Below are 55,625 nucleotides of genomic sequence, written 5' to 3' on the forward strand. Positions count from 1 at the left end.
ACCATTGCCCGCCGTATGGCCGAAGCCGGAGAAATCGTTCTCGGCGGGAAGGGCGGCGAAGAAATGATCTAAGGCCCAGCGCATGTCGAACAATGATGAGACGCCCAGCGATCTAATTCGCGCCCGGGACGTCGGCGGGTTCGACGTCTGGTCGCTGCCCAGCTTCGACCCGCACAAGCCTGAGCCCGAGCCTGAGCCGGTGGAAGAAGTGCCGGTGGAAATGGAAGAAGTGCCCCTGGACGAAGTCCAGCCACTGACCCTCGAAGAGCTCGAAAGCATCCGCCAGGAGGCTTACAACGAAGGCTTTGCCACTGGCGAGAAAGAAGGTTTCCACAGCACCACCCTCAAGGTCCGCCAGGAAGCTGACGCGGCCCTCAGTGTGAAACTGGCCAGCCTGGAGCGCCTGATGGGCAGCCTGTTTGCGCCGATTGCCGAGCAGGACTCGCAATTGGAAAAAGCCATGGTGGGCCTGGTGGAACACATCACTCGCCAGGTTATCCAGCGTGAACTGGCGCTGGACTCCAGCCAGATTGAAAGCGTGATGCGCGAAGCCCTCAAGCTGCTGCCCCTGGGCGTCGGCAACGTGCGGCTGTACATCAATCCGCAGGATTTCGAGCAGGTCAAAGCCCTGCGCGAGCGCCATGAGGAAACCTGGCGGATTGTCGAGGATGCCGCGTTGCAGCCCGGTGGTTGCCGGGTCGAGACCGAGCACAGCCGGATCGATGCTACGGTCGAGACGCGCATCACGCAGATCATGGCCAAGCTGTTCGACCAGTTGCACGAACAGGCCCTGCACCCAGCGGCGCCCGACCTGAGCACCGACCTGGACGCGCCTGATGCGCCTTGACCGCACCAGCTTCGCCAAGCGCCTGGGCGGTTATATCGAAGCCACCGAGTTGCCCGGCCAGCCGATCCTTGAAGGCCGCCTGCTGCGCATGGTCGGCCTGACCCTCGAAGCCGAAGGCCTGCGCGCCGCCATGGGCAGCCGCTGCCTGGTGATCAACGATGACAGTTACCACCCGGTACAGGTGGAAGCGGAAGTCATGGGCTTTTCCGGCAACAAGATTTTCCTGATGCCCGTCGGCAGCCTCGCCGGCATCGCGCCGGGCGCGCGGGTCGTGCCGCTGGCCGATACCGGGCGCCTGCCGATGGGCATGAGCATGCTCGGGCGGGTACTCGACGGCGCCGGCCGTGCGCTGGACGGCAAGGGCGGGATGAAGGCCGAAGACTGGGTGCCGATGGACGGCCCGACCATCAACCCGCTCAAGCGCAACCCCATCAGCCAGCCGCTGGACGTGGGCATTCGCTGTATCAACGGTTTATTGACGGTCGGTCGCGGCCAGCGCCTGGGCCTGTTCGCCGGTACCGGCGTGGGCAAGAGTGTGCTGCTGGGCATGATGACGCGCTTTACCGAGGCCGACATCATCGTGGTCGGGCTGATCGGCGAGCGGGGCCGTGAGGTGAAGGAGTTCATCGAGCATATCCTCGGTGAAGAAGGCCTCAAGCGCTCGGTGGTGGTGGCGTCCCCGGCGGACGACGCGCCGCTGATGCGTCTGCGCGCGGCCATGTACTGCACGCGGATTGCCGAATATTTTCGCGACAAGGGCAAGAATGTCCTGTTGCTGATGGACTCGCTCACGCGTTTCGCCCAGGCCCAGCGGGAAATCGCCCTGGCCATTGGCGAGCCGCCGGCGACCAAGGGTTATCCGCCGTCCGTGTTCGCCAAGCTGCCCAAGCTGGTGGAGCGGGCGGGGAATGCCGAGGCCGGTGGCGGCTCGATCACGGCGTTCTACACCGTGTTGTCCGAAGGCGATGACCAGCAGGACCCGATTGCCGACTCGGCGCGGGGCGTGCTCGACGGGCACATCGTGCTGTCGCGGCGCCTGGCCGAGGAAGGGCATTACCCGGCCATCGATATCGAGGCCTCCATCAGCCGGGTCATGCCGTCGGTGGTCAGCGCCGAGCATATGACCCGCGCCCAGCAGTTCAAGCAGTTGTGGTCGCGCTATCAGCAGAGTCGCGACCTGATCAGCGTCGGCGCCTATGTGGCCGGCGGCGACCGCGAGACCGACCTGGCGATTGCCCTGCAGCCGCAACTGGTGACCTACCTGCGCCAGGGCCTGAACGACAACATCAGCATGGCCGAAAGCGAAGCGCACCTGGCCTCGGTGTTCGCGCCTGCGCCTGGCGGTTAATCGGCCATGGCAACCAGTCGCGCCGCGCGCCTTGCTCCCGTGGTGGAGATGGCCGAAAGCGCCGAACGCACCGCCGCCCAGCGCCTGGGGCATTTCCAGGGCCAGGTACGCCTGGCCGAGAGCAAGCTGGGCGACCTGGAGCGCTTTCGGGGCGAATACCAGCAGCAGTGGATCGATCGCGGCAGCAAGGGGGTTTCCGGGCAGTGGCTGATGAACTACCAGCACTTTCTCAACCAGCTGGAAAGCGCCGTCGGCCAGCAGCGCCAGAGCCTGGCCTGGCACCAGAACAACCTGGACAAGGCCCGCGAAGGCTGGCAACAGGCCTACGCCCGGGTCGAAGGCCTGCGCAAGCTGGTGCAGCGCTACATCGACGAAGCACGGGCGCTGGAGGACAAGCGCGAGCAAAAGCTGCTCGATGAACTGTCTCAGCGCCTGCCGCGTCAGGATCAATACTAGCCACGCCGGCAGGCAAAAATTGCGATAGCTATGAGTATCTATACAACCCAAGAACCATCGAAGAGTTGTGTAGAGGCTCATGCTGCGCTAGCGGTGGATCAGTCGCTCATTTGTTTCTGATAAACCGCTATCCAGGGCTTGCCCTAATGCCAGTCAGTCAAGCCCGCTCCCACACTTGATCTGTGGTGGTGCCAACATTCTCTGCCCCAGTGAGATCCCCTGTGGGAGCGGGCTTGCCCGCGAAAGCGGCAGTCCAGTCACTACTTCTGGCACCTGATCCACCGCCACCGCAGGCAAGCCACACACATTTGATCTTCACTGCGTTGAGCATTGCGTTCGCTTGACTGATCAGCATCAGGCCAAGCCCGCACCACCCAAGCGCGCCGCCCATTTGATTGCGTTTCTTGCCCACTCTGCGATCACCTGCTAAACCTTGTTGCACCTACCCACGACAAGGAAGCAGTCGTATGTCAGTCGCGTCAGAAGTGTCCCTGGATGGGAAGGAGTTGACGATCGCAATCAAGGGCCGGTTCGATTTCGGCAGTCACCAGGCCTTTCGTGATGCCTATGAGCGGTTCTACAAGGTCCCCCAGACCTACATCGTGGACTTGAAAGAGGCCACCTATCTCGACAGTTCGGCCCTGGGCATGCTCCTGTTGCTGCGCGATCATGCGGGTAACGCGGCAGATGTGCGTGTGATCAACAGCAACTCTGACGTGCGCAAGATCCTCGCGATCTCCAACTTCGACAAACTGTTTGCTATCAGTTGAGCGCCCAGGCTCCCGAAACCCTGACCGTGCTGATCGCTGAAGACAGCGCTACCGATCTTTTGTTGCTCTCGACCATCGTGCGCGGCCAGGGCCATCAAGTGCTCACCGCCAGTGACGGCGCGCAAGCGGTGCAGGTATTTGCCCGCGAGCGCCCGCAGTTGGTGTTGATGGATGCCTTGATGCCGGTGATGGATGGCTTCGAGGCGGCCCGGCAGATCAAGCAGTTGGCCGGCGAGGCGCTGGTGCCGATCATCTTCCTCACGTCCCTGCGTGAGAGTGAAGCCCTGGCACGCTGCCTGGATGCCGGCGGCGATGACTTCCTGGCCAAGCCCTACAACCGGATCATCCTGGCGGCGAAGATCAATGCCATGGACCGCCTGCGCCGGTTGCAGGCCACCGTACTTGAGCAGCGCGACCAGATCGCCCGGCACCATGACTACCTGTTGCATGAGCAGCGGGTGGCCAAGGCGGTGTTCGACAAGGTCGCCCACTCCGGCTGCCTGAATGCCGCGCGCAACATCCGTTACCTGCAATCGCCCTATGCGCTGTTCAATGGCGACCTGCTGCTGGCGGCCTACACGCCGTCGGGCGATATGCATGTGTTGCTGGGCGATTTCACCGGCCATGGCTTGCCGGCCGCCGTCGGCGCGATGCCCCTGGCCGAGGTGTTCTATGGCATGACCGCCAAGGGCTATGGCCTGGCGCAGACCCTGCGGGAGATGAACGCCAAGCTTAAGCGCATCCTGCCGGTGGACATGTTCTGCTGCGCCACGCTGCTGTGCCTCAGTGTGCAGCGGCGGGTGGTGGAGGTGTGGAACGGCGGCATGCCCGATGGCTATGTGCATGACGTGGCCACGGGGCGCCGAACGCCGCTGGTGTCGCGGCATTTGCCGCTGGGCGTGCTGGCCCCCGAGGCCTTTGATGACCGCACCGAGGTCTGGCCGATGGCCTTGGGCGACCGGGTGTTCCTGCTGTCTGATGGCGTGATCGATACTGCTGATGCCAACGAGCAATTGTTTGGGGTGGAGCGCTTGCAGCAGGTGTTTTCTGCCAACCGCGAGCCCGAGCGCCTGTTTGTCGAGATCGAGCAGGCGCTGGCCGCGTTCCGTGGCCAGGTGCGGGACGATATCAGCATGGTCGAGATCCGTTTGCTGGCCGAGCAGCCCCTGTACCCGGCGACCCTGCTGTACACCGACAGCGGGCAGTCGTGCCCGCTGGACTGGTCGGTGAGTTTCGAGTTTCGGGCCGAGACCCTCAAGCGTTACAACCCGTTGCCGTACCTGTTGCAGTTACTCCTGGAAATCCACGGCCTGCGCGGCCAGAGCGGGGCGCTGTACAGCGTGATGGCCGAGCTGTATTCCAATGCCCTGGAACATGGTGTGCTGGGCCTGGACTCCCAGCTCAAGCGCGATGTGCAAGGCTTTGCCCGCTATTATCGCCAGCGCAACGAGCGGCTCGACCAGTTGAGCAGTGGCTACGTGCGTGTGCACCTGGACGTGGTGCCGACCGAGGCGGGCGGGAGCCTGAGCCTGCGTATCGAAGACAGCGGCCCGGGCTTTGATGTGGAAAAAGTCCTGGCGCGCCCGCTGGATGTCGACCGCCTGTCCGGGCGCGGGCTGAGCCTGGTGCGGCAACTGAGCAGCAATGTACGCTGGGCGGATGGCGGGCGCAGTGTGTGCGTGGAGTTTTGCTGGGTGGCTCTGGCATAATCCGCCGATTCTTGATCAAGGAGCGAACAAGTGACGCACAAACATATGGACCGTGAAGTGTTGGTGGGTTTGCAGGAAGTGATGGAGGGCGACTATCCCCATTTGCTCGACACCTTCCTCGATGACTCGCAAAAACGTGTCGAAGCCTTGCGCAAGGCCCGCGATGACGCCAAGGCGCTGGGGCGCATAGCCCACAGCTTCAAAGGCAGCAGCGGCAACCTCGGTGCGGTGCGCCTGGCGCGCCTGTGCCAGCGCCTGGAGGTCGAGTCGGCCAAGAATGAGATTAGCGACCTGGGCAATCTGGTCGACCAGATTGATCACGAGTTCGCGTTGGTCAAGCCGCTGTACGAGTCGGAGCGCCAGCGCTTCTAGGGTTGGCGGGGCTGGTTGGAAAAGCTGGCCCGACTTTTGCTCTCTATCTTCTGCCTGCGCCCTCGACCCTGCGCAGCGGAGACCTGACTTATGCCTCTAGCCCCCAACTCGCTCCTGCAGGCCGCTCCCGCGGTCAAGCCGCAGGCTTCCCCCGCCAATGCGCAGGCAACGGCCGCGGACACGCGGGCCAAAGCGCCAGGCTTTGCACAGGTGTTCGCCAAGGAGTCCAAGGCGCCCCCCGCCAAGGCTGTGGATATGGCGCCCAAGCCCAGCCGCGACAAGCCGACCGACACCAGCGCGAAGAAGGATGTCGGCAACGACAAGCCTGCCGCTGGCACTCCAGCCGTTGCCGATAGCGGCAAGACTTTGCCTGCCACGCCGCCCGCCAAGGCGGACGCGCCAGCCAGCAGCGATGACGATAAAAATACCGACAAGGACCTGGCGCAAGCCCAGCCGCCAGCGGTCGATGGGGTGGTCGATCCGGCCTTGATCGCGGCCGTGACACCCGCACCGGTAGCGGTTCAGACCGCCGTGGTGGAGGAAGTCGCCACGCCGCTGCTGACCACGCCGCCGGTCACTGAAGAAGTTGCACCTGCCTTCGACCCGGAAGCCGACCCGCTGGACTCATTGCCGGCTGTGCGCCTGGCGATGGAGCAGGGCGGTCATGTGTCCGCCAGCAGCCAGGCTACGCAAAAGAACCTGCCAACCCAGGCCGAACCTACCGCCGCGCAGAACTTCAGCAACGGCCTGGCGACCATGGTCGACCAGCAGGCGGCCAAGGACAGCACCGACCAGGGTGGCGAAAAGGCCTTTAGCGGCCTGCTCGAAGACGGCCTCAAGGACTTGAAGGGCGCGAGCAGCGACACCCGCGTCGATGACTTCGCCAATCGCCTGGCCGCCCTGACCCAGGCTGCCACGCCCAAGACCGCCAACGCCTTGCCACTGAATAACCAGCCACTGGCCATGCACCAGGGCGGCTGGACCGAGGAAGTGGTGAACCGGGTCATGTACCTGTCCAGCGCCAACCTCAAGTCTGCCGATATCCAATTGCAGCCTGCCGAGCTGGGGCGCCTGGATATCCGCGTGAACATGACGGCCGATCAGCAGGCCCAGGTGAACTTCATGAGCGGCCATGCCGCCGTGCGCGAGGCCCTGGAAAGCCAGTCCGGGCGCCTGCGGGAGATGTTCGCCCAGCAGGGCATGGGCCAGGTCGACGTGAACGTGTCCGACCAGTCCCGTGGCTGGCAGGGCCAGGGCCAGGAACAACAGCAGAACCAGGCGCGGGGTGTCAGCGGCAGTGGCGGACACAGCGACGGGCATGATACGGGCCTGGCTGGCGAAGTCACCGAAGTGGCGGCACCGATAGCCCAGTCCGTCATCGGCTCCAGCGCCGTGGACTACTACGCCTGACCTGAAACTGGCGCCGATCAAAATGTGGGAGCTGGCTTGCCTGCGATAGCGGTGTGTCAGCGACATAGTTCGCGCCTGATACACCGCTATCGCAGGCAAGCCAGCTCCTACATTGACGCGTTCCCCCTCACCGCAGACAACTCTGGCATAACACTTGCTCTTGCCTTCCCGTGGATCTATGAAACCCCGAATAGTGACGGATTATTGGCATGGCGAAGAGTGACGACGCAGCAACAGCACCTGCAGCAGGCAAGGGCAAGCTCAAGATGATCCTGCTGATTGTCGTGGCCTTGTTACTGGCCATCGGCGTGTCGGTGGGGGCTACCTGGTACTTTATGCACAGTGCCCAGAGCAAGCCGGTACCTGCGGCCGAGACTGCCAGCAACGTCAAGCAACCGGCAATTTTCGAGCAGATGCTCCCGGCCTTTGTCGCCAACTACAACCAGAACGGTCGCCAGCGCTACCTGCAGGTGAGTATTTCCCTGCTGGCGCGCAACCAGGCGGACCTCGATGCGCTCAAGGTGCATATGCCGGTGATCCGCAACAACCTGGTGATGCTGTTCTCCGGGCAGAGTTTCGATAGCCTGGCCACCCCCGTGGGCCAGGAAATGCTGCGCCAGAAAGTCACGGCCAGCGTGCAGGAAGTGGCCCAGAAAGAACTGGGCAAAGTCGTGGTCGAGCAGGCGCTCTTCACTAATTTCGTATTGCAGTAGGATCACGACATGGCCGTGCAAGACCTGCTGTCCCAGGATGAAATCGACGCCCTGTTGCATGGTGTCGACGATGGTCTGGTACAGACCGAAATGGCTGCCGAGCCCGGCAGCGTCAAAAGTTATGACCTGACCAGCCAGGATCGCATCGTCCGTGGACGCATGCCGACCCTGGAGATGATCAACGAGCGTTTTGCCCGCTACACCCGGATCAGCATGTTCAACATGCTGCGCCGCTCGGCGGACGTGGCGGTGGGCGGCGTGCAGGTGATGAAGTTTGGCGAGTACGTGCATTCGCTGTACGTGCCTACCAGCCTGAACCTGGTCAAGATCAAGCCGTTGCGCGGCACCGCCTTGTTCATCCTCGACGCCAAGTTGGTGTTCAAGCTGGTGGACAACTTCTTCGGCGGCGACGGCCGTCACGCCAAGATCGAAGGCCGCGAGTTCACCCCCACCGAGTTGCGCGTCGTGCGCATGGTGCTGGAGCAGGCCTTTATCGACTTGAAGGAAGCCTGGCAGGCGATCATGGAAGTCAATTTCGAGTACATCAACTCGGAAGTGAACCCGGCCATGGCCAACATCGTCGGGCCCAGCGAAGCCATTGTGGTCTCCACCTTCCATATCGAACTCGATGGCGGCGGCGGCGACCTGCACGTGACCATGCCGTACTCGATGATCGAGCCGGTGCGCGAGATGCTCGACGCCGGCTTCCAGTCCGACCTCGACGACCAGGACGAACGCTGGGTCAAGGCCCTGCGCGAAGACTTGCTGGATGTCGATGTGCCGCTGAGTGCCACCGTGGCGCGCCGCCAGTTGCGCCTGCGCGATATTTTGCACATGCAGCCGGGGGATGTGATTCCCGTCGAACTGCCGGACGAATTGATCATGCGCGCCAATGGCGTGCCGTCGTTCAAGGTCAAGCTCGGCTCCCACAAAGGGAACCTGGCGTTGCAAGTGGTTGAGCCGATCAACCGTCGCTGATGCATCCCCTAATTGATGATTTTTGCTGCGCCGAGGACATGTAATGGCTACCGAACACGAAAACACTTCCGCCGAAGACCAGGCCCTGGCTGACGAATGGGCGGCTGCCCTGGAAGAGACTGGCGATGCAGGCCAGGACGATATCGACGCCTTGCTGGCGGCCGACGCCGCCACTGCGCCGGTGGGTAACCGCCTGCCCATGGAAGAGTTTGGCAGCGTGCCGAAGAACCATGAGCCCGTATCGCTCGATGGGCCCAACCTGGACGTGATCCTCGATATCCCGGTGTCGATTTCCATGGAAGTGGGCAGCACCGAAATCAACATCCGCAACCTGTTGCAACTCAACCAGGGTTCGGTGATCGAGCTTGATCGCCTGGCTGGCGAGCCGCTGGATGTGCTGGTCAACGGCACGCTGATCGCCCATGGCGAAGTGGTGGTGGTCAACGAGAAGTTCGGCATCCGCCTGACTGACGTGATCAGCCCCAGCGAACGTATCAAGAAGCTGCGCTGAGATGAGTCGCCGCTTGCTGGGACTGTTGTGGGCGCTGCCGCTGGGCGTCTTCGCGGCTGAACCGGTGGCCCAGGTCGCCGCGCCGGCCGGCGGCGGCAGCGTAACTGGGCAACTGACTCAGTTGGTGCTCGGCCTGTTGCTGGTGGTGGGGTTGATCTTTGCCCTCGCCTGGTTGTTGCGCCGGGTACAGCGCATTGGCCCGGGCCATGCCCAGGTCATCGAGCTGGTGGGGTCGCGGGCCCTGGGGCCGCGTGATCGCCTGGTGCTGGTGCAGGTGGGCGAGGAACAGATCCTGCTCGGCCTCACCCCTGGCCGGATTACCCCGTTGCACGTGCTCAAGCATCCGGTGAGCGTGGCCCAGACCGAGGCCGCCACACCGGAGTTCGCCCAGCGCCTGATGGAGCTGATGGGCAAGGACCAGAAGGATAAGAAGTAATGCGCGTTCTATTGGCGCTCATGCTGTTGCTGGCCGCGCCCCTGGCGTTCGGCGCCGACCCGTTGTCGATCCCGGCGATCACCCTGGGCACTAACGCGGCCGGGGCCCAGGAGTATTCGGTCAGTCTGCAGATCCTGCTGATCATGACCGCGCTGAGCTTTATCCCGGCGTTCGTCATGCTGATGACCAGCTTCACCCGGATCATTATCGTGTTCTCGATTCTGCGCCAGGCCCTGGGCCTGCAGCAGACCCCGTCGAACCAGATCCTTACCGGCATGGCGCTGTTTCTGACGCTGTTTATCATGGCGCCGGTGTTCGACAAGGTGAACCAGCAAGCCCTGCAACCCTACCTGGCGGAGAAAATGACCGCCCAGGATGCGGTGGAAAAGGCCCAGGGCCCGATCAAGGATTTTATGCTGTCGCAGACCCGTTCCAGTGACCTGGAACTGTTTGTACGCCTGTCCAAGCGCACCGATATCGCCAGCCCGGACCAGGCGCCGCTGACGATCCTGGTGCCGGCGTTCGTCACCTCGGAGCTCAAGACCGCGTTCCAGATCGGGTTCATGATCTTTATCCCGTTCCTGATCATCGACCTGGTGGTGGCCAGTGTGCTGATGGCCATGGGTATGATGATGCTGTCGCCGCTGATCATTTCGTTGCCGTTCAAGATCATGCTGTTTGTCCTGGTGGACGGTTGGGCGCTGATTATCGGCACCCTGGCCGGCAGTTTCGGAGGGGTATAGCGCCATGACCCCGGAAGTCGCCGTCGACCTGTTTCGTGAAGCATTGTGGCTGACCACCCTGATGGTCGCCGTGCTGGTGGTGCCCAGCCTGTTGGTGGGTTTGCTGGTGGCGATGTTCCAGGCTGCCACGCAGATCAACGAACAGACCCTGAGCTTCCTCCCGCGCTTGCTGGTGATGCTGGTCACGCTGATCGTGGCCGGCCCCTGGCTGGTGCAGACCTTCATGGAATACATCCTGCAGCTGTACGGCAGTATTCCGCAGTTGATCGGCTGACCTGATGCAGTCCTTGCTGGCATTGACCGACACCCAGATCAGCACCTGGGTGGCCGCGTTCATCCTGCCGCTGTTTCGTGTGGGCGCGTTGCTGATGACCATGCCGGTGATCGGCACGACCCTGGTGCCCAAGCGCGTACGCCTGTTTTTCACGGTGGCGATTACCGTGGTCATCGTGCCGACGCTGCCGGCGATGCCGCCGGTCAACGCCCTGGACCTCAGTGCGCTGCTGCTGATTGCCGAACAGATCCTGATCGGTGCCTTGATGGGCTTCTCCCTGACCCTGTTCTTCCAGGCCTTCGTGATTGCCGGGCAAATCGTCTCGATCCAGATGGGCATGGGCTTCGCGTCCATGGTCGACCCCACCAACGGCGTGTCGGTGGCGGTGATCGGGCAGTTCCTGACCATGCTGGTGACCTTGCTGTTTTTGGCCATGAACGGCCATCTGGTGGCGTTTGAGATTCTCACCGAAAGCTTCACCACCTTGCCGGTGGGCGAGGGGCTGATCGTCAATCACTTCTGGGAAGTGGTCGGCCGCCTCAGTTGGGTGCTGGGCGCGGCGTTGCTGCTGGTACTGCCGGCGATCACCGCGTTGCTGGTGGTCAACATTGCCTTCGGCGTGATGACCCGCGCCGCGCCGCAGTTGAATATCTTCGCCATTGGTTTCCCGCTGACCCTGGTGTTGGGCCTGGGGATTTTCTGGATCGGCCTGGCCGACATTCTCAATCAGTATCAACCGCTGGCCAGTGACGCCTTGCAGTTCTTACGTGATCTGGCACGGGCGCGCTAAGCCATGGCCGAGAGCGAGAGTGGTCAGGACAAGACAGAAGACCCCACGGAGAAACGTAAAAAGGACTCCCGGGAAAAGGGCGAGATTGCCCGCTCCAAAGAGCTCAACACCCTGGCGGTGATGCTCGCCGGTGCCGGTGGCCTGCTGATCTACGGCGGCGGCCTGGCCCAGGACTTGATGGAGATCATGAAGCACAACTTCTCCCTGCCCCGGGATGTGCTGCTGGACCCGCGCGCCATGGGCATCTACCTGCTGCACTCGGGGAAGATCGCGATCCTCGCTGCGCAACCGGTGCTGATCACCTTGCTCCTGGCGGCGATCATCGGGCCGATTTCCCTGGGTGGCTGGCTGTTTGCGGCCGGCAGCCTGGCGCCTAAATTCAGCCGGATGAACCCCGGTGCGGGGATCAAGCGGATGTTCTCCGCCAAGGCTGTGGTAGAGCTGCTCAAGGCCCTGGCGAAATTTTTTATCATCCTGTTCGTGGCGCTGGTGGTGTTGAAGTCAGATATCGATGACTTGCTGCGCATCGCCCATGAACCGCTGGAGCTGGCGATCATCCACAGCGTGCAGTTGGTGGGCTGGAGCGCATTGTGGATGGCCTGCGGCCTGATCCTGATTGCCGCAGTGGATGCGCCGATCCAGCTGTGGGAAAGCCACAAGAAACTGCTGATGACCAAGCAGGAAGTGCGCGACGAGCACAAGGACCAGGAAGGTCGGCCGGAAGTGAAGCAGCGTATCCGGCAACTGCAACGCGACATGTCCCAGCGCAAGATGATGGCTTCGGTGCCGGATGCCGATGTGGTCATCACCAACCCGACCCACTACGCCGTGGCGCTCAAATACGACGCCGAGAAGGGCGGCGCGCCGCTGTTGCTGGCCAAGGGTAGCGACTTCACTGCCTTGAAAATCCGCGAAATCGCCCAGGCCAACGACATCCTGCTGTTGGAATCGCCGGCGCTGGCGCGTTCGATCTTCTATTCCACCGATCTCGATCACGAGATCCCGGCCGGGTTGTACCTGGCGGTGGCCCAGGTGCTGGCCTATGTCTACCAGATTCGCCAATACCGCGCGGGCAAGGGCAAACGCCCGGATCCGCTCAAGGACTTGCCGATTCCGCCGGATTTGCGGCGCGATTCTTGAGTCTTCTGCTGCCTCTTTCGACGTCATCGCGGGCCAGCCCGGCTCCCACATTTGATCGCATTCCAATGTGGGAGCCGGGCTGGCCCGCGATGGCGTCGGAACAGGTGCTTACCGTTCGTCCAACTCCCTTCCGACCTGTCAACTTTGACAGTAGTCAGCCCCCGTGCAGCGCGCTTTGATAGACCGGGAACAGGCACTGATTTGGGAGAAGGGCAATGGCAACGGGTACGGTGAAGTGGTTTACCGATTCAAAGGGCTTTGGATTCATCACGCAAGACGCCGGAGGAGAGGACCTGTTTGTGCACTTCTCGAGCATTCAAAGCAACGGCTTCAAGTCGCTGGCGGAGGGCCAGAAGGTGGAATATGAAGTTGTAGAAGGTCCGAAAGGCAAGCAGGCATCAAACGTGCGTCCACTCTGATGATCGTTCCCACGCGCCTGCGTGGGAACGATCTCGTCCCTGAAGCAAAAGTTGGAAGGCTTCTTGCAATACCGCCTTCAGGACGCCTCTCGGCGTCAAAAGTTTGCTTCAAGGTGACGAGGAATACCGGTGGATCGCTCTAATATGTTCAACACAGCCCGTGGCACTCTGACGGACCTCTCGCGAGGCAATCTGGGTGTGCCGTTGTTGCTGTTGGTCATGCTGGCAATGATGATGTTGCCGATGCCGCCGTTCCTGCTGGACGTGTTCTTCACCTTCAACATTGCCCTGTCTATCGTCGTGCTGCTGGTTTGCGTATACGCGCTGCGGCCTTTGGACTTTGCGGTCTTCCCCACCATTTTGCTGGTTGCCACGCTGCTGCGCCTGGCCCTTAACGTGGCCTCCACGCGGGTGGTGATGCTGCACGGCCAGGACGGCCACGCCGCCGCCGGCAAGGTGATCCAGGCCTTCGGCGAGGTGGTGATCGGCGGTAACTACGTGGTCGGTATCGTGGTGTTCGCGATCCTGATGATCATCAACTTCGTGGTGGTGACCAAGGGCGCCGGGCGGATTTCCGAGGTCAGTGCGCGTTTTACCCTCGACGCCATGCCCGGCAAGCAAATGGCGATCGACGCCGACCTCAACGCCGGCCTGATCGACCAGAACCAGGCCAAGGCCCGCCGCTCGGAAGTGGCCCAGGAAGCCGAGTTCTATGGCTCCATGGACGGTGCCAGCAAGTTCGTGCGGGGCGACGCCATCGCCGGCCTGTTGATCCTGTTTATCAACCTGATCGGCGGCATGGCGGTCGGTATCTTCCAGCACGGCATGACCTTTGGCGATGCAGGCAAGGTTTACGCCCTGTTGACCATTGGTGACGGTTTGGTGGCGCAATTGCCATCACTGTTGTTATCGACAGCTGCGGCGATCATGGTCACCCGTGCGTCCGGCTCCGAAGACATGGGCAAGCAGATCAACCGCCAGATGTTCGCCTCACCCAAGGCCCTGGCCGTGGCGGCCGGCATCATGGCGATCATGGGCATTGTGCCGGGCATGCCGCATTTCTCGTTCCTGACCATGGCCGCGCTGGCCGCCGGCGGGGCGTACCTGTTCTGGAAAAAGCAGAACACCATCAAGGTCCAGGCCTTGAAAGAGGTGGAGCGCCAGCAAGACCTGCTGCCGTCGCCGGCCCGCGCCCAGGAAACCAAGGAGTTGGGCTGGGATGACGTGACCCCCATCGACATGATCGGCCTGGAAGTCGGCTACCGCCTGATCCCCCTGGTGGACCGCAACCAGGGCGGCCAGTTGCTGGCGCGGATCAAGGGCGTGCGCAAGAAGCTGTCCCAGGATCTGGGCTTTTTGATGCCCACCGTACATATCCGCGACAACCTCGACCTGGCCCCCAGTGCCTACCGCCTGACGCTGATGGGCGTGACCCTGGCCGAAGCCGAGATCTACCCCGACCGCGAACTGGCGATCAACCCCGGCCAGGTCTTCGGCACCCTCAGCGGCATAACCGCCAAAGATCCGGCTTTTGGCCTGGACGCGGTGTGGATCGAAGTCAGCCAGCGCAGCCAGGCGCAGTCCCTGGGCTACACCGTGGTCGATGCCAGCACGGTGGTGGCGACCCACCTCAACCAGATTCTGTACAAGCACTCCCACGAGCTGATTGGCCACGAAGAAGTCCAGCAACTCATGCAATTGCTGGCCAAGGCCTCGCCAAAGCTGGCCGAAGAGCTGGTGCCGGGGGTGTTGTCGCTGTCGCAACTGCTCAAGGTGCTGCAAGCGCTTTTGGCCGAACAGGTACCGGTGCGGGACATTCGCAGCATTGCCGAGGCTATCGCCAACAATGCCGCCAAGAGTCAAGATACTGCCGCGCTGGTGGCTGCGGTGCGCGTCGGTTTGTCGCGCGCCATCGTCCAAAGCATTGTAGGGCTTGACTCTGAGCTGCCTGTGATCACCTTGGAACCAAGGTTGGAACAAATATTGCTCAATAGTATCCAGAAGGCAGGGCAGGGCCAGGAAGAGGGCGTCCTGCTGGAGCCAAGCATGGCTGAAAAGCTGCAGCGTTCGTTGATTGACGCCGCACAGCGCCAGGAAATGCAGGGCCAACCGGTGATTCTGCTGGTGGCAGGCCCCGTCCGAGCGATGTTGTCGCGGTTTGGACGCCTGGCAGTACCGAATTTGCACGTTTTGGCTTACCAGGAAATTCCTGACAATAAGCAAGTGACTATCGTCGCGACAGTAGGGCCCAACGGCTGAGGTAGTGGGTTATGCAAGTAAAGCGTTTTTTCGCCGCCGATATGCGTCAGGCCATGAAGCTGGTTCGTGATGAACTGGGCGCCGACGCGGCTATTATCGGTAACCGTCGCATTGCCGGCGGTGTCGAGCTGACGGCTGCCCTGGATTACAAACCCCAGGCCCTGGCGCCGCGCGTGCCGAACATGGAACTCGAAGACGAGTTGCGCAAGACCGCCTCGCGTATTGTCTCGGCCCAGGCCGAGCTGAGCATGCGTGGCGACAGCGATGCGACCACCAATCGCCAATTGTTTGCCGGCCTGCCGCTGACGGCGGCCGAGCCACTCGTCGAACCGACTTTTGTCGAGCCGCCACGTCCCGCCGCGCCAGCACCGGCCGCTGCGGTTGACCAGCGCGTGTTCGACTCGATGCGTTTTGAGCTCAATGGCCTGCGTGAATTGCTGGAAGTGCAGTTGGGCTCGCTGGCCTGGAACCAGTTGCAAGGCAGCAAGCCGCAACAGGCCAACCTCTGGCGCCGCCTGCAACGCATTGGCCTGTCCGGCCCGTTGTCGCGCGACTTGCTGGAACTGACCACCGGCATAGAAGAGCCTCGCCAGGCCTGGCGCATGTTGCTGGCGCACCTGGCGCGCATGATCCAGACCCCGGAAATCGAACCCCTTGAAGAAGGTGGCGTGATTGCCATGGTCGGCCCTGCCGGCATGGGCAAGACCACCACCCTGGCCAAGCTGGCCGCCCGTTATGTCCTCAAGTACGGCGCCCATAACATTGCGCTGGTGAGCATGGACAGCTACCGCATCGGTGCCCAGGAACAGCTCAAGACCCTGGGCCGGATCCTCAATGTGCCGGTGACCCACGTCGACCCGGGCCAGTCCCTGGCCAACGCCCTCGACCCGCTGCTGCGCAAGCGCGTGGTGCTGATCGATACCGCTGGCCTGCAAGCCAGCGACCCGGCATTGCGCATGCAACTGGAAAGCCTGGCCGGGCGCGGGATCAAGTCGAAAAATTACCTGGTACTTGCAACAACCAGCCAGAAACAGGTTCTGACTGCTGCGTACCACAGCTACAAACGTTGTGGGCTGGCCGGTTGCATCCTGACTAAGCTGGATGAAACCGCAAGCCTGGGCGAAGTGTTGAGCCTTGCCATCAGCCATGAATTACCGGTCGCCTACCTGACCGACGGGCCGCGGATCCCGGATGACTTGCATCTGCCGCGCCGTCATCAGTTGGTCAGCCGCGCGGTCAGTGTGCAAATGCAGGACGAACCCAGTGAAGAGGCGATGGCGGATATGTTCGCCGACCTCTATCACAACCCAGCCAAGCGGGTCGGCTGAACGGCAACATGCAACACAGTGCAATGTACCTACATCGATGGTCTGCTACCGCGGCCACCCTATGTAGCCTGCGGCTAAGCAAGACAAGGTAAAGAAAGAACATGGGCAGCATGCATCCCGTACAGGTGATCGCGGTGACCGGCGGCAAAGGTGGCGTCGGGAAAACTAACGTGTCAGTGAATTTGTCCCTGGCCCTGGCAGAGCTTGGCCGCCGCGTCATGCTGCTGGATGCCGACCTGGGCCTGGCGAACGTTGACGTTCTGCTGGGACTGACGCCCAAACATACCCTGGCCGATGTCATTGAAGGCCGCTGTGAGCTGCGCGACGTGCTGTTGCAGGGGCCTGGGGGAATTCGCATCGTCCCGGCCGCCTCCGGCACCCAGAGCATGGTGCATCTGAGCCCGGCGCAGCACGCCGGCCTGATCCAGGCCTTCAGTGATATCGGCGACAACCTCGACGTGCTGGTGATCGACACTGCCGCCGGGATCGGCGAGTCCGTGGTCAGCTTCGTGCGCGCCGCGCAAGAAGTATTGCTGGTGGTCTGCGACGAACCCACCTCGATCACCGACGCCTACGCCCTGATCAAACTGCTCAACCGCGACTACGGCATGAACCGCTTCCGCGTGCTGGCCAACATGGCCCAGAGCCCGCAAGAAGGGCGCAACCTGTTCGCCAAGTTGACCAAGGTCACGGATCGCTTCCTCGATGTCGCCTTACAATACGTCGGCGCAGTTCCCTATGACGAGTGTGTGCGCAAGGCTGTGCAAAAGCAGCGTGCAGTCTATGAAGCGTTCCCTCGTTCGAAATGCGCGTTGGCGTTCAAGGCAATTGCTCAGAAGGTCGATACCTGGCCACTGCCCGCCAATCCCCGGGGGCATCTGGAGTTTTTCGTCGAGCGATTGGTGCATCAGACGAGTGCGGGACCGGTGCTATGACAGCCAGCGGCTACAACCTTTACAAAAAATCAGCGCGTGACAGCCAGGGCGAATTGATCGAGCGCTATGCGCCCCTGGTCAAGCGCATTGCCTACCACCTGCTGGCACGCCTGCCCGCCAGTGTCCAGGTCGAAGACCTGATCCAGGCGGGGATGATCGGCCTGCTCGAAGTGTCGACCAAGTACGACGCGAGCAAGGGTGCGAGTTTCGAGACGTATGCGGGTATCCGTATCCGTGGCGCGATGCTCGATGAAGTGCGTAAAGGTGATTGGGCGCCGCGTTCGGTCCACCGCAATACCCGGATGGTGAGTGACGCAATTCGCTCAATTGAAGCAAAAACCGGTCGCGACGCTAAAGATCACGAAGTTGCGGCCGAACTCCAATTGAGTCTCGACGATTACTACGGGATTTTGAACGATACCTTGGGCAGCCGCCTGTTCAGTTTCGACGACCTGCTGCAGGACGGCGAACATGAAGGGCTGCACGAGGATGGCGCGAGCGCTCACCAGGAGCCTTCACGCGACCTGGAAGATGAACGCTTCCAGGGCGCCCTGGCAGAGGCGATTGCCAATCTGCCGGAACGTGAGCGGCTGGTGTTGGCGCTGTACTACGACGAAGAGCTGAACCTCAAGGAAATCGGTGAGGTCCTGGGGGTCAGCGAATCGCGGGTCAGCCAGCTACATAGCCAATGCGCGGCCCGCTTGCGGGGGCGTTTGGGAGAGTGGCGAGCGCGCTGACAGGCAGTGTGGGGACAGTGCGAACGATAACCGCCACGGCGCAAGCCTGGCGGGAGCGGCCCGTGATGTGCCCCAGCAGTCCTTTTTGTGTAATGCCTGTTGAATGATATGGCGCGCCCAGGTGCTGGACGCGTTTAAGACTGCTTGGAGGTCGAATTGGACAAGAACATGAAAATCCTCATCGTTGATGACTTCTCAACGATGCGGCGGATCATAAAAAACCTGTTGCGTGACCTTGGGTTCACTAACACGGTCGAGGCGGATGACGGCATTACGGCGATTCCGATCCTCAACAGCGGGAGCATCGACTTTCTGGTAACCGACTGGAACATGCCTGGCATGACCGGTATCGATCTGCTGCGCCATGTGCGCGCTGATGAAAAGCTGCGCAGCCTGCCTGTGCTGATGGTGACCGCTGAAGCCAAGCGTGAACAGATCATCGAAGCCGCCCAGGCCGGGGTCAACGGCTACGTGGTCAAGCCATTCACTGCACTGGCCTTGAAAGAGAAGATTGAAAAAATCTTCGAACGCATCGGTCATTGATGCTGCCACGGGGGAGCTATGGAGCATAAAGAATCATCGCAGGCCGACTTTGAGTCGACCCTGAAAAAACATGCTCACCAACTCGTCGAAAGCCTGGAAAAAGGCCAGTTCGGCGACGCAGTGCAGTTGATCCATGAGCTCAACCAGACCCGCGACCGCGGCCTGTATCAGGAAGTGGGCAAGCTCACCCGTGAGTTGCACAGTGCGATCGTCAATTTCCAGATCGACCCGCACATGCCCCAGGCCGAGGAAATCTCGCAGATCACCGATGCCACCGAACGCCTGTCCTACGTGGTCAGGCTGACTGAGGCGGCAGCCAATCGCACCATGGACCTGGTGGAAAACGCCACGCCCCTGGTGAACGGCATGGCCAATGAGGCCAAGGCGTTGAGCGCTGACTGGGGGCGCTTCATGCGGCGCGAAGTGGGTGCTGAAGAATTTCGCGAGCTGGCGCGCCGGGTCGAGGGTTTCCTGTCACGCAGCGAGCAGGAAAACCGCACGGTTTCCAGCAACCTCAATGACATCCTGCTGGCCCAGGACTACCAGGACCTGACCGGCCAGGTGATCAAGCGCGTAACCCTGCTGGTCACCGAAGTGGAAAGCAACCTGCTCAAACTGGTGCTGATGGCCGGTCAGGTCGACCGTTTTGCCGGCATCGAACACGACCGCGAAGCGATCCTCTCGGAAAAAGATCCACAAAAACACCTCGCCAAGGGTGAAGGTCCGCAGATTCATGCCGATAAACGTGAAGACGTTATGTCAGGTCAAGATGACGTAGACGATTTGCTGTCCAGTTTAGGCTTCTAAGGAGCACGCAATATGAGCTTCGGCGCCGATGAAGAAATCCTTCAGGATTTCCTTGTAGAGGCCGGCGAAATTCTAGAGCAGTTGTCCGAGCAACTGGTCGAGCTGGAAAGCCGACCGGATGATGCGAACCTGCTCAATGCAATTTTTCGCGGTTTTCACACTGTAAAAGGGGGCGCCGGCTTCCTCCAGCTCCATGAGCTGGTGGAGTGCTGCCACATCGCCGAAAACGTGTTCGACATCCTGCGCAAGGGTGAGCGTCACGTTGATTCGGAATTGATGGACGTGATCCTCGAAGCCCTGGACGCGGTCAACGGCATGTTCAATGAAGTGCGCGAACGCGCACCGATTACGGCTGCCACCCCGGAACTGCTGGCCGCCCTGGCGCGCCTGGCAGAGCCTGCCGCTGTATCTGCCGCCCCGGTGGTTGAGGCGGCGCCTGAGCCGGTGGCTGAACCCGACGTTACCGACAGCGAATTCGAACAACTGCTGGACTCCCTCAATGCCGTCAAGGCCGAGGCACAAGCACCGGCAGCGGCTGCGCCGGCCATGGTGCCGACCAGCGAAGACATCACCGACGCCGAGTTCGAGTCATTGCTCGACCAGTTGCACGGCAAGGGCCAGTTCGCCCCGGACGCCGTGGCAGCCACACCGGCGCCTGTGGAGCCGGCAGCGCCAGCGGCCAGCACCGACATTACCGACGACGAATTTGAAGCACTGCTGGATCAGTTGCACGGCAAAGGCTCGTTTGCCGCCGATGCCCTGCCGGCAGTCGCTGCGGCGGTTGCACCTGCCGCTGCCACGCCTGCTGCTGCGGCACCGGCGGCGGATGGCCTGATCACCGACCATGAATTTGAATCCCTGCTCGACGAATTGCACGGCAAGGGCAAGTTCTCCGAAGTAGCGCCTGGCGCCGCAGCCACCGCGACCGCCACCGCAGCGGTGGCCAAGCCGGCACCCGCTGCCGCCAAGGCTGCTGCACCGGCTGCGGCCCGTGCCGCCGCCCCGGCGCCAGCCCGCGCGCCGGCAGCTGCCGAGAAAGCCCCGGCCAGTGAAGCCGAAACCACCGTGCGGGTCGATACCGCGCGCCTGGACGACATCATGAACATGGTCGGCGAACTGGTGCTGGTGCGTAACCGCCTGGTGCGCCTGGGCCTGAACAGCGGCGACGAAGCCATGCAAAAGGCCGTGTCGAACCTCGATGTGGTCACTGCCGACCTGCAGACCGCGGTGATGAAGACGCGCATGCAGCCGATCAAGAAGGTCTTCGGGCGCTTCCCGCGCCTGGTCCGTGACTTGGCCCGGCAGTTGAAGAAAGAGATCGCCCTGGAACTGGTGGGCGAAGAAACCGACCTCGACAAAAACCTTGTCGAGGCCCTGGCCGACCCGCTGGTCCACTTGGTGCGCAACGCGGTCGACCACGGTGTGGAAACCCCCGAAGAGCGCGAAGCCAGCGGCAAGCCGCGCCTGGGCAAAGTGATCCTGGCCGCCGAACAGGAAGGCGACCATATCCTGCTGTCGATCACCGATGACGGCAAAGGCATGGACTCCAATATCCTGCGCGGTATCGCGGTCAAGCGCGGCGTCATGGACAAGGACGCCGCCGACCGCCTCACCGACACTGAGTGCTACAACCTGATTTTTGCCCCGGGCTTCTCGACCAAGACCGAGATTTCCGACGTGTCCGGCCGTGGCGTGGGCATGGACGTGGTGAAGACCAAGATCAGCCAGCTCAACGGCTCGATCAATATCTACTCGACCAAGGGCCAGGGCTCGAAGATCGTCATCAAGGTGCCGTTGACCCTGGCGATCATGCCGACCCTGATGGTGATGCTGGGCAACCAGGCGTTCGCCTTCCCGCTGGTCAACGTCAACGAGATCTTCCACCTCGACCTGTCGCGCACCAATGTGGTCGATGGTCAGGAAGTGGTGATTGTGCGGGACAAGGCCCTGCCGCTGTTCTACCTCAAGCGTTGGTTGGTGGCGTCCGCCGCTCATGAAGAGCAGCGCGAAGGCCACGTGGTGATCCTGTCCGTGGGCACCCAGCGTATCGGCTTTGTCGTCGATCAACTGGTTGGCCAGGAAGAAGTGGTCATCAAGCCATTGGGCAAGATGCTGCAAGGAACGCCAGGCATGTCGGGTGCGACCATTACCGGTGACGGTCGGATCGCGCTGATTCTCGATGTTCCGAGCATGCTCAAGCGTTACGCCGCACGGCGTATTTGATTCGGCCCGGGCAGGGCGGTTGTCCCTCGCCCGGCCTAACGGAGTGGTTATGGTAGTCAAGGTTCTGGTGGTGGACGATTCGGGTTTCTTCCGCCGCCGCGTCTCGGAAATTCTTTCAGCGGATTCCAACATCCAGGTGGTCGGAACGGCCACCAACGGCAAAGAGGCGATTGATCAGGCCCTAGCATTGAAGCCGGACGTGATCACCATGGACTACGAGATGCCGATGATGGATGGCATCACCGCCGTGCGCCACATCATGCAGCGTTGCCCGACCCCGGTCTTGATGTTCTCGTCGCTGACCCACGAAGGCGCCCGAGTGACCCTCGACGCGCTGGACGCTGGCGCCGTGGACTTCCTGCCGAAGAATTTCGAAGACATCTCGCGCAACCCGGAAAAGGTCAAGCAGATGCTCTGCGAGAAGGTGCACAGCATCTCGCGCAGCAACCGCAGCAGCTTCCGCGCGCCGGTGGCTCCCGCCCCGGTAGCGGCGCCGGCACCGACCAGCAGCAGTTTCGGGCGCCCGGCCCCAGCCCCGGTGGCAAGGCCTGCCGTGGCCCCGGCGCGTACAGCGGCGCCGAGTCCGGCCTCGCCTGCGCCCAAGCGCAAGGCCTACAAACTGGTGGCGATCGGGACCTCCACCGGCGGCCCGGTGGCCTTGCAGCGGGTCTTGACCCAGTTGCCGGCCAACTTCCCCGCGCCCATCGTGCTCATCCAGCACATGCCCGCCGCATTCACCAAGGCCTTTGCCGAGCGCCTGGACAAGCTGTGCCGCATCAGCGTCAAGGAAGCCGAAGACGGCGACATTCTGCGTCCGGGCCTGGCGTTGCTGGCCCCAGGTGGCAAGCAAATGATGGTCGACGGTCGCGGCGCGGTGAAAATCCTGCCGGGTGACGAGCGTCTGAACTACAAGCCGTGCGTGGATATCACCTTCGGTTCGGCGGCCAAGTCCTACGGCGACAAAGTTCTGGCGGTGGTCCTCACCGGCATGGGCGCCGACGGTCGCGAAGGCGCACGCCTGCTCAAGCAGGGCGGCAGCTCGATCTGGGCCCAGGATGAAGCCAGCTGCGTGATCTATGGCATGCCCATGGCCATCGTCAAGGCCGACCTGGCCGACGCGGTCTACAGCCTGGATGACATCGGCAAGCATCTGGTGGAGGCCTGTCACTGATGGATGTGTTGAGCCTGGTTGGGATTCTTCTGGCGTTTGTCGCCATTATTGGCGGCAACTACCTGGAAGGCGGCCATCTTGGCGCCCTGGCCAATGGTCCGGCAGCGTTGATCGTGATCGGCGGCACCGTCGGCGCGGCGCTTTTGCAGTCGCCCCTGAGCTCGTTCAAGCGGGCGATGCAGATCCTGGTGTGGATCATTTTCCCGCCGCGCGTGGATTTGGCCGGCGGCATCGACCGCGTGGTCAACTGGAGCCTTACCGCGCGCAAGGAAGGCCTGCTGGGCCTTGAAGGCGTGGCCGATGCCGAGCCCGACAGCTACGCGCGCAAAGGCCTGCAACTGCTGGTCGACGGCGCGGAGCCGGAAGCCATCCGCAGCATCCTTGAAGTGGACTTCTACACCCAGGAAAGCCGTGATATCAACGCGGCCAAAGTCTTTGAAAGCATGGGCGGCTACGCGCCGACCATCGGCATCATCGGTGCGGTGATGGGCTTGATCCATGTGATGGGCAACCTGGCCGACCCCTCGCAACTGGGCAGCGGCATCGCCGTGGCGTTCGTCGCCACCATCTATGGTGTGGCCAGTGCCAACCTATTGCTGCTACCGATTGCCAGCAAGCTCAAATCCATTGCCATGCGCCAGTCCCGTTACCGGGAAATGCTGCTCGAAGGCATCCTGTCGATTGCCGAGGGCGAGAACCCGCGGTCCATCGAATTGAAGCTCCAGGGCTTCATGGATTGATGGGGGGTATTGCCTGTGAGCCGTCGCCGCCGCGAGCCTGAAGAGCACGTCAACCATGAACGCTGGCTGGTGTCCTACGCCGACTTCATCACCTTGCTGTTCGCCTTTTTCGTGGTGATGTACTCCATTTCCTCGATCAACGAAGGCAAGTACAAGGTCATCTCCGAAGCCCTGGTAGGGGTATTTACCGACTCGGACCGGGCGCTCAAGCCAATCCCCATTGGCGACGAGCGGCCCAAGACCACCACCCCGGCCAAACCGTTGGTCAAGGACAGCGACGAGACCGACGCCGGCATCAGTGGCGGCAGCGACCCGCTCAAGAGCATCGCCGACGATATCAGCGCGGCGTTTGGCGACCTGATCAGCTCCAACCAGATGACTATTCGCGGCAACGAGCTGTGGGTGGAGATCGAGCTCAACTCCAGCCTACTGTTTGCCAGTGCCGACGCGCTGCCCAGCGATATTGCCTTCAGCATCATCGACAAGGTGGCGGCCATCTTGAAGCCCTTCGACAACCCGATCCACGTCGAAGGCTTTACCGATGACCAGCCGATCCATACCGCGCAATTTCCCACCAATTGGGAGTTGTCGTCGGCGCGCTCGGCGAGCATCGTGCGCATGCTGGCCATGCAGGGGGTCAACCCTGGGCGCCTGGCGTCGGTGGGCTATGGCGAATTCCAGCCGGTGGCCAATAATGCGACGGCCGAAGGCCGCGCGCGCAATCGGCGGGTGGTGTTGGTGGTGTCGCGCAACCTCGATGTGCGGCGCAGCCTGACCGCCACCGGTGCGGCCAATGCACAACCTGATGCAGCAATGAAGCGGGCTGGCACACAAACTGCACCGACGCCCGTAAAGCCGCCGGAACGCGGGAGTGCCGTCAATTCTCCGTCACCGGCTCTATAACCTCGTGCTATTTCTCGGTCGAGCCAGTGCCTGCCGGGAGGAACAATCCGAATGAGAGTCTGGGCAGTTGCCAATCAAAAAGGTGGGGTCGGCAAGACCACCACCTCCATCGCCTTAGCCGGCCTGCTGGCCGAGGCGGGCAAGCGCGTGGTCATTGTCGACCTGGATCCCCACGGCTCGATGACCAGTTATTTCGGCTACGACCCGGATGCGCTGGAACACAGCTGCTTCGACCTGTTCCTGCACAAGGGCAGCGTCCCCACAGGCTTGCCCGGGCAACTGCTGTTGCCCACCAGCAACGAGAAGATTTCCCTGTTGCCCTCCAGCACCGCCCTGGCCACCCTCGAGCGCCAGTCGCCGGGGCAGAGTGGCCTGGGCCTGGTGATCGCCAAGAGCCTGGCGCAACTGTGGCAGGACTTCGACTACGCCATCATCGACAGCCCGCCATTGCTCGGCGTGCTGATGGTCAATGCCCTGGCGGCCAGCCAGCAACTGGTGATCCCGGTGCAAACCGAGCACCTGGCGGTCAAGGGCCTGGAGCGCATGGTCAGCACCCTGACCATGATCAACCGTTCGCGCAAACAGGCGTTGCCGTTCAGCATCGTGCCGACCCTGTTTGACCGTCGCACCCAGGCCTCCCTCGGCACCCTGCGCGTACTGCGCGATGCCTACCCCGAAACCATCTGGCAAGGCTATATCCCGGTGGACACGCGCCTGCGTGACGCCAGCCGCGCCGGCCTCGCGCCCTCGCAATTCGATGGCAAGAGCCGTGGCGTGCTGGCGTACCGCGCCTTGCTCAAGCATCTGCTGGCCCAGCAACTTGTGGCGCAGGTGGCATGAAATGACTAACTCTCTAGTTGCGTGGCTTGCCTGCGATGGGTTTTGCCTGATCTCACGGACTTTTGATTCAAGTCCGCGTGCGGGCAGGCCGATAACCTTTGAATACACGGTCAACGGTGCGTGCGCGTGGGCATACAGATGAGTCGTCCTGTCGATATCAAGACCCGGCCGCAACTGGCGCTGCAGTCCTACCTGGACGCACTGCTGCAGGATGCGACCGAGGAGCTGCTGCCCGAGCCGATCCTGGTGCTGGATGAAGTGCTGGCGGTGCCTGTGGTCGAGGCTGAGGCTGGCCTGGACGAGTTTCAACTGGCGGTCCTCGAAGAGCAGGCCTGTGATGCGTTGGTGGTGCCGGTCGTTGCCCCGGTCGTGCAAGCGCCTGCACCCTTGACGCTGGTGCCGCCGGTGGCCGAAGTGCATCGACCGCCGAGCATTACCCCGCCACCGGTGGAAAACGATGGCCGGCCAACGTGGGCGGCCGAGTCGTTCGAATGCCTGCTGTTCGATGTGGCCGGGTTGACGCTGGCGGTGCCGTTGGTGTGCCTGGGGTCGATCTACTCCCTGGAGGGCCAGGAATTGACGCCGTTGTTCGGCCAGCCGGAGTGGTTCCTCGGGATCCTGCCGAGCCAGGCCGGCAACCTCAAGGTGCTGGATACCGCGCGCTGGGTGATGCCCGACCGCTATCGCGATGATTTTCGCCAGGGCCTGCAATACGTGATCTCGGTGCAGGGCTATGAATGGGGGCTGGCGGTGCATCAAGTCAGCCGTTCGCTGCGCCTGGACCCCAACGAAATCAAATGGCGCAGCCACCGTGGCCAGCGGCCATGGCTGGCGGGCACCGTGATCGAACACATGTGCGCGCTGCTGGATGTCGCCGAATTGGCGGAGCTGATTGCCAGCGGTGCGGTAAAAGATCTGCCAGGTAACAAACGTACTTGATAAGAGGCGCAGCGCCACGGTGCTGCCAAAGAAGAACACACGCCGTTATCAACGGTATTTGAAGGGGTCAGGGGTATGAACAAGTCGTCAGCGTCCGCACAGGGTTTGGATGATCCGATTCTGCAATGGGTGACCTTCAAGCTGGACAACGAGTCCTACGGCATCAACGTGATGCGCGTGCAGGAAGTGCTGCGCTACACCGAAATCGCGCCAGTGCCGGGTGCGCCGAGCTACGTGCTGGGCATCATCAACCTGCGCGGCAACGTCGTGACCGTGATCGACACCCGCCAGCGCTTTGGCCTGATGCCGACTGAAGTCAACGACAACACGCGGATCGTCATCATCGAGGCCGACAAGCAAGTGGTCGGGATCATGGTCGACAGCGTGGCCGAGGTGGTTTACCTGCGCCAGTCGGAAGTCGAGACGGCGCCGAATGTCGGCAACGAAGAATCGGCCAAGTTTATCCAGGGCGTGTGCAACAAGAACGGCGAGCTGCTGATTCTGGTTGAGCTGGACAAGATGATGAGTGAAGAAGAGTGGTCGGACCTGGAGAACATCTGATTGATGCTTGAGGTAGCGGTAATCGTCCTGGCCCTGCTGTGGGTCGGGACCGTGGTGGTGCTGTTGCGCCATATGCGCCAGCAACGCGAATCGGCCCTGCAACAGGCCGAGCGCGACGCCGTGCGCGACCAGCGCCTGCGCGAGATGGCCAAGCGAGTGGACAACTACCAGCAAAGCGCGGTGCGGGTAGGGGAGGACGTGCACGAACTGCGCTCGATCGTTGCCCCCTTGCCCGACAAGCTGTCGGCGCTGGAACAGCGCGACCCGGCCAACCTGTCCTTTGCCCAGGCGGCCAAGCTGGTGGGCATGGGCGCCACGGTGGACGAACTGACCCAATCCTGCGGCCTGACCCAGGCCGAGGCACAGTTGATGAGCAAATTGCACAAAAGCTGAGCCTGTACCGATTCAAATGTGGGAGCGAGCTTGCTCGCGAAAGCGGTGGATCAGTCAATACATATACCGACTGACCCGCCGCCATCGCTGGCAAGCCAGCTCCTACACTTGTTTTTTGTCGCCCCGCTGCCAGTGCCCACCGCAATTCCCATGTGGGAGCGGGCTTGCCCGCGATAGCGGTGTGTCAGCCAAGGCAGTAGCGACTGGTCCACCGTTATCGCAGGCAAGCCAGCTCCTACACTTATTTTTTGTCGTCCCCATGCCAGCGTCTGGCGCAGTTCCCATGTAGGAGCGGGCTTGCCCGCGATGGCGGTGTGTCAGCCAATACATGTACCGACTGACCCACCGCTTTCGCGAGCAAGCCCGCTCCCACATTTTTTGATCTGTGTGCATCCCTGAAACGTCAGTAATCATCCCCGCGCGCCGTCACATCCCGCTCCACCGGCTCGGCATTGGGGTCATACCCCGCCGGGAATTTGCCTTTGAGCGTCCAGGCAAACGCAATAATCTCGGCGATGGTGCGGTACAACTCTTCGGGGATGCTGTCGCCCAGTTCCATGCGCGCCAGTAACTTCACCAGTTCGGCATTTTCATAAATCGGGACTTCATGTTCCCGCGCCAATTTCAGGATGGCTTCGGCCAGGGCGTCGTCACCTTTGGCGGTCAGGGCGGGGGCGGCTTTGCCGTCGTATTTGAGGGCGATGGCCTGGCGCGGTGGGTTGGGGCTCTTCATGCGGTTTCATCCACCCAGCGTTGTTCCAGCCCGGTCTTCGGCCCACGGGGTGGGGTGCCGAGGTGGCAGTCGAGGTCGCCGACGTTGAGGCCCGATGACACCAGGCGTTCGCGCAGGCTGCCCAGGTGGCTTTCGATCAGGCTGGCGGTGAACGGGCGGGTGGCCCACAACTGGCTGGACAGTTTGCCCTGGCTCAATTGTGCCTGGACCTGCAACGGGCCCAGGGGCTCCATGTCGAAGGCCAGTTCCACGCGCCACAGCATCTTTTTCGCATCGCGTTCGATCTTGCGCTCCGGCTCGTCCTTGTCCGGCGGCGGTTCTTCGCGCTGGAACTTGACCTGCAGCGGCACGATGTCTTGCAAGGTGCGCATGGGGATTTCCAGTTGCCAGGTGGTTTGCAGGCGGCCATCGGCGGTGGTGCCGCTTTGTTCCAGGCTCGACAGTTGATGGCTCTGCAAGCGTGAGATGGCGCCGGCGGCCAGGCGCAACAGGTTTTCCAGGCTGTTTTCACCGTCCAGGCGCTGCAGCAGGCGCTCCGGCAACGGGAAGCCGCCCGGTGCGGTGCGGGCGCCCACTTGGCCGAGGGTGCCCAGCGGGCTGCGGACAAAACTGGGCAGCATCTGCGCCAGGGTATTGGCGGCCAGGATTGCATTGAGGTTGGTGCTGGCGGGCAGGGCGGGTAGCAATTCGTTGACCAGGCGCAGCAGGCTGCCCTTCATATCCAGCGGCGGCACTTGCGGGTTTTGCCCGGCCAGCAGCTTGGCTTCGAGGAATACGCCGCTGTTGTACAGCAGTTGTGCCAGCACCTTGGGATTGCTGACCTGCGCCACATCCGGCAGCCCGGCCTGCAAGCGGTCGACGGCGGCGCGCAACGGCGCCGAGGTGTCATCGGGCAGGTTCTTCAAGGCATTGAACAGGCCTTCCAGCGAGCCCTGGCGGCTTTGCTGGGCGGCCAGTTGCTGGCTGACCGCCAGTTGATCGCGCAGCCCGCTCAGGGGCACGAAATCCAGGGTCTGCGCGCCTTGCACCACGGCACTCAACAAGCTGGCGACGCGTAGCGGCTGCGGGCTTTCCAGGGTCAGGGTGGTGCCACTCAGGGCGCTGTTGAGCACCGACACCAGCGAGCGGTACAGCGCCGGCTGCCCGGCCCCCTGAGGCAGCATCTGCGAAGTCAGCACCTTGGCTTGCAGCAAGCTGCCCACCGGCAATTGAGTGGTGTCGATGCGGGTCAGGGCCGCGACATTGGCGCTGAGCGCCTGTTGCAGGCTGATCGCCAGGTCGCCCGACGCCGTCTGGCTCACCGCCACGTTGCTGCCCAGGGGCAGCGGCTGGCTGCTGGCGGCCTGCACCAGGGTTTGCCGGCCACCTTCGAGGGTCAGCTTGAGCAATAGCTGAAAGGCTTCACCGCCTTGCTTGAGCGCCAGCACCTCGGCGTTCACGGTTTTTCCGGCGTCGATCAACCCTGCCTGAGGCTCCAGCAGTTTCAGCAGTTCACCCACCGCAGGCGCAGGCCTGGGCCCGGTGGCCGGGGCTGGAGGCAGGGTTGGAAGGTTGATGTCACCGGTCATCGTGGCCGCCGTCTCAAGGAAATTGCCCTCTTTAGAGTAGGGCATCGCATGTATAATGCCGCCCGTCTGCAAAGAGCGTGTCAAAAACATCACAACTGATTGATCCAGCTCTCTAAAACAGGCCGCCAATGCAGTTATTGTGCATCTCTTTAACGGCCGTTCCGCCGCCGACTTGAACCGTAAAGGCCCGCGATCTTGTGACCAGTCCACTACTTGAAGCCGTTGCGCTTGCCTGTGAGCGAGACCTGCGGATGCTGTTCGAACACCTCGAACTGCGTCTGGCGGGCGGCGATATGGTGCAGGTCAGTGGGCCCAACGGCAGCGGCAAGACCAGTTTGCTGCGCCTGCTGGCCGGGTTGATGCAGCCGACGGCAGGCCAGGTGCGCCTCAACGGCAAGCCGCTGCACGAACAACGCACGGAGCTGGCGCGCAACCTGGTGTGGATCGGCCACGCCGCCGGGATCAAGGATGTGCTGACGGCCGAAGAAAACCTCAGTTGGCTCAGCGCCCTGCATCATCCGGCCCCGCGCGCATCTATCTGGCAGGCCCTGGCCGCCGTGGGCCTCAAGGGCTTCGAAGACGTCCCCTGTCATACCCTGTCAGCTGGCCAACAACGCCGGGTGGCCCTGGCCCGCCTGTACCTGGAGGGCCCGCCGCTGTGGATCCTCGACGAACCCTTCACGGCCCTCGACAAACAGGGCGTAGCGCAACTCGAAGAACACCTGGCCCGGCATTGCGAGCAAGGCGGCATGGTGGTCCTCACCACCCACCACACCTTGACCCGTATGCCTGCCGGTTACCGCGACCTGGACTTGGGCCGGTGGTCGGTATGAGTGTGTTTGCCCTGTTGGTCGCCCGCGAAGCCCGCTTGCTGTGTCGCCGCCCGGCTGAGTTGGCCAACCCGCTGGTGTTCTTCGCGATTGTCATCGCGTTGTTCCCTTTGGCGGTCGGCCCCGAGACTAAACTGTTGCAAACCTTGTCTCCGGGACTGGTGTGGGTCGCGGCACTTTTGTCCGTCCTGCTCTCGCTGGACGGGCTGTTTCGCAGTGATTTCGAAGATGGTTCCCTTGAACAGTGGGTCCTTTCGTCGCACCCCCTGCCTCTTCTGGTACTGGCCAAGGTACTGGCACACTGGGCCTTCTCCGGCCTGGCGCTGGTCCTGCTCGCGCCGCTGCTGGCGATGATGTTGGGACTGCCTTCCGAATGCCTGCCCGTATTGCTGGCCTCGTTGTTGCTTGGCACCCCGGTGCTGAGCCTGCTGGGGGCGGTGGGTGCGGCACTGACCGTGGGCCTGAAACGTGGGGGGCTGTTGCTGGCCTTGCTGATTTTGCCTTTGTATATCCCGGTGTTGATCCTGGGCAGCGGCGCCTTGCAGGCCGCGCTCATGGGAATGCCGGCGACCGGTTACCTCTTGTGGCTTGGCAGCCTGACCGCCCTGGCGGTAACCCTGACACCCTTTGCTATAGCGGCCGGCCTGAAAATCAGCGTCGGCGAATAATGAGGTCTGACCCGGTGTTTTCACTGCGTCAGTAAAGACCCTAAGCTTCTTGCAACGACAAGAAGCAACCGTGATGGAAACAGCAATGAACTGGACCTGGTTTCACAAGCTCGGCTCGCCCAAGTGGTTCTATGGCATCAGCGGCAAAATGCTGCCCTGGCTCGCCGTCGCCGCCTTCCTACTGATCGGTATCGGCCTGGTCTGGGGCCTGGCCTTCGCTCCGCCCGACTACCAGCAGGGCAACAGCTTTCGCATCATTTATATCCACGTGCCCGCCGCGCTGCTGGCCCAGTCCTGCTACGTGATGCTCGCGGTGTGCGGCATTGTCGGGCTGGTGTGGAAGATGAAGCTGGCCGACGTCGCCCTGCAATGCGCGGCGCCCATCGGTGCGTGGATGACGGCGGTTGCACTGCTGACCGGGGCGATCTGGGGCAAGCCGACCTGGGGCTCGTGGTGGGTCTGGGATGCGCGACTAACGTCCATGTTGATCCTGCTGTTTCTGTACTTCGGGCTGATTGCCCTGGGCAACGCGATCAGCAATCGTGACAGCGCGGCCAAGGCCTGCGCGGTGCTGGCGATTGTCGGCGTGATCAATATCCCGATCATCAAGTATTCGGTGGAGTGGTGGAACACCCTGCATCAGGGCGCCACTTTCACCCTCACCGAAAAACCGGCGATGCCCGTGGAAATGTGGGCGCCGCTGCTGCTGATGGTCCTGGGCTTCTACTGCTTCTTCGGCGCGGTGCTGCTGATGCGCATGCGCCTCGAAGTGCTCAAGCGTGAGGCCCGTACCAGTTGGGTCAAGGTCGAAGTGCAAAACAGCCTGGGAGCCCGTGGATGAGTTTCGCCTCTTTCAGTGATTTTCTCGCCATGGGCCACCACGGCCTGTACGTCTGGACCGCCTATGGCATCAGCCTGGCCGTCCTGGCCCTCAACGTCGTTGCGCCGATCCTGGCCCGCAAGCGTTACCTGCAACAAGAGGCGCGTCGTCTGCGCCGGGAGACCGATAAGTGAATCCGCTGCGTAGAAAGCGTCTGTTGATCATCCTTGCCATCCTGGTGGGCGTCGGCATTGCCGTGGGCCTGGCCTTGAGCGCCTTGCAGCAGAACATCAACCTGTTCTATACCCCGACCCAGATCGCCAATGGCGAGGCGCCGCAAGACACGCGGATCCGCGCCGGTGGCATGGTCGAGGCCGGCTCCCTGAAGCGCTCCGGCGACTCCCTGGACGTGACCTTCGTGGTCACCGACTTCAACAAATCCGTGACCATCTCCTACCGCGGCATCCTCCCGGACCTGTTTCGCGAAGGGCAGGGCATCGTGGCCCTGGGCAAGATCAACGCCCAGGGCGTGGTGGTGGCCGATGAAGTGCTGGCCAAGCACGATGAAAAATACATGCCGCCGGAAGTGACCAAGGCCCTCAAAGACAGCGGCCAATCCGCGCCAACCCCAGCCAAGGAGGGTTAAGCGATGACCTCTACATTGTTTATTCCCGAGTTGGGCCAGTTGGCGATGATCCTCGCCCTGTGCTTTGCCATCGTCCAGGCCATCGTCCCGCTGCTGGGCGCCTGGCGCGGCGACCGGCTGTGGATGAGCCTGGCGCAACCCGCCGCCTGGGGCCAGTTCGCGTTCCTGGCGTTCGCCTTCGGTTGCCTGACCTATGCCTTCATGACCGACGATTTTTCCGTCGCCTATGTGGCCAGTAACTCCAACAGCGCCTTGCCCTGGTACTACAAGTTCAGCGCCGTGTGGGGTGCCCACGAAGGCTCCCTGCTGCTGTGGGCGCTGATTCTCGGCGGCTGGACCTTTGCCGTGTCGGTGTTCTCCCGGCAGTTGCCGCAAGTCATGCTGGCGCGGGTGTTGGCGGTGATGGGCATGATCAGCATCGGCTTTTTACTGTTCCTGATCATGACCTCCAACCCGTTCGAGCGGATCCTGCCGCAGATTCCCATGGACGGTCGCGACCTCAACCCGTTGCTGCAGGATATCGGCCTGATCGTCCACCCGCCGATGCTCTACATGGGCTATGTGGGCTTCTCCGTGGCCTTCGCCTTTGCCATCGCCGCCTTGCTCGGCGGCCGCCTCGACGCGGCCTGGGCGCGCTGGTCGCGGCCCTGGACCATCGTCGCCTGGGCCTTCCTCGGCATCGGCATCACCCTGGGCTCGTGGTGGGCCTATTACGAACTCGGCTGGGGCGGCTGGTGGTTCTGGGACCCGGTGGAAAACGCCTCCTTCATGCCCTGGCTGGTGGGCACGGCACTGATCCACTCCCTGGCCGTCACCGAAAAACGCGGCGTGTTCAAGAGCTGGACCGTGTTGCTGGCCATTGCCGCCTTCTCCCTGAGCCTGCTGGGCACGTTCCTCGTGCGTTCCGGCGTGCTGACCTCGGTGCACGCATTCGCTGCCGACCCTGAGCGCGGCGTGTTTATCCTTATCTTCCTGCTCTGCGTGGTGGGCGGCTCGCTGACTCTGTTCGCCCTGCGCGCACCGGTGGTCAAGAGCCACGTGGGCTTCAACCTGTGGTCGCGGGAAACCCTGCTGCTGGGCAACAACCTGGTGTTGATCGTTGCTGCCTCGATGATCCTGCTGGGTACCCTGTACCCGCTGGTACTCGATGCCCTGACCGGCGCCAAGCTGTCGGTCGGCCCGCCGTACTTCAACGCATTGTTCATCCCGCTGATGGGCCTGTTGATGGTGGTGATGGCCATTGGCGTGCTGGTGCGCTGGAAAGACACCCCGGTCAAATGGCTGCTGGGCATGCTGATCCCAGTGCTGCTGGGCAGTGCCGCCTTGTCGGTAATTGCCGGGATTGCCTACGGCGACTTCAACTGGGCAGTGCTCGCCACCTTCATGCTCGCGGCCTGGGTGTTGCTGGCCGGCGTGCGCGATATCTTCGACAAGACCCGGCACAAGGGCCTGATCAAGGGCCTGCCAACCCTGACCCGCAGTTACTGGGGCATGCAGATCGCGCACATCGGCATCGCCGTGTGCGCCCTGGGCGTGGTGTTGTCCAGCCAGAACAGCGCCGAGCGCGACCTGCGCCTGGCCCCTGGCGAGTCCATGGACCTGGCCGGTTATCAATTTGTATTTGAAGGCGCCAAGCACTTCGAAGGGCCGAACTTCACCTCCGACAAAGGCACCGTGCGTGTGCTGCGCAACGGCAAGCAGGTTTCCGTGCTGCACCCGGAAAAACGCCTGTACACCGTACAAAGCTCGATGATGACCGAAGCCGGGATCGACGCCGGGTTCACCCGTGACCTGTATGTGGCCCTGGGCGAGCCCCTGGGCGAGGGCGCCTGGGCCGTGCGGGTCCACGTCAAGCCGTTTGTGCGCTGGATCTGGTTCGGCGGCCTGCTGACCGGTTTTGGCGGGTTGCTGGCAGCGATGGACCGGCGTTACCGGGTCAAGGTCAAGAGCCGGGTGCGTGAAGCCCTCGGCATGCAGGGAGCAGCGGTATGAAGCGTTGGTTGATGGTATTGCCGCTGGCGCTGTTTCTGCTGGTCGCGGTGTTTTTGTATCGTGGCCTGTACCTGGACCCGGCCGAGCTGCCGTCGGCGATGATCGGCAAGCCGTTCCCGGCGTTCTCGCTGCCCACGGTGCAGGGCGATAAAACCCTGACCCAGGCAGACCTGATCGGCAAGCCGGCCCTGGTCAACGTGTGGGCCACCTGGTGCATCTCGTGCCGCGTAGAGCATCCGGTGCTCAACAAGCTGGCCGAGAACGGCGTGGTGATCTACGGCATCAACTACAAGGACGACAATGCGGCGGCCCTGAAGTGGCTCGCGGAGTTCCACAACCCGTACCAGTTGGACGTGCGTGATGAAGACGGCAACCTGGGCCTGAACCTCGGCGTCTACGGTGCCCCGGAAACCTTCTTTATCGACGCCAAGGGTGTGATCCGCGACAAGTTTGTCGGAGTGATCGACGAAGTGGTCTGGCGCGAACAACTGGCGGCCAAGTACCAGGCCCTGGTGGATGAGGCCAAGCCATGAAGCGCTGGTTGACCGCCGCAGTACTGGCCCTGGGCCTGGTGGGCGTGGCCCATGCCGCCATCGACACCTATGAATTTGCCCGCGATGGCGACCGCGAGCGTTTTCGCGAGCTGACCAAGGAGCTGCGCTGCCCCAAGTGCCAGAACCAGGACATCGCCGATTCCAACGCGCCGATTGCCGCCGACCTGCGCAAGGAAATCTTCCGCATGTTGGGCGAGGGCAAGGACAACCAGCAGATCATCGACTTCATGGTCGATCGCTACGGTGATTTTGTCCGCTACAAGCCGGCGCTGACCGGCAAGACCGCCTTGCTCTGGTTTGGCCCCGCCGTCCTGTTGCTGGGCGGCCTGGTGGTCATGGCCGTGATCGTCCGCCGTCGCCGTGCGGCGCCTACCGATGGTTCTGATGCGCTATCTGCCCAAGAGCGCCAACGCCTCGACCAACTGCTGGACAAAAAAACTGATGATTGATTTCTGGCTCGCAGCTGGCCTGCTGCTCCTGGTTGCCTTGAGTTTCCTGCTGATCCCGGTGTTGCGCGTACGTCGCGCCCAGCGTGAAGAAGACCGCACCGCGCTGAATGTCGCGCTGTATCAGGAACGTGTCGCCGAACTGCAAACCCAACAAAGCGAAGGCGTGCTCAACGCCGCGCAGCTCGATACCGGCCGCGCCGAAGCCGCCCGTGAATTGCTGGCCGATACCGAAGGCGTGGAAAAGCCCCGCGAATCGCGCCTGGGCAAGCCGCTGCCGTTGCTGGCCGCGGTGCTGGTGCCGGTGTTGGGCCTGGGGCTGTACCTGCATTACGGGGCCATCGACAAGGTTGAACTGACCCGCGAATTCGCCCAGCCGCCGGTGTCCCTTGCCGACATGACCCAGCGCCTGGAACGGGCGGCGGCAGCGCAACCGGATTCGGCCGAGGGCCTGTACTTCCTGGGGCGCGCCTACATGGCCCAGGATCGTTCGGCGGATGCGGCCAAGGTCTTCGAGCGCGCCGTGGCCCTGGCTGGCCGCCAGCCGGAATTGCTCGGGCAGTGGGCCCAGGCGCAGTACTTTGCCAACAACAAACAATGGTCGCCGCAGCTTCAGGCCTTGACCGACGAAGCGCTGAAGCTCGATCCGAAAGAAGTCACCAGCCTCGGCCTGCTGGGCATCGCCGCCTTTGAAGGGCAGCGTTACCAGGAAGCCATCGACTACTGGAATCGTCTGTTGGCCTTGTTGCCGGAGAAAGACAACTCCCGCGCAGCACTGCAAGGCGGCATCGACCGTGCGGCCGAGAAGTTGAAAGAGGGCGGCGCTGCCGTCGCGCCAACGGCCAAGACCGCCGTGATGAAAGTGCGCGTGGACCTGGCGGCCGACGTCAAAGCCCGCGCCCTGCCGACTGACAGCGTATTCATCTTCGCCCGCGCCGTTTCAGGCCCGCCGGCGCCACTGGCCGCCAAGCGCGTGACCGTGGCCGACCTGCCGGTGACCGTCGAACTGGGCGATGCCGATGCGATGATGCCGCAGTTGAAACTGTCCAACTTTCCCGAAGTCCAACTGGTTGCGCGCATCTCACGGGCCGGTCAACCGACTGCCGGCGAGTGGATCGGCCGCAGTCAACCCCTGGCCAGCAGCACCACCGCGACCCAGCAGTTGACCATCGACAGTCCGGATAAATAATTTCGAGGAAATCCCCATGACCGCCATCGCTCGTATCACCCTGCTCAGCCTGGTCTTGGGCTTGAGCGCTTGCGCGGTCCATCGGCCACCTCCTGCCCCTACGGGCCCGACCATTCCACCGTCGGGCCCCTCGACCCAGCCGGTAACCAAACCTTCCGGCCCGGTCACCGCCCCCGCCAAGCCCTTGCCGAGCAAGTCCCCGACCTTCGCCCCACCCCCCGGCGCTGCCAGCCACTGGGACGGCAAGATGCAGGTGTACGTGCTGGACGAACAACCGGACACCTTCTATCGCCAGCGCACCTATTACCGCTGGAGCAACGGCTGGAGCCGCTCCATCAGCCCGAATGGGCCCTGGGAAGAGACGAATGTGCAGGGTGTACCGCCTGGGTTGAGCAAGCAGTACGCAAAATGATCTAAGGCGACCTTCAAACGGTCGCCTTTTTTTATGACTTGAAATCAAATCCAAATGTGGGAGCTGGCTTGTCGGGTCGCCGCATAGGTATCTACACAACTCGCTTTTTTTGGTTATTGGGTATGTGTACATATCCGTTGCTGCGGTTACGGCGGCTATTGGTTCCGCCCTTACGGCGGGTCACTTTCGAAGAGCGCGAAAGTAACCAAAGCGCTTTTGCCCCACCACTCGGTGCCTCGCCTAGGCTCGGCATGCCCGCAGTCAGGCATTGCTCCGTGGGCCCGCCGCGATCGGCCATCCCTGGCCGTGTCGCGGCTACCCCGGCATCCATGCCGGGGTGCCCACTGCGCAATACCTGCCTGCGGCCAGCGTGGTTTGACGGGGCGCCTAAGATCAAAAGCCAGATCAAAAGCAGTGCAACAGCAGAGCAACAGCAAAGCCAGAGCGCGAAGCTGCATTCCCCTGTAGGAGCTGGCTTGCCTGCGATGGCGGTGTATCAGCCAATACATTTATCGACTGATACACCGCCATCGCAGGCAAGCCAGCTCCCACAGGAGTCCGCGCACGCCTCGATGATCAGGTCGGCTGTCAGGCCGCCTCGCTTTGCTTGTGATTTTGATCTTAGGCACATCGAGGCTAGGCGAGGTGCCGAGTGGTGGGGCAAGAGCCCTTTGGTTACTTTGGGCTGGGCTGGGCTGGGCTGGCACTCCGGCTCTTTTCCAAAGTGACCCGCCGTCAGGGCGGAACCCTAAGTGGCCGTAACCGCAGCAATGGATATGTACACAGACCGAGAAGAGAGTTGTGTAGATACCTATGGCCATCGCAAGCAAGCCAGCCCCCACAGGGATTTACTTGGCCGTCAGGCCGCCGGGCATTCCCGGTGCAACGCTGCCTCGACTAACAACTGCGCCATCTCGATCAATTGCACCACCGCCATCACCTGCTTACGGCTCGAGCCTTCAAGATGCTCGGTGCAGTCGTACGCACTGACCGCCGCCGACTCGAGCATTTCACAGGCGTTGCTCAACGCCTCTTCGGTGTTGAGACCGGCTGCGAATGCAGTGCGTATTGCTTGAACGCACGTTGTGCCGCTTCGTGGAGTTTGCTGTCGTTCAGGGAGTAGGCCGGGCTAGGCGTGACTTTTTCATACGGTTGCTCCTGGAGTTAAAGGAGCCGCCACAATCACTTCCACATGGATGGGTGGCGACTGTACGCCGGTGTGGAAGACCGGACTCCAGGACCCCGGCGCACCCGAAGGTGCCCCGCGCACAGCCGCCATATAGCTGCGTGAAAAAGGGCGACGACCGAGGAATGGAGACCCGGCAGGGCTGGGCCCTCCTGCGTACAGCTCGCCCAACATGATGTGTGCCTGTTAAATGATGAACCGTAGGGAATGATCCTCATATGCATGGGAATTGTCCTTCGGCTGTTCCAACCTTTCATAAAACCTTCATCAAACCGCCCCCCTGCCGTCATGTGCAAGTCATAGCCCTGACACCTCCCGCGCCTACTGTCGTTTGAACTCAAACACAGCCCCGCAAGGCTGTTCAAACCAGACAGAGAAGCCCATGAATCCCGCTATCCATGTCGATCGCCTGAACAAGACCTTTGCGAAGAAAACCGCGTTGGTCGACCTCGAACTCACCATCGCCAGCGGCGAGATGGTCGCCCTGATCGGTGCGTCCGGCTCCGGCAAGTCCACGTTGTTGCGCCACCTCGCGGGGCTGGCCTGTTGCGACAAGGGCAACGGCGGCAGCGTCAAGGTGCTGGGCCGGGAGGTGCAGGCCAGTGGGCGGTTGAATGGCAAGGTGCGGCGGTTGCGCGCGGATATTGGCTACATCTTCCAGCAGTTCAACCTGGTCAATCGCCTGAGTGTGATCGACAACGTGCTGCTCGGTTGCCTGGGCCGGGTCCCGCGCTGGCGCGGCAACCTTGGGTTGTTCAATACCGAGGAAAAGCAGTTTGCCATGGAATCCCTGGCACGCGTCGGCCTGGCGGACCTGGCCCAGCAGCGCGCCTCGACCCTGTCCGGTGGCCAGCAACAACGGGTGGCGATTGCCCGGGCGTTGACCCAGCGTGCCGAAGTGATCCTCGCCGACGAACCCATCGCCTCCCTGGATCCGGAGTCGGCGCGCAAGGTCATGGAGATCCTCGCCGATATCAACCGCCGCGACGGCAAGACCGTGGTGGTGACCCTGCATCAAGTCGATTACGCCATGCGTTATTGCCCGCGCGCCGTGGCGCTCAAGGGCGGGCGCATTCATTTCGATGGGCAGGGCCGCGAGATGAGCAGCCAGTTTCTCAACGACCTGTACGGTGCCGACGTCGACACCAGCCTGATGTTTTGCGAACCGCCGCGCCGTTCCGAACTGCCCCAGCGCCTGGCCCTGGCCCGCGCTTGAACCCCCACTCACGATCCCTAGGAGTCGCCTGCATGTTGAACCGTATCGGTCATGTTTTCCTGTCTGCCGTGTTGTTGGCCAGCGTCGCCATGGGCAATGCCCAGGCCGCCGACAAGGCCATCAACTTCGGCATCATGTCCACCGAGTCTTCGCAGAACCTCAAGAGCATCTGGCAGCCGTTTCTCGATGACATGCACAAGAAGACCGGCCTGACCATCAACGCCACCTTCGCCTCCGATTACGCCGGCCTGATCCAGGGCATGCGCTTTAACAAGGTCGATGTGGCCTGGCTCGGCAACAAGGCAGCGATGGAGGCGGTGGACCGCTCCAACGGCGAGATCTTCGCCCAGACCGCCGCTGCCAACGGCGCCGCCGGCTACTGGAGCCTGCTGATCGTACGCAAGGACAGCCCGCTCAACTCCGTCGAAGATATGCTCAAGAACGCCAAGAACCTGACCTTCGGCAATGGCGACCCGAACTCCACCTCGGGCTACCTGGTGCCGGGCTACTACGTGTTCGCCAAGAACAATGTGGATGCCGCCACCGCCTTCAAGCGCACGCTCAATTCCAGCCATGAAGTCAACGCACTGAGCGTGGCCAAGGGGCAGTTGGACGTGGCCACCTTCAACACCGAAAGCTGGGACCGCCTGGAAGTGACCCAGCCGGACAAGGCCGCCCAACTCAAGGTGATCTGGAAGTCGCCGCTGATCCCCGCCGACCCGCTGGTGTGGAGCAAGGCCCTGACTGACAGCGAGAAGAGCAAGATCCGCGATTTCATCTTCAGCTACGGCGACACCGATGAAGAGAAGGCGGTGCTCAAGAACATGCAGTTGGGCAAGTTCCTCGCGTCCACTGACGACCAGTTGCTGCCGATCCGCCAGCTGGAACTGTTCAAGCAACGCACCACCATCAGTGCCGACAGCAAGCTGGCCGAGGCAGATAAGGCCAAGAAGCTGGCGCAGATCGACGCCGACCTGGCCACGCTGCAACAGCGCCTGAGCGAGCTGGACAAGAAACCCGCCGCCAACGGCTAACCCCCTGTGGGACCGGAGCCTATGTGTGAACGGGCTTGTGTGGGAGCGGGCTTGCTCGCGAAAGCGGTGAGTCAGTCGCTGGATGTGCTGAATGACACACCGCTTTCGCGAGCAAGCCCGCTCCCACCTACACACACACATAGGCCCGGCTCCAACCATTATCGAGAGTGATCCATGACGACCTTGCACGCTGAAGCCGTGGGTAAAAGAACCTGGCCGCAATACCTCGGCTGGGGCCTGTTCCTGGTGCTGCTGGCCTGGGCCTGGAAAGGCGCAGAAATGAACCCGCTGGCGCTGTACCGCGACTCGGGAAACATGGCGACCTTCGCCGCCGACTTCTTCCCGCCGGACTTCCACGAATGGCGCTCCTACCTCAAGGAAATGATCGTCACCGTGCAAATCGCCCTCTGGGGCACGGTGCTGGCGATTGTCTGCTCGGTGCCCCTGGGCATCCTCTGCGCCGACAACATCACGCCCTGGTGGATTCACCAACCCCTGCGCCGGGTGATGGATGCCTTCCGTTCGATCAACGAAATGGTGTTTGCCATGTTGTTCGTGGTGGCGGTCGGGCTTGGTCCGTTTGCCGGTGTGTTGGCCCTATGGATCAGCACCACCGGGGTGCTCGCCAAGCTGTTTGCCGAAGCCGTCGAGGCCATCGACCCAGGCCCGGTGGAAGGGGTGCGCGCCACCGGTGCCAGCGCCTTGCAAGAGGTGATCTACGGCGTGATCCCGCAAGTCATGCCGCTGTGGGTGAGCTACGCGCTGTACCGCTTCGAGGCCAATGTGCGCTCGGCGACGGTGGTGGGCATGGTCGGCGCGGGCGGCATCGGCGTGATCTTGTGGGAGAACATCCGCGCCTTCCAGTTCGTGCAGACCTGCGCGGTGCTGCTGGTGATCATCGTGGTGGTGAGCCTGATCGACGTGCTGTCCCAGCGCCTGCGCAAGCGGTTTATCTGACCTTGGAGGGGTGCCTGCGGGCGCTTTTTTTAAAGCATGCAGTTGTCTAGACAAGATGAGCCGGTGTACCGCGAACTCGCCGATATCCTGCGCCGCGAACTCAGCGGCTACCAGGCCGGGGAGTTCCTGCCGGGCGAGGTGCAGTTGGCCGAACGCTTTGGCGTCAACCGCCACACCCTGCGCCGCGCCATTGATGAACTGGTGTTCGAAGGCAGCCTGCTGCGCCAGCAGGGCAAAGGCACCCAGGTGCTGGACCGGCCGCTGATCTACCCGATGGGCGCCGACACCGCCTACAGCCAATCGCTGTCGGCCCAGGGCCATGGCGTGCAGGCGCTGCTGCTCAAGCGCCGCTACTGCTACGCCAGCCGCGAAGAAGCGCAGCACCTGGGCATCGCCGAAATGGCGCCGATGATCGAGCTGCAAACCCTGCGCAAGCTCGACCAGCAGCCCGTCAGCCTGATTCGTCATCGTTACTGCGCCAGCCACGCGCCGTTGCTGGCGGATTACAACGGCGGCTCCCTGCGCCAGTACCTGCGCGAGCGCGACCTGCCGCTGACCCGCACCCTAAGCCTGATCGGTGCGCGCTTGCCCAACCGCGACGAAGCCGCGCTGCTGATGATGCCCCGGCACTTGCCGGCCTTGACCGTATTCACCCTTTCCCGCGATCGCGATGGCCGCCCGGTGGAGCTGGCGCAGTCCACCAGCCGTTCGGATCGCTTCCAGTACCAGGTGGTGACTTGATGGAGACCCCGATGAATCTGTCCCCGCGTCAGCATTGGATTGGCGTACTTGCCCGCGCCCAGCTCAATGAACTGCAACCCCACGAAGCGGCATTGAAGGACGCCGAGTACCAACTGATCCGCGCCCCGGAAATCGGCATGACCCTGGTGCGTGGGCGCATGGGCGGCAATGGCGCGCCGTTCAACGTCGGCGAAATGACGGTGACACGCTGTGTGGTGCGCCTGGCCGATGGCCGCACCGGCTACAGCTACCTGGCGGGGCGCGACAAGGTTCACGCCGAACTGGCGGCCCTGGCCGATGCCCATCTGCAAAACGCGCAGCCGAGCCCATGGCTCACGGATTTGATCAGCGCCCTGGACCTGGCCCAGGCCCAGCGTCGCGCGCAAAAAGAGGCCGACACCGCGGCGACCAAGGTCGAGTTCTTCACCCTGGTGCGAGGAGAAAACTGATGCACGCTCAATTATTGCAACCGGCGTTTGTCGACCCGGTACTGGACGCCCAGCGCAGTTTTCGCGCGGCGCTCAAGGCCTTGGCCGAGCCGGGTTTGCTCCAGCACTTGCCGGCAGCCCCGCACCTCGATGGCCTGGCGCCCGCCACCTATGCCTTGTGCCTGGCGCTGCTGGATGTCGACACGCCGCTGTGGCTGGCACCTGGCTTCGACACGCCGCTGATCCGCGCCAACCTGGCCTTCCACTGCGGCTGCCCGTTGGTCGCGCGTCGGGAGGAGGCCGCGTTTGCCTTGCTCGGCGAACCGGACCTGCTCGACCTGAGCGGCTTCGACCACGGCAATGATCGCTACCCCGACCAGTCCTGCACCTTGCTGGTCCAGCTTACCGACCTGGACGCCGGGCGCACCTTGCTCTGGCGCGGCCCGGGCATCCAGGCCCAGCGCCGGGTGCAGGTGCCGGTGCCGCCGGTGTTCTGGCTGGAGCGCCAGCGCCGTGAAGCCTTCCCCCGTGGCCTGGACGTGTTGTTCAGCGCCGGCCATCACCTGCTCGGCCTGCCGCGTAGTAGCCGCATCACACAGGAGCACGCCTGATGTACGTAGCCGTCAAGGGTGGCGAACAGGCCATCGACAATGCCCACCGCCTGCTGGCGAAAAAACGCCGGGGCGACCCGGCCGTGCCGGAGCTGCGCGTCGAGCAGATCCGCGAGCAACTGCCCCTGGCCGTGGCGCGGGTGATGAGTGAAGGCTCGCTGTACGACGAAGAACTGGCCGCGCTGGCAATCAAGCAGGCGGCGGGGGACCTGGTAGAAGCGATCTTCCTGCTGCGCGCCTACCGCACCACGTTGCCGCGTTTCAGCCCGAGCCTGCCGATCGACACCGCGCAGATGTCGTTGAGCCGGCGGTTGTCGGCCACCTTCAAGGATGTGCCCGGCGGCCAGTTGCTCGGCCCGACCTTCGACTACACCCATCGCCTGCTGGATTTCGCACTGCTGGCCGAGGGTGAGTATCCAGGCCCGCAGACCACGGCGGATGCGCAACTCGAACCGTGTCCACGGGTGCTGGGGTTGCTGGCCAAGGAAGGCCTGATCAAGCACGAGGCCGACGACCACGCCCGCGTCGCTGACATCACCCGCGACCCGCTGGAGTTCCCCGCCAGCCGTGCCGAACGCCTGCAAGCCCTGGCCCGTGGCGATGAAGGGTTTTTGTTGGCGCTGGGCTATTCGACCCAGCGTGGCTACGGGCGCAATCACCCGTTTGCCGGGGAGATTCGTATCGGTGACGTAGAGGTCTGGATCGATCCCGAAGAGCTGGGCTTTGCCATTTGCCTGGGCAGCATCGAAGTCACCGAGTGCGAGATGGTCAACCAGTTCGTCGGCTCAGCCACCGAGTTGGCGCAGTTCACCCGGGGCTATGGCCTGGCGTTCGGGCATGCCGAGCGCAAGGCCATGGGCATGGCCCTGGTGGACCGCTCGCTGCGTGCCGAGGAGTACAGCGAAGAGATCGTCTCGCCGGCCCAGCGCGAAGAGTTCGTGCTGGCCCATTGCGACAACGTCGAGGCCGCCGGTTTTGTCTCGCACCTAAAACTGCCGCACTACGTGGACTTCCAGGCCGAACTGGAACTGATCCGCAAACTGCGCCAACCGGCCGAGGGCACCCGCCATGAATGACGCCGCCTACAACTTCGCCTACCTCGACGAACAGACCAAACGCATGATCCGCCGCGCCTTGCTCAAGGCTGTGGCGATTCCCGGTTACCAAGTGCCGTTCGGTGGCCGCGAGATGCCGCTGCCCTATGGCTGGGGCACCGGCGGCATGCAATTGACGGCGGCGATCCTCGGCGCCGACGACGTGCTCAAGGTCATCGATCAGGGCGCCGACGACACCACCAACGCCGTGTCCATCCGGCGCTTTTTTGCGCGCACTGCCGGCATCGCCACCACCGAAGCCACCCCCGACGCCACGGTGATCCAGACCCGCCACCGCATCCCGGAAACCCCGCTGCAGGCCGGGCAGATCATGGTCTACCAGGTGCCGATCCCCGAGCCGCTGCGCTTTATCGAGCCTTCGGAAACCGAGACCCGCACCATGCACGCCCTCAACGATTACGGGGTGATGCACGTAAAACTCTATGAAGACATCGCCACCTTCGGCCACATCGCCACCGCCTATGCCTACCCGGTGATGGTCGACGAGCGCTATGTGATGGACCCCTCGCCGATCCCCAAATTCGACAACCCGAAACTCGACATGAGCCCGGCGCTGATGCTGTTCGGTGCCGGCCGCGAAAAGCGCCTGTACGCGGTGCCGCCGTACACCCAGGTCAGCAGCCTGGACTTCGAGGACCACCCCTTTGAGGTGCAGAAATGGGAACACCACTGCGCCATCTGTGGCAGCCATGAATCGTTCCTCGACGAGCTGATTCTCGATGACGCCGGGACCCAGAGTTTTGTGTGTTCCGACACCTGGTACTGCGCCCAACGGGTCAAGGAGAACAACCAGTGAGCCAGCCGTTATTGCAAGTGCGCGACCTGTCCCTGCTGTATGGCCCGCAGAAGGGCTGCCAGGAGGTGAGTTTTGATCTGTACCCCGGCGAAGTGCTGGGGATTGTCGGCGAGTCCGGTTCGGGTAAATCCACCTTGCTCTCGCTGTTGAGCGGGCGCTTGCCGCCCCAGGCCGGCAGCGTCGGCTATCGCAGCAAGGACGGCGAATGGCTGGACCTCTACAGCGCCAGCGAAGCCGAACGCCGCACTTTGCTGCGCACCGAATGGGGCTTCGTTGAGCAGAACCCTCGCGACGGCCTGCGCATGGGCGTGTCGGCCGGCGCCAACATTGGCGAGCGCCTGATGGCCCAGGGCGTGCGTAATTACCAGCAACTGCGCGGTGCCGGCCTGGATTGGCTGGGCCAGGTAGAGATCGACCCGCAGCGCATCGACGACCTGCCGCGCACTTTCTCTGGCGGCATGCAGCAGCGCCTGCAAATCGCGCGCAACCTCGTTTCCAGCCCGCGCCTGGTGTTTATGGACGAGCCCACCGGTGGCCTCGATGTGTCGGTGCAGGCGCGCCTGCTCGACCTGCTGCGCGGCCTGGTGCGCGAGCTGGACCTGGCGGTGGTGATCGTCACCCACGACCTGGCGGTGGCGCGCCTGCTGGCCGATCGCCTGATCGTGATGCGTCGCTCGCGGGTGGTGGAAACCGGGCTTACGGACCAGATCCTCGACGATCCACAGCACCCTTACTCTCAACTGCTGGTGTCCTCGGTATTGCAGCCATGACAAATGCCTTGATCGAGGTCCGCGACCTCTCGAAAACCTTCACCTTGCACCAGCAGAACGGCGTGGTGCTCAACGTACTGCGCGGGGTGGCGTTCAGCGTGCAGGGCGGTGAATGCCTGGTGCTGCACGGCCAGTCCGGTGCCGGTAAAAGCACCTTGCTGCGCACCTTGTATGGCAACTACCTGCCGGCCGGAGGCAGCATCCGCGTGCGCCATGCCGGGCAATGGCTGGAACTGGTGGGCGCCGCACCCCGGGACATTCTCCAGCTACGCCAGCAGACCCTGGGCTATGTCAGCCAGTTTTTGCGGGTGATCCCCCGGGTTGCCTGCCTGGATGTGGTGATGGAGCCCGCGCTGGCCCGTGGCTGGACGAAGGCTGACGCCCAGGCCCGTGCCGAGCATTTGCTGGCGCGCCTGAATATCCCCCGGCGCCTCTGGCAACTGGCGCCGGGCACGTTCTCCGGGGGCGAGCAGCAGCGGGTCAATATCGCGCGTGGGTTCATGGTGGCTTGGCCGGTGATGTTGCTGGACGAACCGACAGCCTCCCTGGATGAGCGCAACCGCCAGGTTGTCCTGGAACTTATCAACGAAGCCAAGGCCGGCGGTGCCGCACTGATCGGCATCTTCCATGACCGTGCCGCCCGTGAGGCGGTGGCCGACCGCCATTTGGACATGACGCCCGCTGTGATCACCGATGAGGACTACGCCGATGCCCGCTGAACAGATCCTCAGTAATGCCCAGTTGGTTACCGCTGATCGTGTATTTCTCGGCAGCCTGGTGCTGCGTGATGGGGTGATCGTCGACCTCGCCGAAGGCCGCAGCCAGTTGCCCCAGGCCCAGGACCTGGGCGGTGATTTCCTGCTGCCGGGGCTGGTGGAGTTGCACACCGACAACCTGGAAAAACACATGACCCCGCGGCCCGGCGTGGACTGGCCGTCGACCTCGGCGGTGCTCAGCCATGACGCGCAGATCATCGCGGCCGGTATCACCACGGTGTTTGATGCGGTGTCCATCGGCGACGTGAACCCCAAGGGCAATCGCATGCAGAAACTGCCGGCGATGCTCAATGCCATTGCCTCGGCGCAAGAGGCCGGCCTGACCCGCGCCGAACACCGCCTGCACTTGCGTTGCGAGTTGTGCCACCCGGACACCTTGAGCGTGTTCCGCGATCTGGTGGAAAACCCGCTGGTGCAATTGGTGTCGGTGATGGACCACTCGCCGGGCCAGCGCCAGTTTGTGCTGCAGTCCAAGTACCGCGAGTACTACATGGGCAAGTACCACCTGGACGAGGCAACCATGGATGCGTTCGTGGTGCTGCAAATGGCCAACTCCAAGACCTACAGCGACCGCTACCGCTCAGCCATCGTCGAGCATTGCCTGGCGCGTGGCTTGTCGGTGGCCAGCCATGACGACGCGACCCTGGCCCATGTCGAGGAGTCGGCGCGCTACGGCATGAACATCGCCGAGTTCCCCACCACCCTGGAAGCGGCGCGCGGATGCCGGCAATTGGGCATGAAAGTGCTGATGGGCGCGCCGAACGTGGTGCGTGGCGGGTCCCACTCGGGTAATGTGGCCGCCGCCGGCCTGGCCGCGGAAGGATTGCTGGATATACTTTCCAGTGACTACTACCCGGCCAGCCTGTTGCCAGCGGCCTTTGCCCTGGCGGCCCAGGACAATGACTGCGATCTGCCCCAGGCGATCCAAATGATCAGCCTGGCCCCTGCGCACGCGGCGGGCCTCAGGGATCGCGGGGAAATTGCCCTGGGCCTGCGTGCGGACCTGGTGCAAGCCAGGGCCCAGGGCGGGCTGCCGGTAGTCCAACAAGTCTGGCGACAAGCCAAGAGGGTGTTTTGATGGCGGGCAGGTTGATCTATCTCATCGGGCCATCGGGTTCGGGCAAGGACAGCCTGTTGGATGCCGCGCGCGGGCCATTGGCCGAGCGCGGTTGCCGCATTGTGCGACGGGTCATCACCCGTTCGGCCGAAGCGGTGGGCGAGGCCGCCCAGGGTGTGAGCCCCGAGCAATTCGCCGCGCTGCAGACCGAGGGCGGCTTTGCCCTCAGTTGGCATGCCAATGGCTTGTCTTATGGTATTCCACGGCAGATCGACGACTGGCTGGCGGCCGGCGACGATGTGCTGGTCAATGGCTCCCGTGGCCATCTGGCGCAAACCCGCGCGCGTTATCCGACGTTGTTGGTGGTCTTGCTGACCGTGGACCAGGCGGTATTGCGCCAACGCTTGCTGGCGCGGGGGCGCGAGTCGGTGGCAGAAATCGACGCGCGCCTGGCACGCAATGCGCAGTTTCGCGACAGCCTGCAGGCCGCGCCCGGGGTATTGCTGCTGGATAACTCCGGGCCGTTGGCGCACACCGTCGCCCGGTTGCTCGAGTGTCTGGACGAGGGGCACTCGGCATGCGCCTGACCCTGCTGGGCACCGGCGATGCCCGCCAAGTCCCGGTGTATGGCTGCGAATGCGCGGCCTGCGTCCTGGCGCGCAGCGATGAGCGCTTGCGCCGCCGCGAGTGCAGCGCGCTGATCGAATGCGGCGACCAGCGCTGGTTGATCGACAGCGGCCTGACGGACCTGACCGAGCGTTTCCCGCCCCGCAGTTTCAACGGCATTTTGCAGACCCACTACCACGCCGATCATGCCCAAGGCCTGCTGCATCTGCGCTGGGGCCAGGGCCTGATCATCCCGGTGCATGGCCCGGCAGACCCCGAGGGCCTGTCGGACCTCTACAAACACCCCGGCATCCTCGATTTCAGCCAGCCCTTTGCCGAGTTCGAGACCCGGCAATTTGGCGAGCTGGCGGTCACCGCGTTGCCCCTGCAACATTCCAAGCCGACCTTCGGCTACCTGCTGCAAGGGCAGGGACGGCGCCTGGCGTATCTGACCGACACCACGGGCCTGCCCCCGGCGACCGTCGACTGGCTGCGGCGCGAGCCCCTGGACGTGCTGGTCATCGACTGCTCGATGCCACCGCAACCCCAGGCGCCGCGCAATCACAATGACCTGACATTGGCCCTGCAATGCATCGACGCGTGCGGCGCCGAGCTTGGCGTGCTGACCCACGTCGGGCACACCCTGGATGCCTGGCTGTTGCAGCATCGCAGTGAACTGCCGCCGCATGTGACGGTGGGCTGGGATGGGCGGGTGCTCTAGCTCAAGGGGGACCTTGGGGTTACGCTGAAAATGGCGAGCGGATATTTCTCGGGATGGAAAACATGCCCCGTAGGGCATTCGGCTTTTGCTGGCATTTTTTTATCGCCGTCAGCCACTTGAACGGGTTTTTTCGAGGTCGATTCACGGGGCCGGAGTGTAAGAGTCCATGTGTTTTGTGAGCAAATCCCACAGCAGGCCAAAACGTTTCAATCAGACTTAAAACCCAGGTGGCAAGGCAGGTTTCCTGCATGAAAGATTAGCCGCAGATGACGGTGGTCCAGGCAGTTTTCACTGATGTTGGGCGCTGTTACTCCAGCCACTAATCGTTTCGGAGATCGCCATGTGTCAGATAGGCCACGCAGGTACTCACCCAGCTCACCATCCAGCAGAAACGGACCCGCCGTCCAAGGCGCAGTTTTACGGCCGTGGAAAACGCTCCTTGAACACCGATCAGGTCGCAAGGCACCTGACGCGCAGTGGTATGCGCTTTTACGATCGAGACCGGGACGGCAAGACCCAGGTTTCTTTCAATCTTCGCGGGTTCACCGAACCACAGAAAGGCTGTGCCCGCCGGGCCATGGAGGCTTGGCAGGACGTGGCCGATATCAGCTTTCATGAAAATGCGCGCAAGGCAGATGGATCGATTCAAGTCACTGGTTCCAATCGCATGGAAAGTGGCGTGGCATGGGGTCCTGATCGGCATAACTCCGGCGCGCGCGCCATGATCGGGACACGCCGGGCGGCACATGCACCTCAGGAAGGGAGTTATTTCAACACCACCATGGTGCATGAGATCGGCCATTGCCTGGGGCTGGCCCACCCCGGGGAGTACAACGGCGGGGGGACGTACGAAAGGGATGCGACGTTCGCGCAGGACACCCGGGCCGGCACGGTCATGAGTTACTGGGCCGAGACCAAGCACGCCGGTCATGATTTCCGGGGGCTGATGCCCTCGGCACCGATGATGCATGACATCGCGGCGATTCAGAAAATGTATGGGGCCAACCACAAAACCCGTAGTACAGACACAACCTACGGCTTCAACTCCAATACCGGGCGTGACGTCCTGAGCCTCAAGAATGCACGCGAGGCGGCGCTGTTTTGTGTGTGGGACGGGGGCGGTAACGACACCCTGGATTTTTCCGGGTATGGGCAGAACCAGAAGATCGACCTCAATGCAGAATCATTTTCGGACGTCGGCGGCCTGCGCGGTAACGTCTCCATCGCCAAGGGCGTGACCCTGGAAAATGCCGTCGGCGGTTCTGGCAATGATGTGCTGACGGGCAATGATGCGGACAATCGCCTCAAGGGCGGCGCCGGGGCAGACAGGCTGCGCGGGGGGGAGGGCGCTGACACTTTCGTTTACGACAAGGCCAGTGACTCCACGCCGCGCAACCCTGATCGGATCGCGGATTTTACCAGTGGTACCGACAAGATCGATGTGTCCGGGGCCCTGAGAGAAGCCGGTATCAAGGGCCTCACGTTCTCCAGTCAATTCACCGGGCAGCCCGGCAATGCGGTGCTCAGCTACCAGGAGAGTACCGGGCGTGGCAGCCTGGCGATTGATATGAACGGCAATGGCAAACCTGATCTGCTGGTGATCACCACCGGCAAAATCGCACAGGCCGATATCGTGACGGGAGGGCAGGCGCCCACTCCGTCGCCGCGACCTACGCCTACGCCGGCCCCCGTACCGGAGCCAGGAACCAGCGCTTCGCTCCTTGCGACGGTAGCGAGTTTTCTCCAGCAAACCCTCACCCTGTTCCAGTCGCTCTTGCGCATGCTGGAGAAGAGCCACCGGTGAACCCCAGGCCGGGGCCCGAGCGTACTGGCGTCGTGTCGAACGTCAGGCGCTCACCGCCGATGCCGCCCGAGACACACTCAAGAACCGCAACAGCGCCACCAGCGGGAACAGGCTGCCCACCACGATCACCCCAAGCCAGCCGCCGTGCTCATACACGCTGCTGGCAATCGCCGAGCCGAAGGCGCCGCCGATGAAAATGCTGGTCATGTACAGCGCGTTCAGGCGGCTGCGGCTATGGGCGTCGAGGGCGTAGATGCTGCGCTGGCCAAGGACCATGTTCATCTGCACGCAGAAGTCCAGGACCACGCCGGTCACCGCCAGGCCAATCACGCTGTAGATCGGGTGGATAAACGCCGGCAGAAAACTCAGCGCGGCAAACAGCATCGCCAGCAGCGAGGCGCGGTGGGTATGGCCAGCATCGGCCAGGCGCCCGCTGATAGGGGCGGCAATGGCGCCGAGGGCACCGACCAGGGCAAACAGGGCAATTTCGCTTTGGCTCAGCCCATGGTTACGCGACAGCTCCAGGGGCACGGCGGTCCAGAACAGGCTGAAGGCCGCAAACAGGCAACCCTGGTAGAACGCCCGTTGACGAAGCAACGGTTGTTCGCGCAGCAAGGTGCCCAACGAACGCAGCAACTGGGCATAGCTGGCGCTGTGATCCGGCTGGCGCTTGGGCACGGTCAACAGCAGTACCACGCTGATCAGGACCATCATTGCCGCCGCCGCCATGAACATCGCGCGCCAGCCGAAGTGGTCAGCCACCAGGCTGGACACCGGCCGTGCCAGCAGGATGCCCAGCAACAGGCCGCCCATGATGCTGCCCACCACCCGGCCACGGGATTCGGCGGGCGCCAGGTGCGCGGCCAGGGGAATCAGAATCTGCACCGACACGGAGCTGAAGCCGATCAGCAGCGACACCAGCAGGAACAGGTTCGGCTGCTCGGCAAAGGCCGCGCCCAGCAGGCTGGCAATGGCGACCACGGTGGTGATGATCATCAGCCGGCGGTTTTCCAACAGATCGCCCAGCGGCACCAGGAAAAAAAGGCCCAGGGCGTAGCCGATCTGGGTCAGGGACACGATCAGGCTGGCCATGGCCGGCGTCAGGCCGATGTCCGGGGCAATCAGTTCAATGATCGGTTGGGCGTAGTAGATATTGGCGACGATAGCGCCGCAGCAGAACGCGAACAGCAGCACCATGCCACGGGTCATGGTGGCGGTCGCGGGCGGAGTAGCGGTCATGGTGTTCTCGTTAAAACGGGGAAGGAGGATGCGAAGGGTAAAGGGTAGGCGAGGGACGAGGTAAGTGTTACTGATGATTTCAGACATGCCTGGCATTAATGTCTTGCGCACAACCCAATGTGGGAGCGGGCTTGCGCGCGATGGCAGCGTATCAGGTTAGAAATACCTGGCTGATACACCGCTGTCGCGAGCAAGCCCGCTCCCACATTGTTGAGCGTGTCCGGTCAGTTACTGGCCGTTGTAGATCTGGTCGAACACTCCACCATCATTGAAGTGGGTCTTCTGCACGGTGCGCCAGTCACCAAAGGTCTTCTCCACCGACAGGAAGTCGACTTTCGGGAAGCGATCGGTGTACTTGGCCAGTACCTTCGGGTCCCGTGGACGCAGGTAGTTGTTGGCTGCAATTTCCTGGCCTTCGGCCGACCACAGGTATTTCAGGTAGTCATCGGCCACTGCACGGGTGCCCTTTTTATCGACCACTTTGTCGACCACCGACACCGGCGGCTCGGCTTCGGCAGAGACGCTTGGGTAGATCACTTCGAACTGGTCGCGGCCGAATTCACGGGCAATCATTTCCGCTTCGTTTTCAAAGGTCACCAGCACGTCGCCGATCTGGTTGGTCATGAAGGTAGTGGTCGCGGCACGGCCACCGGTATCGAGCACCGGAGCTTGCTTGAACAGCTTGCCGACAAAGTCCTTGGCCTTGTTTTCATCGCCGCCGTTCTTGAGCACATAGCCCCAGGCCGACAGGTAGGTGTAGCGCCCGTTGCCGGAGGTCTTGGGGTTGGGCACGATCACCTGCACGCCATCTTTGAGCAAGTCCGGCCAGTCTTTGAGGGCCTTGGGGTTGCCCTTGCGCACGATAAACACGGTGGCGGACGTGAACGGTGCGCTGTTGTTCGGCAGGCGGGTGACCCAGTTGTCGGGCACCAGTTTGCCGTTGTCCGCCAGGGCATTGATGTCGGTGGCCATGTTCATGGTGATCACGTCAGCCGGCAGGCCGTCGATGACCGAGCGCGCCTGTTTGCTGGAACCGCCGAAGGACATCTGCAAGGTCAGCTTGTCGTTCGGGTGTTCGGCTTGCCAGTGCTTCTGGAACGCCGCGTTGTAGTCCTTGTAGAAGTCACGCATCACGTCATAGGAGACGTTGAGCAGGGTGGTCGAGGCGGCCTGGGCGCCGACAGACAGTGCGAGGCCTGCGGCCAGGAGCGAAGCGCTAACAAGTTTTTTCACTGCTCATTCCTTGTTGTTCGAGAAGGTAGTGGCTTATAGCCCACGACTATAGCCGGGGCGGCATAGACGCTTAAAGATTAAAAAGAACTTTGCTTATTCCACTTTTTTATAGAGCCCGTTGCCACAGCGTGAACAGAAGGCCGCATTGGGTTCGTGGCTGCTTTTCTGGCACACCGGGCAGTCGTGTTGCAGTTGCTCGCCGCGCATGGCGTTGGCCAGTTCGGCGGTAAAGATCCCGGTGGGCACGGCGATGATCGAGTAGCCGGTGATCATCACCAGCGAGGAGATCACCTGGCCCAGCGGGGTCTTGGGCACGATGTCGCCAAACCCCACGGTGGTCAGGGTCACGATAGCCCAGTAGATGCCCTTGGGGATGCTGGTAAAGCCGTGCTCCGGGCCTTCGATCACGTACATCAGGGTGCCGAACACCGTTACCAGGGTGCAGACGCTGACCAGGAACACCACGATCTTCTGCTTGCTGCCGCGCAGCGCCGACATCAGGTAGTTGGCCTGCTTGAGGTAGGGGCCGAGCTTGAGCACCCGAAAGATCCGCAACATGCGGATGATGCGGATAATCAGCAGGTACTGGGCGTCGCTGTAGTACAGGGCCAGGATGCCGGGGACGATGGCCAGCAAGTCCACCAGCCCGTAGAAACTGAAGGCATACCGCAACGGTTTGGGCGAGCAATACAGGCGCAGGCCGTACTCGATGAGGAAAATCAGCGTGAAGCCCCACTCGATATAGGCCAGCACATCGGCGTAGTTCTGGTGGATCTGGTCGATGCTGTCGAGCATCACGATCACCAGGCTGGCGAGGATGATCAGCAGCAAGATGCCGTCAAAACGCCGCCCGGCCACCGTGTCGCTCTGAAATACCATGACGTAGAGCCGCTGGCGCCAGTCGTTGTTGCTGTCCATGAAGTCCGCCTGAATCGTAGGTGTGCGAAGCCTAGGGGGATTCGAACGGGCTGTCCACGTTGACCCTGTGCCGCAGGCGCAACGTCGCGCGCACCAACCAGCAGGCGAGGATAAACGGTGCAGTCAGCGGCGCCAGGTGCAGGCCGGCAAAACCCGGGGCAAGCAGGCTGGCCAGGAGGATGCCGAGCAACGGCAGCCAGGGTTGGCGCCGGTAGTGGCTGAGGGCCAGGGCGGCAAGTGCCGGGTTATAGCTGTGCAGGCCGAGCAGGGCGCCGGCGGGGTCGTCGAGCAGCAGGCCGAGCGCCACGCCGCTGCCGGCCCCGAGCATCGCCCACAGCGCCGCGCGAGGGCTGGCCAACAGCAGGCCAAGGGCGATCAGCAGGCCGGCCAGCGGTCGATCCAGCAGCACGACCTGGCCCAGCCCGACCAGTGGCGCGCTCAGCCAGTCCAGGGGAGTGGCGGCAATGAGGGGCAGGGTGGCCGGTGAGACCGTGCCGAGCAGCAGCCAGCCTAACCCGACGAAGGGCACCGTATAGGCGGGCAGGTCATCGCCATGGGCCATGCGCTTGACCCATTGCCGGGTCAGGATCGCACTCAGGCCGCCGCACGCCAGGATCAGCGGCGGCAGCAATGCTGACCAGGCAAAGTGCTGGCCGATCAGCAGCCCCAGTAACACACCGTTATAGCTATAGAGCCCGGCCTGGCGCTCGGCCTTGGGATAGTCGCGGCGCTGGGCCGTGAGCAGGCCGGCGACCCCGCCCAGCAGCGCACCGCCGAGCAGGGCCGGGGCGCAGGCGAGGATCGCCAGCAGGCAGAGCAGGCCACACAGCGGGTGGCGTTGCAGGAAGATCTGGCTGAAGCCGTTGAGCAGGGCTTCGGCCCAGTCGGGGCAGGTTGGGTTGGGCATGGTGGGTAAGTCAGTAAGACCGAGTTGCCCCCATCGCGAGCAAGCCCGCTCCCACATTTTGATCTGCGAACACGGTCAAATGTGGGAGCGGGCTTGCCCGCGATAAGGCCCGAACAGACGCTAGATCAACGTCTCGATACGCAGCGAGTTGGTCGACCCCGGCTGCCCAAACGGCACCCCCGCAGTGATCAACAGCGTATCCCCACGCTGCGCCATGCCTTGGGCCTGGGCGATTTCCAGCGCTGTGGAACACACCTCGTCCACCTGCCGCAAGCGGTCATTGACCACCGAATGCACGCCCCAGGCCACGCTCAAGCGGCGCGCGGTGGACAGGTTCGGCGTGAGGTTGAGGATCGG

At 62.8% G+C, this 55,625-nt stretch carries 63 protein-coding genes (2 of these 63 cut by a window edge); 55 read left to right on the forward strand and 8 right to left on the reverse strand.

The window, feature by feature from the left end; all coding sequences use genetic code 11:
• The 31 genes from fliG to HBO19_RS04630 form a co-directional block, all read left to right on the forward strand.
• Positions 1-72 carry the end of a flagellar motor switch protein FliG gene (gene fliG, locus HBO19_RS04480; RefSeq protein WP_029292514.1) on the forward strand. It extends 948 nt beyond the left edge of the window, so only the last 72 of its 1,020 coding nucleotides appear in the window; its start codon lies off the left edge, out of view; it ends in the stop codon at positions 70-72.
• A gap of 10 nt (positions 73-82) precedes the next feature.
• Positions 83-847: a flagellar assembly protein FliH gene (fliH, locus tag HBO19_RS04485; RefSeq protein WP_169955925.1), complete on the forward strand. Its 765-nt coding sequence runs from the start codon at positions 83-85 to the stop codon at positions 845-847.
• Positions 837-2,195, forward strand: coding sequence for a flagellar protein export ATPase FliI (gene fliI / locus HBO19_RS04490; RefSeq protein WP_169955926.1), 1,359 nt, complete (start codon positions 837-839; stop codon positions 2,193-2,195). Before fliH ends, fliI begins: the two co-directional genes overlap by 11 nt.
• Positions 2,196-2,201: 6 nt before the next feature.
• The gene (fliJ, locus tag HBO19_RS04495; protein WP_057444567.1) at positions 2,202-2,651 is read left to right on the forward strand and encodes a flagellar export protein FliJ; all 450 of its coding nucleotides are present in this window, start codon (positions 2,202-2,204) and stop codon (positions 2,649-2,651) included.
• A 467-nt stretch (positions 2,652-3,118) separates the two neighbouring features.
• Positions 3,119-3,421, forward strand: coding sequence for an STAS domain-containing protein (locus tag HBO19_RS04500; RefSeq protein WP_169955928.1), 303 nt, complete (start codon positions 3,119-3,121; stop codon positions 3,419-3,421).
• Positions 3,418-5,130, forward strand: a complete 1,713-nt coding sequence (locus HBO19_RS04505) for a fused response regulator/phosphatase (protein ID WP_170056959.1) — start codon at positions 3,418-3,420, stop codon at positions 5,128-5,130. Before HBO19_RS04500 ends, HBO19_RS04505 begins: the two co-directional genes overlap by 4 nt.
• Positions 5,131-5,160: 30 nt before the next feature.
• Positions 5,161-5,502, forward strand: coding sequence for an Hpt domain-containing protein (locus HBO19_RS04510; RefSeq protein ID WP_169955932.1), 342 nt, complete (start codon positions 5,161-5,163; stop codon positions 5,500-5,502).
• A gap of 90 nt (positions 5,503-5,592) precedes the next feature.
• On the forward strand, positions 5,593-6,912 hold the full coding sequence (locus HBO19_RS04515) for a flagellar hook-length control protein FliK (RefSeq protein ID WP_170056960.1): 1,320 nt from the start codon (positions 5,593-5,595) through the stop codon (positions 6,910-6,912).
• Between the two features lie 209 nt (positions 6,913-7,121).
• Positions 7,122-7,625 (forward strand): flagellar basal body-associated protein FliL, encoded by a 504-nt coding sequence (gene fliL, locus HBO19_RS04520; protein WP_169955936.1) that lies wholly within the window; start codon positions 7,122-7,124, stop codon positions 7,623-7,625.
• A gap of 9 nt (positions 7,626-7,634) precedes the next feature.
• Positions 7,635-8,603: a flagellar motor switch protein FliM gene (gene fliM, locus HBO19_RS04525; RefSeq protein WP_029292532.1), complete on the forward strand. Its 969-nt coding sequence runs from the start codon at positions 7,635-7,637 to the stop codon at positions 8,601-8,603.
• A 43-nt stretch (positions 8,604-8,646) separates the two neighbouring features.
• Positions 8,647-9,114, forward strand: a complete 468-nt coding sequence (gene fliN / locus HBO19_RS04530; RefSeq protein ID WP_029292534.1) for a flagellar motor switch protein FliN — start codon at positions 8,647-8,649, stop codon at positions 9,112-9,114.
• A gap of 1 nt (position 9,115) precedes the next feature.
• Positions 9,116-9,550 (forward strand): flagellar biosynthetic protein FliO, encoded by a 435-nt coding sequence (gene fliO / locus HBO19_RS04535; protein WP_169955938.1) that lies wholly within the window; start codon positions 9,116-9,118, stop codon positions 9,548-9,550.
• Positions 9,550-10,293: a flagellar type III secretion system pore protein FliP gene (gene fliP, locus HBO19_RS04540; protein ID WP_057438812.1), complete on the forward strand. Its 744-nt coding sequence runs from the start codon at positions 9,550-9,552 to the stop codon at positions 10,291-10,293. The genes fliO and fliP overlap by 1 nt, the downstream gene beginning before the upstream one ends.
• A 4-nt stretch (positions 10,294-10,297) precedes the next feature.
• Positions 10,298-10,567 (forward strand): flagellar biosynthesis protein FliQ, encoded by a 270-nt coding sequence (fliQ, locus tag HBO19_RS04545; RefSeq protein WP_003192936.1) that lies wholly within the window; start codon positions 10,298-10,300, stop codon positions 10,565-10,567.
• Positions 10,568-10,571: 4 nt separating this feature from the next.
• On the forward strand, positions 10,572-11,357 hold the full coding sequence (fliR, locus tag HBO19_RS04550) for a flagellar biosynthetic protein FliR (RefSeq protein ID WP_038446990.1): 786 nt from the start codon (positions 10,572-10,574) through the stop codon (positions 11,355-11,357).
• A 3-nt stretch (positions 11,358-11,360) separates the two neighbouring features.
• Positions 11,361-12,497: a flagellar biosynthesis protein FlhB gene (gene flhB, locus HBO19_RS04555; protein ID WP_169955940.1), complete on the forward strand. Its 1,137-nt coding sequence runs from the start codon at positions 11,361-11,363 to the stop codon at positions 12,495-12,497.
• 215 nt (positions 12,498-12,712) lie between these two features.
• Positions 12,713-12,916: a cold-shock protein gene (locus tag HBO19_RS04560; RefSeq protein ID WP_169955942.1), complete on the forward strand. Its 204-nt coding sequence runs from the start codon at positions 12,713-12,715 to the stop codon at positions 12,914-12,916.
• A gap of 144 nt (positions 12,917-13,060) precedes the next feature.
• Positions 13,061-15,175: a flagellar biosynthesis protein FlhA gene (gene flhA / locus HBO19_RS04565; protein WP_169955943.1), complete on the forward strand. Its 2,115-nt coding sequence runs from the start codon at positions 13,061-13,063 to the stop codon at positions 15,173-15,175.
• Positions 15,176-15,186: 11 nt separating this feature from the next.
• Positions 15,187-16,503 carry a flagellar biosynthesis protein FlhF gene (gene flhF, locus HBO19_RS04570; RefSeq protein WP_029292553.1) on the forward strand — a complete coding sequence of 439 codons (1,317 nt, stop codon included), beginning with the start codon at positions 15,187-15,189 and terminating at the stop codon, positions 16,501-16,503.
• 101 nt (positions 16,504-16,604) lie between these two features.
• The gene (gene fleN, locus HBO19_RS04575; protein ID WP_003192912.1) at positions 16,605-17,438 is read left to right on the forward strand and encodes a flagellar synthesis regulator FleN; all 834 of its coding nucleotides are present in this window, start codon (positions 16,605-16,607) and stop codon (positions 17,436-17,438) included.
• A complete protein-coding gene (gene fliA / locus HBO19_RS04580) occupies positions 17,435-18,175 on the forward strand; it encodes an RNA polymerase sigma factor FliA (RefSeq protein ID WP_029292560.1) in 741 nt (246 codons plus the stop codon). Before fleN ends, fliA begins: the two co-directional genes overlap by 4 nt.
• Positions 18,176-18,343: 168 nt before the next feature.
• Complete coding sequence (locus HBO19_RS04585; RefSeq protein ID WP_005790040.1) at positions 18,344-18,718, forward strand: chemotaxis response regulator CheY; 375 nt, start codon at positions 18,344-18,346, stop codon at positions 18,716-18,718.
• A gap of 18 nt (positions 18,719-18,736) precedes the next feature.
• Entirely contained in the window at positions 18,737-19,525 is a 789-nt protein-coding gene (locus tag HBO19_RS04590; RefSeq protein WP_169955945.1) for a protein phosphatase CheZ, read from the forward strand.
• A gap of 12 nt (positions 19,526-19,537) precedes the next feature.
• Entirely contained in the window at positions 19,538-21,748 is a 2,211-nt protein-coding gene (locus HBO19_RS04595; RefSeq protein ID WP_169955947.1) for a chemotaxis protein CheA, read from the forward strand.
• Between the two features lie 49 nt (positions 21,749-21,797).
• Positions 21,798-22,919, forward strand: a complete 1,122-nt coding sequence (locus HBO19_RS04600) for a chemotaxis response regulator protein-glutamate methylesterase (RefSeq protein WP_169955948.1) — start codon at positions 21,798-21,800, stop codon at positions 22,917-22,919.
• Entirely contained in the window at positions 22,919-23,659 is a 741-nt protein-coding gene (locus tag HBO19_RS04605) for a flagellar motor protein (RefSeq protein WP_029292570.1), read from the forward strand. Before HBO19_RS04600 ends, HBO19_RS04605 begins: the two co-directional genes overlap by 1 nt.
• 15 nt (positions 23,660-23,674) lie before the next feature.
• On the forward strand, positions 23,675-24,562 hold the full coding sequence (motD, locus tag HBO19_RS04610) for a flagellar motor protein MotD (protein ID WP_169955950.1): 888 nt from the start codon (positions 23,675-23,677) through the stop codon (positions 24,560-24,562).
• Positions 24,563-24,613: 51 nt separating this feature from the next.
• Positions 24,614-25,402: a ParA family protein gene (locus tag HBO19_RS04615; protein WP_133714231.1), complete on the forward strand. Its 789-nt coding sequence runs from the start codon at positions 24,614-24,616 to the stop codon at positions 25,400-25,402.
• Positions 25,403-25,540: 138 nt separating this feature from the next.
• Entirely contained in the window at positions 25,541-26,341 is an 801-nt protein-coding gene (locus HBO19_RS04620; RefSeq protein WP_170056961.1) for a CheW domain-containing protein, read from the forward strand.
• Between the two features lie 75 nt (positions 26,342-26,416).
• Positions 26,417-26,902: a chemotaxis protein CheW gene (locus HBO19_RS04625; RefSeq protein WP_029292578.1), complete on the forward strand. Its 486-nt coding sequence runs from the start codon at positions 26,417-26,419 to the stop codon at positions 26,900-26,902.
• Positions 26,903-27,295, forward strand: a complete 393-nt coding sequence (locus HBO19_RS04630) for a DUF2802 domain-containing protein (RefSeq protein ID WP_169955954.1) — start codon at positions 26,903-26,905, stop codon at positions 27,293-27,295.
• Between the two features lie 403 nt (positions 27,296-27,698).
• Here HBO19_RS04630 and HBO19_RS04635 read toward each other — a convergent pair whose 3' ends face one another.
• Both HBO19_RS04635 and HBO19_RS04640 read right to left on the reverse strand, forming a co-directional pair.
• Positions 27,699-28,028: an EscU/YscU/HrcU family type III secretion system export apparatus switch protein gene (locus tag HBO19_RS04635; RefSeq protein ID WP_170056962.1), complete on the reverse strand. Its 330-nt coding sequence runs from the start codon at positions 28,026-28,028 to the stop codon at positions 27,699-27,701.
• Complete coding sequence (locus HBO19_RS04640; protein ID WP_169955955.1) at positions 28,025-29,596, reverse strand: flagellar hook-length control protein FliK; 1,572 nt, start codon at positions 29,594-29,596, stop codon at positions 28,025-28,027. The genes HBO19_RS04635 and HBO19_RS04640 overlap by 4 nt, the downstream gene beginning before the upstream one ends.
• Before the next feature lie 197 nt (positions 29,597-29,793).
• Between HBO19_RS04640 and ccmA the strand changes: the two genes are divergently transcribed.
• From ccmA to HBO19_RS04690, 10 genes are all read left to right on the forward strand, one after another.
• On the forward strand, positions 29,794-30,429 hold the full coding sequence (gene ccmA, locus HBO19_RS04645; protein ID WP_170056963.1) for a cytochrome c biogenesis heme-transporting ATPase CcmA: 636 nt from the start codon (positions 29,794-29,796) through the stop codon (positions 30,427-30,429).
• Positions 30,426-31,094, forward strand: coding sequence for a heme exporter protein CcmB (ccmB, locus tag HBO19_RS04650; RefSeq protein ID WP_029292588.1), 669 nt, complete (start codon positions 30,426-30,428; stop codon positions 31,092-31,094). The genes ccmA and ccmB overlap by 4 nt, the downstream gene beginning before the upstream one ends.
• 85 nt (positions 31,095-31,179) lie before the next feature.
• On the forward strand, positions 31,180-31,935 hold the full coding sequence (locus HBO19_RS04655; protein ID WP_057438825.1) for a heme ABC transporter permease: 756 nt from the start codon (positions 31,180-31,182) through the stop codon (positions 31,933-31,935).
• Complete coding sequence (gene ccmD / locus HBO19_RS04660) at positions 31,932-32,108, forward strand: heme exporter protein CcmD (protein WP_029292593.1); 177 nt, start codon at positions 31,932-31,934, stop codon at positions 32,106-32,108. Before HBO19_RS04655 ends, ccmD begins: the two co-directional genes overlap by 4 nt.
• Complete coding sequence (ccmE, locus tag HBO19_RS04665) at positions 32,105-32,560, forward strand: cytochrome c maturation protein CcmE (protein ID WP_169955959.1); 456 nt, start codon at positions 32,105-32,107, stop codon at positions 32,558-32,560. The genes ccmD and ccmE overlap by 4 nt, the downstream gene beginning before the upstream one ends.
• Before the next feature lie 3 nt (positions 32,561-32,563).
• Positions 32,564-34,552 (forward strand): heme lyase CcmF/NrfE family subunit, encoded by a 1,989-nt coding sequence (locus HBO19_RS04670; RefSeq protein WP_169955961.1) that lies wholly within the window; start codon positions 32,564-32,566, stop codon positions 34,550-34,552.
• Positions 34,549-35,085: a DsbE family thiol:disulfide interchange protein gene (locus HBO19_RS04675; RefSeq protein ID WP_169955962.1), complete on the forward strand. Its 537-nt coding sequence runs from the start codon at positions 34,549-34,551 to the stop codon at positions 35,083-35,085. Before HBO19_RS04670 ends, HBO19_RS04675 begins: the two co-directional genes overlap by 4 nt.
• Positions 35,082-35,555: a cytochrome c-type biogenesis protein gene (locus HBO19_RS04680; protein WP_170056964.1), complete on the forward strand. Its 474-nt coding sequence runs from the start codon at positions 35,082-35,084 to the stop codon at positions 35,553-35,555. Before HBO19_RS04675 ends, HBO19_RS04680 begins: the two co-directional genes overlap by 4 nt.
• Positions 35,548-36,741 carry a c-type cytochrome biogenesis protein CcmI gene (gene ccmI / locus HBO19_RS04685; protein WP_170042624.1) on the forward strand — a complete coding sequence of 398 codons (1,194 nt, stop codon included), beginning with the start codon at positions 35,548-35,550 and terminating at the stop codon, positions 36,739-36,741. Before HBO19_RS04680 ends, ccmI begins: the two co-directional genes overlap by 8 nt.
• A 16-nt stretch (positions 36,742-36,757) precedes the next feature.
• Complete coding sequence (locus HBO19_RS04690; protein ID WP_115127676.1) at positions 36,758-37,153, forward strand: hypothetical protein; 396 nt, start codon at positions 36,758-36,760, stop codon at positions 37,151-37,153.
• Positions 37,154-38,012: 859 nt separating this feature from the next.
• Here the strand turns inward: HBO19_RS04690 and HBO19_RS04695 are convergent.
• Complete coding sequence (locus HBO19_RS04695; protein WP_170042572.1) at positions 38,013-38,180, reverse strand: hypothetical protein; 168 nt, start codon at positions 38,178-38,180, stop codon at positions 38,013-38,015.
• A gap of 541 nt (positions 38,181-38,721) precedes the next feature.
• On the opposite strand from HBO19_RS04695, the gene phnC reads away from it, so the two are divergent.
• From phnC to HBO19_RS04765, 14 genes are all read left to right on the forward strand, one after another.
• Positions 38,722-39,555 (forward strand): phosphonate ABC transporter ATP-binding protein, encoded by an 834-nt coding sequence (phnC, locus tag HBO19_RS04700; RefSeq protein WP_170056965.1) that lies wholly within the window; start codon positions 38,722-38,724, stop codon positions 39,553-39,555.
• 32 nt (positions 39,556-39,587) lie between these two features.
• Complete coding sequence (gene phnD, locus HBO19_RS04705; RefSeq protein WP_169956413.1) at positions 39,588-40,589, forward strand: phosphonate ABC transporter substrate-binding protein; 1,002 nt, start codon at positions 39,588-39,590, stop codon at positions 40,587-40,589.
• Between the two features lie 174 nt (positions 40,590-40,763).
• On the forward strand, positions 40,764-41,546 hold the full coding sequence (gene phnE / locus HBO19_RS04710) for a phosphonate ABC transporter, permease protein PhnE (RefSeq protein WP_032859104.1): 783 nt from the start codon (positions 40,764-40,766) through the stop codon (positions 41,544-41,546).
• A 36-nt stretch (positions 41,547-41,582) separates the two neighbouring features.
• Positions 41,583-42,287, forward strand: coding sequence for a phosphonate metabolism transcriptional regulator PhnF (gene phnF, locus HBO19_RS04715; RefSeq protein ID WP_170056966.1), 705 nt, complete (start codon positions 41,583-41,585; stop codon positions 42,285-42,287).
• An 11-nt stretch (positions 42,288-42,298) separates the two neighbouring features.
• Positions 42,299-42,736: a phosphonate C-P lyase system protein PhnG gene (gene phnG / locus HBO19_RS04720; RefSeq protein WP_170056967.1), complete on the forward strand. Its 438-nt coding sequence runs from the start codon at positions 42,299-42,301 to the stop codon at positions 42,734-42,736.
• On the forward strand, positions 42,736-43,326 hold the full coding sequence (phnH, locus tag HBO19_RS04725) for a phosphonate C-P lyase system protein PhnH (RefSeq protein ID WP_170056968.1): 591 nt from the start codon (positions 42,736-42,738) through the stop codon (positions 43,324-43,326). The genes phnG and phnH overlap by 1 nt, the downstream gene beginning before the upstream one ends.
• A complete protein-coding gene (locus HBO19_RS04730) occupies positions 43,326-44,402 on the forward strand; it encodes a carbon-phosphorus lyase complex subunit PhnI (protein WP_170056969.1) in 1,077 nt (358 codons plus the stop codon). The genes phnH and HBO19_RS04730 overlap by 1 nt, the downstream gene beginning before the upstream one ends.
• Positions 44,395-45,237, forward strand: a complete 843-nt coding sequence (locus tag HBO19_RS04735) for an alpha-D-ribose 1-methylphosphonate 5-phosphate C-P-lyase PhnJ (RefSeq protein WP_169956425.1) — start codon at positions 44,395-44,397, stop codon at positions 45,235-45,237. The genes HBO19_RS04730 and HBO19_RS04735 overlap by 8 nt, the downstream gene beginning before the upstream one ends.
• Positions 45,198-46,007 carry a phosphonate C-P lyase system protein PhnK gene (gene phnK / locus HBO19_RS04740; RefSeq protein ID WP_169956506.1) on the forward strand — a complete coding sequence of 270 codons (810 nt, stop codon included), beginning with the start codon at positions 45,198-45,200 and terminating at the stop codon, positions 46,005-46,007. Before HBO19_RS04735 ends, phnK begins: the two co-directional genes overlap by 40 nt.
• Positions 46,004-46,726 carry a phosphonate C-P lyase system protein PhnL gene (phnL, locus tag HBO19_RS04745; RefSeq protein ID WP_170042629.1) on the forward strand — a complete coding sequence of 241 codons (723 nt, stop codon included), beginning with the start codon at positions 46,004-46,006 and terminating at the stop codon, positions 46,724-46,726. Before phnK ends, phnL begins: the two co-directional genes overlap by 4 nt.
• Entirely contained in the window at positions 46,716-47,861 is a 1,146-nt protein-coding gene (locus HBO19_RS04750; protein ID WP_170056970.1) for an alpha-D-ribose 1-methylphosphonate 5-triphosphate diphosphatase, read from the forward strand. Before phnL ends, HBO19_RS04750 begins: the two co-directional genes overlap by 11 nt.
• Complete coding sequence (gene phnN, locus HBO19_RS04755; RefSeq protein ID WP_169956431.1) at positions 47,861-48,427, forward strand: phosphonate metabolism protein/1,5-bisphosphokinase (PRPP-forming) PhnN; 567 nt, start codon at positions 47,861-47,863, stop codon at positions 48,425-48,427. The genes HBO19_RS04750 and phnN overlap by 1 nt, the downstream gene beginning before the upstream one ends.
• Positions 48,418-49,167, forward strand: coding sequence for a phosphonate metabolism protein PhnP (gene phnP / locus HBO19_RS04760; RefSeq protein ID WP_170056971.1), 750 nt, complete (start codon positions 48,418-48,420; stop codon positions 49,165-49,167). Before phnN ends, phnP begins: the two co-directional genes overlap by 10 nt.
• Positions 49,168-49,606: 439 nt before the next feature.
• Positions 49,607-50,971, forward strand: a complete 1,365-nt coding sequence (locus HBO19_RS04765; protein ID WP_170056972.1) for a M10 family metallopeptidase C-terminal domain-containing protein — start codon at positions 49,607-49,609, stop codon at positions 50,969-50,971.
• A 42-nt stretch (positions 50,972-51,013) separates the two neighbouring features.
• Here the strand turns inward: HBO19_RS04765 and HBO19_RS04770 are convergent, their stop codons facing one another.
• The 5 genes from HBO19_RS04770 to pyk form a co-directional block, all read right to left on the reverse strand.
• Complete coding sequence (locus HBO19_RS04770; protein WP_170042633.1) at positions 51,014-52,210, reverse strand: MFS transporter; 1,197 nt, start codon at positions 52,208-52,210, stop codon at positions 51,014-51,016.
• 228 nt (positions 52,211-52,438) lie between these two features.
• Positions 52,439-53,443, reverse strand: a complete 1,005-nt coding sequence (locus HBO19_RS04775) for a sulfate ABC transporter substrate-binding protein (RefSeq protein ID WP_169956439.1) — start codon at positions 53,441-53,443, stop codon at positions 52,439-52,441.
• A gap of 93 nt (positions 53,444-53,536) precedes the next feature.
• On the reverse strand, positions 53,537-54,361 hold the full coding sequence (locus HBO19_RS04780) for an ion transporter (RefSeq protein WP_169956441.1): 825 nt from the start codon (positions 54,359-54,361) through the stop codon (positions 53,537-53,539).
• Positions 54,362-54,392: 31 nt separating this feature from the next.
• Entirely contained in the window at positions 54,393-55,268 is an 876-nt protein-coding gene (locus HBO19_RS04785) for an urea transporter (protein WP_170056973.1), read from the reverse strand.
• A gap of 120 nt (positions 55,269-55,388) precedes the next feature.
• On the reverse strand, positions 55,389-55,625 hold the final stretch of the coding sequence (gene pyk, locus HBO19_RS04790) for a pyruvate kinase (RefSeq protein WP_169956445.1). It continues 1,179 nt past the right edge of the window; only the last 237 of its 1,416 coding nucleotides appear in the window; its start codon lies beyond the right edge, outside the window; its stop codon occupies positions 55,389-55,391.

It is taken from the genome of Pseudomonas sp. WS 5021 (assembly GCF_012985535.1).
Taxonomy (GTDB): Bacteria; Pseudomonadota; Gammaproteobacteria; order Pseudomonadales; family Pseudomonadaceae; genus Aquipseudomonas.

Bases quoted from the DNA above. Each gene is read 5' to 3' on its own strand.
- fliH (WP_169955925.1), top strand. From the start codon at position 83: ATGTCGAACAATGATGAGACGCCCAGCGATCTAATTCGCGCCCGGGAC.
- fliI (WP_169955926.1), top strand. From the start codon at position 837: ATGCGCCTTGACCGCACCAGCTTCGCCAAGCGCCTGGGCGGTTATATC.
- fliJ (WP_057444567.1), top strand. From the start codon at position 2,202: ATGGCAACCAGTCGCGCCGCGCGCCTTGCTCCCGTGGTGGAGATGGCC.
- HBO19_RS04500 (WP_169955928.1), top strand. From the start codon at position 3,119: ATGTCAGTCGCGTCAGAAGTGTCCCTGGATGGGAAGGAGTTGACGATC.
- HBO19_RS04515 (WP_170056960.1), top strand. From the start codon at position 5,593: ATGCCTCTAGCCCCCAACTCGCTCCTGCAGGCCGCTCCCGCGGTCAAG.
- fliL (WP_169955936.1), top strand. From the start codon at position 7,122: ATGGCGAAGAGTGACGACGCAGCAACAGCACCTGCAGCAGGCAAGGGC.
- fliM (WP_029292532.1), top strand. From the start codon at position 7,635: ATGGCCGTGCAAGACCTGCTGTCCCAGGATGAAATCGACGCCCTGTTG.
- fliN (WP_029292534.1), top strand. From the start codon at position 8,647: ATGGCTACCGAACACGAAAACACTTCCGCCGAAGACCAGGCCCTGGCT.
- fliO (WP_169955938.1), top strand. From the start codon at position 9,116: ATGAGTCGCCGCTTGCTGGGACTGTTGTGGGCGCTGCCGCTGGGCGTC.
- fliP (WP_057438812.1), top strand. From the start codon at position 9,550: ATGCGCGTTCTATTGGCGCTCATGCTGTTGCTGGCCGCGCCCCTGGCG.
- fliQ (WP_003192936.1), top strand. From the start codon at position 10,298: ATGACCCCGGAAGTCGCCGTCGACCTGTTTCGTGAAGCATTGTGGCTG.
- fliR (WP_038446990.1), top strand. From the start codon at position 10,572: ATGCAGTCCTTGCTGGCATTGACCGACACCCAGATCAGCACCTGGGTG.
- flhB (WP_169955940.1), top strand. From the start codon at position 11,361: ATGGCCGAGAGCGAGAGTGGTCAGGACAAGACAGAAGACCCCACGGAG.
- HBO19_RS04560 (WP_169955942.1), top strand. From the start codon at position 12,713: ATGGCAACGGGTACGGTGAAGTGGTTTACCGATTCAAAGGGCTTTGGA.
- flhA (WP_169955943.1), top strand. From the start codon at position 13,061: ATGTTCAACACAGCCCGTGGCACTCTGACGGACCTCTCGCGAGGCAAT.
- flhF (WP_029292553.1), top strand. From the start codon at position 15,187: ATGCAAGTAAAGCGTTTTTTCGCCGCCGATATGCGTCAGGCCATGAAG.
- fleN (WP_003192912.1), top strand. From the start codon at position 16,605: ATGGGCAGCATGCATCCCGTACAGGTGATCGCGGTGACCGGCGGCAAA.
- fliA (WP_029292560.1), top strand. From the start codon at position 17,435: ATGACAGCCAGCGGCTACAACCTTTACAAAAAATCAGCGCGTGACAGC.
- HBO19_RS04585 (WP_005790040.1), top strand. From the start codon at position 18,344: ATGAAAATCCTCATCGTTGATGACTTCTCAACGATGCGGCGGATCATA.
- HBO19_RS04590 (WP_169955945.1), top strand. From the start codon at position 18,737: ATGGAGCATAAAGAATCATCGCAGGCCGACTTTGAGTCGACCCTGAAA.
- HBO19_RS04595 (WP_169955947.1), top strand. From the start codon at position 19,538: ATGAGCTTCGGCGCCGATGAAGAAATCCTTCAGGATTTCCTTGTAGAG.
- HBO19_RS04600 (WP_169955948.1), top strand. From the start codon at position 21,798: ATGGTAGTCAAGGTTCTGGTGGTGGACGATTCGGGTTTCTTCCGCCGC.
- HBO19_RS04605 (WP_029292570.1), top strand. From the start codon at position 22,919: ATGGATGTGTTGAGCCTGGTTGGGATTCTTCTGGCGTTTGTCGCCATT.
- HBO19_RS04615 (WP_133714231.1), top strand. From the start codon at position 24,614: ATGAGAGTCTGGGCAGTTGCCAATCAAAAAGGTGGGGTCGGCAAGACC.
- HBO19_RS04620 (WP_170056961.1), top strand. From the start codon at position 25,541: ATGAGTCGTCCTGTCGATATCAAGACCCGGCCGCAACTGGCGCTGCAG.
- HBO19_RS04625 (WP_029292578.1), top strand. From the start codon at position 26,417: ATGAACAAGTCGTCAGCGTCCGCACAGGGTTTGGATGATCCGATTCTG.
- HBO19_RS04635 (WP_170056962.1), bottom strand. From the start codon at position 28,028: ATGAAGAGCCCCAACCCACCGCGCCAGGCCATCGCCCTCAAATACGAC.
- HBO19_RS04640 (WP_169955955.1), bottom strand. From the start codon at position 29,596: ATGACCGGTGACATCAACCTTCCAACCCTGCCTCCAGCCCCGGCCACC.
- ccmB (WP_029292588.1), top strand. From the start codon at position 30,426: ATGAGTGTGTTTGCCCTGTTGGTCGCCCGCGAAGCCCGCTTGCTGTGT.
- HBO19_RS04655 (WP_057438825.1), top strand. From the start codon at position 31,180: ATGAACTGGACCTGGTTTCACAAGCTCGGCTCGCCCAAGTGGTTCTAT.
- ccmD (WP_029292593.1), top strand. From the start codon at position 31,932: ATGAGTTTCGCCTCTTTCAGTGATTTTCTCGCCATGGGCCACCACGGC.
- HBO19_RS04670 (WP_169955961.1), top strand. From the start codon at position 32,564: ATGACCTCTACATTGTTTATTCCCGAGTTGGGCCAGTTGGCGATGATC.
- HBO19_RS04675 (WP_169955962.1), top strand. From the start codon at position 34,549: ATGAAGCGTTGGTTGATGGTATTGCCGCTGGCGCTGTTTCTGCTGGTC.
- HBO19_RS04680 (WP_170056964.1), top strand. From the start codon at position 35,082: ATGAAGCGCTGGTTGACCGCCGCAGTACTGGCCCTGGGCCTGGTGGGC.
- ccmI (WP_170042624.1), top strand. From the start codon at position 35,548: ATGATTGATTTCTGGCTCGCAGCTGGCCTGCTGCTCCTGGTTGCCTTG.
- HBO19_RS04690 (WP_115127676.1), top strand. From the start codon at position 36,758: ATGACCGCCATCGCTCGTATCACCCTGCTCAGCCTGGTCTTGGGCTTG.
- phnC (WP_170056965.1), top strand. From the start codon at position 38,722: ATGAATCCCGCTATCCATGTCGATCGCCTGAACAAGACCTTTGCGAAG.
- phnD (WP_169956413.1), top strand. From the start codon at position 39,588: ATGTTGAACCGTATCGGTCATGTTTTCCTGTCTGCCGTGTTGTTGGCC.
- phnE (WP_032859104.1), top strand. From the start codon at position 40,764: ATGACGACCTTGCACGCTGAAGCCGTGGGTAAAAGAACCTGGCCGCAA.
- phnF (WP_170056966.1), top strand. From the start codon at position 41,583: ATGCAGTTGTCTAGACAAGATGAGCCGGTGTACCGCGAACTCGCCGAT.
- phnG (WP_170056967.1), top strand. From the start codon at position 42,299: ATGAATCTGTCCCCGCGTCAGCATTGGATTGGCGTACTTGCCCGCGCC.
- phnH (WP_170056968.1), top strand. From the start codon at position 42,736: ATGCACGCTCAATTATTGCAACCGGCGTTTGTCGACCCGGTACTGGAC.
- HBO19_RS04730 (WP_170056969.1), top strand. From the start codon at position 43,326: ATGTACGTAGCCGTCAAGGGTGGCGAACAGGCCATCGACAATGCCCAC.
- HBO19_RS04735 (WP_169956425.1), top strand. From the start codon at position 44,395: ATGAATGACGCCGCCTACAACTTCGCCTACCTCGACGAACAGACCAAA.
- phnL (WP_170042629.1), top strand. From the start codon at position 46,004: ATGACAAATGCCTTGATCGAGGTCCGCGACCTCTCGAAAACCTTCACC.
- HBO19_RS04750 (WP_170056970.1), top strand. From the start codon at position 46,716: ATGCCCGCTGAACAGATCCTCAGTAATGCCCAGTTGGTTACCGCTGAT.
- phnN (WP_169956431.1), top strand. From the start codon at position 47,861: ATGGCGGGCAGGTTGATCTATCTCATCGGGCCATCGGGTTCGGGCAAG.
- phnP (WP_170056971.1), top strand. From the start codon at position 48,418: ATGCGCCTGACCCTGCTGGGCACCGGCGATGCCCGCCAAGTCCCGGTG.
- HBO19_RS04770 (WP_170042633.1), bottom strand. From the start codon at position 52,210: ATGACCGCTACTCCGCCCGCGACCGCCACCATGACCCGTGGCATGGTG.
- HBO19_RS04780 (WP_169956441.1), bottom strand. From the start codon at position 54,361: ATGGACAGCAACAACGACTGGCGCCAGCGGCTCTACGTCATGGTATTT.
- HBO19_RS04785 (WP_170056973.1), bottom strand. From the start codon at position 55,268: ATGCCCAACCCAACCTGCCCCGACTGGGCCGAAGCCCTGCTCAACGGC.